General features: G+C 73.3%; 62 protein-coding genes and 1 tRNA gene (1 of these 63 cut by a window edge). 31 read left to right on the forward strand and 32 right to left on the reverse strand.

What is annotated here, in order from left to right; all coding sequences use genetic code 11:
* Positions 1 to 166: 166 nt before the first annotated feature.
* Positions 167 to 1,987: an ABC transporter ATP-binding protein gene (locus tag AC0I8G_RS21900; RefSeq protein ID WP_471731821.1), complete on the reverse strand. Its 1,821-nt coding sequence runs from the start codon at positions 1,985 to 1,987 to the stop codon at positions 167 to 169.
* Between the two features lie 71 nt (positions 1,988 to 2,058).
* Between AC0I8G_RS21900 and AC0I8G_RS21905 the strand changes: the two genes are divergently transcribed.
* The 3 genes from AC0I8G_RS21905 to AC0I8G_RS21915 all read left to right on the forward strand — a co-directional run bounded on the left by AC0I8G_RS21905 (position 2,059) and on the right by AC0I8G_RS21915 (position 5,073).
* The gene (locus tag AC0I8G_RS21905; protein ID WP_471731822.1) at positions 2,059 to 2,502 is read left to right on the forward strand and encodes a MarR family winged helix-turn-helix transcriptional regulator; all 444 of its coding nucleotides are present in this window, start codon (positions 2,059 to 2,061) and stop codon (positions 2,500 to 2,502) included.
* Positions 2,503 to 2,573: 71 nt separating this feature from the next.
* Entirely contained in the window at positions 2,574 to 4,568 is a 1,995-nt protein-coding gene (locus AC0I8G_RS21910; RefSeq protein WP_471731823.1) for a SpoIIE family protein phosphatase, read from the forward strand.
* 4 nt (positions 4,569 to 4,572) lie between these two features.
* Positions 4,573 to 5,073, forward strand: coding sequence for a GNAT family N-acetyltransferase (locus AC0I8G_RS21915; protein ID WP_471731824.1), 501 nt, complete (start codon positions 4,573 to 4,575; stop codon positions 5,071 to 5,073).
* Between the two features lie 2 nt (positions 5,074 to 5,075).
* Here the strand turns inward: AC0I8G_RS21915 and AC0I8G_RS21920 are convergent, their stop codons facing one another.
* The 3 genes from AC0I8G_RS21920 to AC0I8G_RS21930 all read right to left on the reverse strand — a co-directional run bounded on the left by AC0I8G_RS21920 (position 5,076) and on the right by AC0I8G_RS21930 (position 7,648).
* Entirely contained in the window at positions 5,076 to 5,567 is a 492-nt protein-coding gene (locus tag AC0I8G_RS21920; protein ID WP_471731825.1) for a hypothetical protein, read from the reverse strand.
* Complete coding sequence (locus AC0I8G_RS21925) at positions 5,564 to 6,376, reverse strand: PHP domain-containing protein (RefSeq protein ID WP_471731873.1); 813 nt, start codon at positions 6,374 to 6,376, stop codon at positions 5,564 to 5,566. Before AC0I8G_RS21925 ends, AC0I8G_RS21920 begins: the two co-directional genes overlap by 4 nt.
* Positions 6,377 to 6,553: 177 nt before the next feature.
* Positions 6,554 to 7,648, reverse strand: coding sequence for a PucR family transcriptional regulator (locus AC0I8G_RS21930; RefSeq protein ID WP_471731826.1), 1,095 nt, complete (start codon positions 7,646 to 7,648; stop codon positions 6,554 to 6,556).
* 89 nt (positions 7,649 to 7,737) lie between these two features.
* Here AC0I8G_RS21930 and AC0I8G_RS21935 point away from each other — a divergent pair, with 89 nt between their 5' ends.
* Genes AC0I8G_RS21935 through AC0I8G_RS21950 form a run of 4 tightly spaced genes read left to right on the forward strand, consistent with a single transcriptional unit; the run spans position 7,738 to position 11,103 of the window.
* A complete protein-coding gene (locus AC0I8G_RS21935; protein ID WP_471731827.1) occupies positions 7,738 to 8,658 on the forward strand; it encodes a proline dehydrogenase family protein in 921 nt (306 codons plus the stop codon).
* Between the two features lie 24 nt (positions 8,659 to 8,682).
* A complete protein-coding gene (pruA, locus tag AC0I8G_RS21940; RefSeq protein WP_471731828.1) occupies positions 8,683 to 10,317 on the forward strand; it encodes an L-glutamate gamma-semialdehyde dehydrogenase in 1,635 nt (544 codons plus the stop codon).
* Positions 10,318 to 10,360: 43 nt separating this feature from the next.
* The gene (locus AC0I8G_RS21945; RefSeq protein ID WP_471731829.1) at positions 10,361 to 10,825 is read left to right on the forward strand and encodes a phage holin family protein; all 465 of its coding nucleotides are present in this window, start codon (positions 10,361 to 10,363) and stop codon (positions 10,823 to 10,825) included.
* Positions 10,822 to 11,103 (forward strand): DUF3618 domain-containing protein, encoded by a 282-nt coding sequence (locus AC0I8G_RS21950; protein WP_328293634.1) that lies wholly within the window; start codon positions 10,822 to 10,824, stop codon positions 11,101 to 11,103. Before AC0I8G_RS21945 ends, AC0I8G_RS21950 begins: the two co-directional genes overlap by 4 nt.
* Positions 11,104 to 11,159: 56 nt before the next feature.
* Here the strand turns inward: AC0I8G_RS21950 and AC0I8G_RS21955 are convergent, their stop codons facing one another.
* Positions 11,160 to 12,200, reverse strand: a complete 1,041-nt coding sequence (locus AC0I8G_RS21955) for an LLM class flavin-dependent oxidoreductase (protein WP_471731830.1) — start codon at positions 12,198 to 12,200, stop codon at positions 11,160 to 11,162.
* A 30-nt stretch (positions 12,201 to 12,230) separates the two neighbouring features.
* Positions 12,231 to 12,908 carry a VOC family protein gene (locus tag AC0I8G_RS21960; protein ID WP_471731831.1) on the reverse strand — a complete coding sequence of 226 codons (678 nt, stop codon included), beginning with the start codon at positions 12,906 to 12,908 and terminating at the stop codon, positions 12,231 to 12,233.
* Between the two features lie 62 nt (positions 12,909 to 12,970).
* On the opposite strand from AC0I8G_RS21960, the gene soxR reads away from it, so the two are divergent.
* Together soxR and AC0I8G_RS21970 are read left to right on the forward strand one after the other, a co-directional pair.
* On the forward strand, positions 12,971 to 13,456 hold the full coding sequence (gene soxR / locus AC0I8G_RS21965; protein WP_471731832.1) for a redox-sensitive transcriptional activator SoxR: 486 nt from the start codon (positions 12,971 to 12,973) through the stop codon (positions 13,454 to 13,456).
* A gap of 20 nt (positions 13,457 to 13,476) precedes the next feature.
* Positions 13,477 to 15,537, forward strand: coding sequence for a SpoIIE family protein phosphatase (locus tag AC0I8G_RS21970; RefSeq protein WP_471731833.1), 2,061 nt, complete (start codon positions 13,477 to 13,479; stop codon positions 15,535 to 15,537).
* Here the strand turns inward: AC0I8G_RS21970 and AC0I8G_RS21975 are convergent.
* The 9 genes from AC0I8G_RS21975 to AC0I8G_RS22015 all read right to left on the reverse strand — a co-directional run bounded on the left by AC0I8G_RS21975 (position 15,524) and on the right by AC0I8G_RS22015 (position 19,653).
* Positions 15,524 to 15,937 (reverse strand): hypothetical protein, encoded by a 414-nt coding sequence (locus AC0I8G_RS21975; RefSeq protein WP_471731834.1) that lies wholly within the window; start codon positions 15,935 to 15,937, stop codon positions 15,524 to 15,526. The genes AC0I8G_RS21970 and AC0I8G_RS21975 overlap by 14 nt on opposite strands.
* 31 nt (positions 15,938 to 15,968) lie before the next feature.
* Positions 15,969 to 16,041: transfer RNA gene (locus tag AC0I8G_RS21980), tRNA-Gly, on the reverse strand.
* 17 nt (positions 16,042 to 16,058) lie between these two features.
* Entirely contained in the window at positions 16,059 to 17,030 is a 972-nt protein-coding gene (locus tag AC0I8G_RS21985; RefSeq protein ID WP_471731835.1) for a glycoside hydrolase family 6 protein, read from the reverse strand.
* 127 nt (positions 17,031 to 17,157) lie between these two features.
* Positions 17,158 to 17,721, reverse strand: coding sequence for a hypothetical protein (locus AC0I8G_RS21990; RefSeq protein WP_471731836.1), 564 nt, complete (start codon positions 17,719 to 17,721; stop codon positions 17,158 to 17,160).
* Positions 17,718 to 18,257: a DUF6286 domain-containing protein gene (locus AC0I8G_RS21995; RefSeq protein WP_380159926.1), complete on the reverse strand. Its 540-nt coding sequence runs from the start codon at positions 18,255 to 18,257 to the stop codon at positions 17,718 to 17,720. The genes AC0I8G_RS21990 and AC0I8G_RS21995 overlap by 4 nt, the downstream gene beginning before the upstream one ends.
* Complete coding sequence (locus AC0I8G_RS22000; protein WP_471731837.1) at positions 18,254 to 18,664, reverse strand: Asp23/Gls24 family envelope stress response protein; 411 nt, start codon at positions 18,662 to 18,664, stop codon at positions 18,254 to 18,256. The genes AC0I8G_RS21995 and AC0I8G_RS22000 overlap by 4 nt, the downstream gene beginning before the upstream one ends.
* The gene (locus tag AC0I8G_RS22005; protein ID WP_380259555.1) at positions 18,657 to 18,833 is read right to left on the reverse strand and encodes a DUF2273 domain-containing protein; all 177 of its coding nucleotides are present in this window, start codon (positions 18,831 to 18,833) and stop codon (positions 18,657 to 18,659) included. Before AC0I8G_RS22005 ends, AC0I8G_RS22000 begins: the two co-directional genes overlap by 8 nt.
* 32 nt (positions 18,834 to 18,865) lie before the next feature.
* Entirely contained in the window at positions 18,866 to 19,174 is a 309-nt protein-coding gene (locus tag AC0I8G_RS22010; protein ID WP_328293623.1) for a hypothetical protein, read from the reverse strand.
* On the reverse strand, positions 19,171 to 19,653 hold the full coding sequence (locus tag AC0I8G_RS22015; RefSeq protein ID WP_471731838.1) for an Asp23/Gls24 family envelope stress response protein: 483 nt from the start codon (positions 19,651 to 19,653) through the stop codon (positions 19,171 to 19,173). The genes AC0I8G_RS22010 and AC0I8G_RS22015 overlap by 4 nt, the downstream gene beginning before the upstream one ends.
* A gap of 173 nt (positions 19,654 to 19,826) precedes the next feature.
* Between AC0I8G_RS22015 and AC0I8G_RS22020 the strand changes: the two genes are divergently transcribed.
* Both AC0I8G_RS22020 and AC0I8G_RS22025 read left to right on the forward strand, forming a co-directional pair.
* Positions 19,827 to 20,399, forward strand: a complete 573-nt coding sequence (locus tag AC0I8G_RS22020) for an RNA polymerase sigma factor (protein WP_471731839.1) — start codon at positions 19,827 to 19,829, stop codon at positions 20,397 to 20,399.
* Positions 20,390 to 20,866 carry a hypothetical protein gene (locus tag AC0I8G_RS22025; RefSeq protein WP_471731840.1) on the forward strand — a complete coding sequence of 159 codons (477 nt, stop codon included), beginning with the start codon at positions 20,390 to 20,392 and terminating at the stop codon, positions 20,864 to 20,866. The genes AC0I8G_RS22020 and AC0I8G_RS22025 overlap by 10 nt, the downstream gene beginning before the upstream one ends.
* Here the strand turns inward: AC0I8G_RS22025 and AC0I8G_RS22030 are convergent.
* From AC0I8G_RS22030 to AC0I8G_RS22045, 4 genes are all read right to left on the reverse strand, one after another.
* Positions 20,844 to 21,989, reverse strand: coding sequence for an RNA polymerase sigma factor (locus tag AC0I8G_RS22030; RefSeq protein ID WP_471731841.1), 1,146 nt, complete (start codon positions 21,987 to 21,989; stop codon positions 20,844 to 20,846). The two genes, AC0I8G_RS22025 and AC0I8G_RS22030, sit on opposite strands and share 23 nt — an antisense overlap.
* 8 nt (positions 21,990 to 21,997) lie before the next feature.
* Positions 21,998 to 22,405 (reverse strand): YciI family protein, encoded by a 408-nt coding sequence (locus AC0I8G_RS22035; RefSeq protein ID WP_471731842.1) that lies wholly within the window; start codon positions 22,403 to 22,405, stop codon positions 21,998 to 22,000.
* 104 nt (positions 22,406 to 22,509) lie between these two features.
* Complete coding sequence (locus AC0I8G_RS22040) at positions 22,510 to 23,535, reverse strand: carbon-nitrogen hydrolase family protein (protein ID WP_471731843.1); 1,026 nt, start codon at positions 23,533 to 23,535, stop codon at positions 22,510 to 22,512.
* 180 nt (positions 23,536 to 23,715) lie between these two features.
* Positions 23,716 to 24,249 carry a TetR/AcrR family transcriptional regulator gene (locus AC0I8G_RS22045; RefSeq protein ID WP_471731844.1) on the reverse strand — a complete coding sequence of 178 codons (534 nt, stop codon included), beginning with the start codon at positions 24,247 to 24,249 and terminating at the stop codon, positions 23,716 to 23,718.
* 131 nt (positions 24,250 to 24,380) lie between these two features.
* On the opposite strand from AC0I8G_RS22045, the gene AC0I8G_RS22050 reads away from it, so the two are divergent.
* Positions 24,381 to 25,205 carry an SDR family NAD(P)-dependent oxidoreductase gene (locus AC0I8G_RS22050; protein WP_471731845.1) on the forward strand — a complete coding sequence of 275 codons (825 nt, stop codon included), beginning with the start codon at positions 24,381 to 24,383 and terminating at the stop codon, positions 25,203 to 25,205.
* Between the two features lie 113 nt (positions 25,206 to 25,318).
* On the opposite strand, the gene AC0I8G_RS22055 is transcribed toward AC0I8G_RS22050, so the two are convergent.
* From AC0I8G_RS22055 to AC0I8G_RS22075, 5 genes are all read right to left on the reverse strand, one after another.
* Positions 25,319 to 26,887 (reverse strand): Na+/H+ antiporter, encoded by a 1,569-nt coding sequence (locus AC0I8G_RS22055; protein WP_471731846.1) that lies wholly within the window; start codon positions 26,885 to 26,887, stop codon positions 25,319 to 25,321.
* Complete coding sequence (locus tag AC0I8G_RS22060) at positions 26,884 to 28,062, reverse strand: permease (protein ID WP_471731874.1); 1,179 nt, start codon at positions 28,060 to 28,062, stop codon at positions 26,884 to 26,886. The genes AC0I8G_RS22055 and AC0I8G_RS22060 overlap by 4 nt, the downstream gene beginning before the upstream one ends.
* Positions 28,063 to 28,067: 5 nt before the next feature.
* Positions 28,068 to 29,477 carry a DUF2254 domain-containing protein gene (locus AC0I8G_RS22065; protein ID WP_471731847.1) on the reverse strand — a complete coding sequence of 470 codons (1,410 nt, stop codon included), beginning with the start codon at positions 29,475 to 29,477 and terminating at the stop codon, positions 28,068 to 28,070.
* 98 nt (positions 29,478 to 29,575) lie between these two features.
* On the reverse strand, positions 29,576 to 30,103 hold the full coding sequence (locus AC0I8G_RS22070) for an FBP domain-containing protein (RefSeq protein ID WP_328293614.1): 528 nt from the start codon (positions 30,101 to 30,103) through the stop codon (positions 29,576 to 29,578).
* Positions 30,104 to 30,146: 43 nt separating this feature from the next.
* On the reverse strand, positions 30,147 to 32,858 hold the full coding sequence (locus AC0I8G_RS22075; RefSeq protein ID WP_471731848.1) for a putative bifunctional diguanylate cyclase/phosphodiesterase: 2,712 nt from the start codon (positions 32,856 to 32,858) through the stop codon (positions 30,147 to 30,149).
* Positions 32,859 to 33,095: 237 nt separating this feature from the next.
* On the opposite strand from AC0I8G_RS22075, the gene AC0I8G_RS22080 reads away from it, so the two are divergent.
* A complete protein-coding gene (locus tag AC0I8G_RS22080; protein WP_471731849.1) occupies positions 33,096 to 34,805 on the forward strand; it encodes a sensor domain-containing protein in 1,710 nt (569 codons plus the stop codon).
* Positions 34,806 to 34,891: 86 nt separating this feature from the next.
* Complete coding sequence (locus AC0I8G_RS22085) at positions 34,892 to 35,974, forward strand: spore photoproduct lyase family protein (RefSeq protein WP_471731850.1); 1,083 nt, start codon at positions 34,892 to 34,894, stop codon at positions 35,972 to 35,974.
* Between the two features lie 17 nt (positions 35,975 to 35,991).
* On the opposite strand, the gene AC0I8G_RS22090 is transcribed toward AC0I8G_RS22085, so the two are convergent.
* A complete protein-coding gene (locus tag AC0I8G_RS22090) occupies positions 35,992 to 36,369 on the reverse strand; it encodes a VOC family protein (protein WP_471731851.1) in 378 nt (125 codons plus the stop codon).
* Positions 36,370 to 36,427: 58 nt separating this feature from the next.
* On the opposite strand from AC0I8G_RS22090, the gene AC0I8G_RS22095 reads away from it, so the two are divergent.
* From AC0I8G_RS22095 to AC0I8G_RS22105, 3 genes are all read left to right on the forward strand, one after another.
* Positions 36,428 to 37,066, forward strand: a complete 639-nt coding sequence (locus AC0I8G_RS22095; RefSeq protein WP_471731852.1) for a dihydrofolate reductase family protein — start codon at positions 36,428 to 36,430, stop codon at positions 37,064 to 37,066.
* Positions 37,063 to 37,821 (forward strand): TetR/AcrR family transcriptional regulator, encoded by a 759-nt coding sequence (locus tag AC0I8G_RS22100; RefSeq protein ID WP_471731853.1) that lies wholly within the window; start codon positions 37,063 to 37,065, stop codon positions 37,819 to 37,821. Before AC0I8G_RS22095 ends, AC0I8G_RS22100 begins: the two co-directional genes overlap by 4 nt.
* A gap of 83 nt (positions 37,822 to 37,904) precedes the next feature.
* A complete protein-coding gene (locus AC0I8G_RS22105; RefSeq protein WP_471731854.1) occupies positions 37,905 to 38,285 on the forward strand; it encodes a RidA family protein in 381 nt (126 codons plus the stop codon).
* A gap of 31 nt (positions 38,286 to 38,316) precedes the next feature.
* On the opposite strand, the gene AC0I8G_RS22110 is transcribed toward AC0I8G_RS22105, so the two are convergent.
* From AC0I8G_RS22110 to AC0I8G_RS22120, 3 genes are all read right to left on the reverse strand, one after another.
* On the reverse strand, positions 38,317 to 38,883 hold the full coding sequence (locus AC0I8G_RS22110; RefSeq protein ID WP_471731855.1) for a dihydrofolate reductase family protein: 567 nt from the start codon (positions 38,881 to 38,883) through the stop codon (positions 38,317 to 38,319).
* Between the two features lie 69 nt (positions 38,884 to 38,952).
* Positions 38,953 to 39,672 carry a GNAT family N-acetyltransferase gene (locus AC0I8G_RS22115; RefSeq protein ID WP_471731856.1) on the reverse strand — a complete coding sequence of 240 codons (720 nt, stop codon included), beginning with the start codon at positions 39,670 to 39,672 and terminating at the stop codon, positions 38,953 to 38,955.
* A 2-nt stretch (positions 39,673 to 39,674) separates the two neighbouring features.
* Positions 39,675 to 40,382, reverse strand: a complete 708-nt coding sequence (locus tag AC0I8G_RS22120; RefSeq protein WP_380259593.1) for an IclR family transcriptional regulator — start codon at positions 40,380 to 40,382, stop codon at positions 39,675 to 39,677.
* 129 nt (positions 40,383 to 40,511) lie between these two features.
* Here AC0I8G_RS22120 and hutH point away from each other — a divergent pair, with 129 nt between their 5' ends.
* Genes hutH through AC0I8G_RS22145 form a run of 5 tightly spaced genes read left to right on the forward strand, consistent with a single transcriptional unit; the run spans position 40,512 to position 46,873 of the window.
* Entirely contained in the window at positions 40,512 to 42,056 is a 1,545-nt protein-coding gene (gene hutH, locus AC0I8G_RS22125) for a histidine ammonia-lyase (protein ID WP_471731857.1), read from the forward strand.
* Positions 42,057 to 42,076: 20 nt separating this feature from the next.
* Complete coding sequence (gene hutU, locus AC0I8G_RS22130; RefSeq protein ID WP_471731875.1) at positions 42,077 to 43,726, forward strand: urocanate hydratase; 1,650 nt, start codon at positions 42,077 to 42,079, stop codon at positions 43,724 to 43,726.
* A complete protein-coding gene (locus AC0I8G_RS22135; RefSeq protein WP_471731858.1) occupies positions 43,723 to 45,039 on the forward strand; it encodes a formimidoylglutamate deiminase in 1,317 nt (438 codons plus the stop codon). Before hutU ends, AC0I8G_RS22135 begins: the two co-directional genes overlap by 4 nt.
* Positions 45,036 to 46,208: an imidazolonepropionase gene (gene hutI, locus AC0I8G_RS22140; RefSeq protein ID WP_471731859.1), complete on the forward strand. Its 1,173-nt coding sequence runs from the start codon at positions 45,036 to 45,038 to the stop codon at positions 46,206 to 46,208. Before AC0I8G_RS22135 ends, hutI begins: the two co-directional genes overlap by 4 nt.
* A 50-nt stretch (positions 46,209 to 46,258) precedes the next feature.
* Positions 46,259 to 46,873, forward strand: coding sequence for an LURP-one-related/scramblase family protein (locus AC0I8G_RS22145; RefSeq protein WP_471731860.1), 615 nt, complete (start codon positions 46,259 to 46,261; stop codon positions 46,871 to 46,873).
* A 1-nt stretch (position 46,874) separates the two neighbouring features.
* Here AC0I8G_RS22145 and AC0I8G_RS22150 read toward each other — a convergent pair whose 3' ends face one another.
* Positions 46,875 to 47,372 carry a hypothetical protein gene (locus AC0I8G_RS22150; protein ID WP_471731861.1) on the reverse strand — a complete coding sequence of 166 codons (498 nt, stop codon included), beginning with the start codon at positions 47,370 to 47,372 and terminating at the stop codon, positions 46,875 to 46,877.
* Between the two features lie 116 nt (positions 47,373 to 47,488).
* On the opposite strand from AC0I8G_RS22150, the gene AC0I8G_RS22155 reads away from it, so the two are divergent.
* The 4 genes from AC0I8G_RS22155 (at position 47,489) to AC0I8G_RS22170 (ending at position 50,015) form a co-directional block, all read left to right on the forward strand.
* Positions 47,489 to 48,400, forward strand: a complete 912-nt coding sequence (locus AC0I8G_RS22155; RefSeq protein ID WP_471731862.1) for a Cof-type HAD-IIB family hydrolase — start codon at positions 47,489 to 47,491, stop codon at positions 48,398 to 48,400.
* Between the two features lie 60 nt (positions 48,401 to 48,460).
* The gene (locus AC0I8G_RS22160) at positions 48,461 to 49,267 is read left to right on the forward strand and encodes a thymidylate synthase (RefSeq protein WP_471731863.1); all 807 of its coding nucleotides are present in this window, start codon (positions 48,461 to 48,463) and stop codon (positions 49,265 to 49,267) included.
* Between the two features lie 4 nt (positions 49,268 to 49,271).
* Positions 49,272 to 49,763: a dihydrofolate reductase gene (locus AC0I8G_RS22165; RefSeq protein ID WP_471731864.1), complete on the forward strand. Its 492-nt coding sequence runs from the start codon at positions 49,272 to 49,274 to the stop codon at positions 49,761 to 49,763.
* A gap of 78 nt (positions 49,764 to 49,841) precedes the next feature.
* Positions 49,842 to 50,015 (forward strand): hypothetical protein, encoded by a 174-nt coding sequence (locus tag AC0I8G_RS22170; protein ID WP_328293594.1) that lies wholly within the window; start codon positions 49,842 to 49,844, stop codon positions 50,013 to 50,015.
* A 2-nt stretch (positions 50,016 to 50,017) separates the two neighbouring features.
* On the opposite strand, the gene AC0I8G_RS22175 is transcribed toward AC0I8G_RS22170, so the two are convergent.
* Positions 50,018 to 50,506: a mannosyltransferase YkcB-related protein gene (locus tag AC0I8G_RS22175; RefSeq protein ID WP_471731865.1), complete on the reverse strand. Its 489-nt coding sequence runs from the start codon at positions 50,504 to 50,506 to the stop codon at positions 50,018 to 50,020.
* Between the two features lie 86 nt (positions 50,507 to 50,592).
* Here AC0I8G_RS22175 and AC0I8G_RS22180 point away from each other — a divergent pair, with 86 nt between their 5' ends.
* Positions 50,593 to 51,117, forward strand: a complete 525-nt coding sequence (locus AC0I8G_RS22180; protein ID WP_471731866.1) for a hypothetical protein — start codon at positions 50,593 to 50,595, stop codon at positions 51,115 to 51,117.
* Between the two features lie 60 nt (positions 51,118 to 51,177).
* The gene (locus AC0I8G_RS22185; RefSeq protein ID WP_471731867.1) at positions 51,178 to 51,894 is read left to right on the forward strand and encodes a DsbA family oxidoreductase; all 717 of its coding nucleotides are present in this window, start codon (positions 51,178 to 51,180) and stop codon (positions 51,892 to 51,894) included.
* 86 nt (positions 51,895 to 51,980) lie between these two features.
* Here AC0I8G_RS22185 and AC0I8G_RS22190 read toward each other — a convergent pair whose 3' ends face one another.
* Together AC0I8G_RS22190 and AC0I8G_RS22195 are read right to left on the reverse strand one after the other, a co-directional pair.
* Positions 51,981 to 52,559 (reverse strand): TerD family protein, encoded by a 579-nt coding sequence (locus AC0I8G_RS22190; RefSeq protein ID WP_471731868.1) that lies wholly within the window; start codon positions 52,557 to 52,559, stop codon positions 51,981 to 51,983.
* Positions 52,560 to 52,568: 9 nt separating this feature from the next.
* Entirely contained in the window at positions 52,569 to 53,180 is a 612-nt protein-coding gene (locus AC0I8G_RS22195) for a TetR-like C-terminal domain-containing protein (RefSeq protein WP_471731869.1), read from the reverse strand.
* An 87-nt stretch (positions 53,181 to 53,267) separates the two neighbouring features.
* On the opposite strand from AC0I8G_RS22195, the gene AC0I8G_RS22200 reads away from it, so the two are divergent.
* The 3 genes from AC0I8G_RS22200 to AC0I8G_RS22210 all read left to right on the forward strand — a co-directional run.
* A complete protein-coding gene (locus AC0I8G_RS22200) occupies positions 53,268 to 54,521 on the forward strand; it encodes an MFS transporter (protein WP_471731870.1) in 1,254 nt (417 codons plus the stop codon).
* A 62-nt stretch (positions 54,522 to 54,583) separates the two neighbouring features.
* The gene (locus tag AC0I8G_RS22205) at positions 54,584 to 54,832 is read left to right on the forward strand and encodes a BRCT domain-containing protein (RefSeq protein ID WP_471731871.1); all 249 of its coding nucleotides are present in this window, start codon (positions 54,584 to 54,586) and stop codon (positions 54,830 to 54,832) included.
* 128 nt (positions 54,833 to 54,960) lie between these two features.
* On the forward strand, positions 54,961 to 55,813 hold the 5' portion of the coding sequence (locus tag AC0I8G_RS22210) for an amino acid permease (protein WP_471731872.1). It continues 638 nt past the right edge of the window; 853 of the gene's 1,491 nt are visible here — the first part of the coding sequence; it begins with the start codon at positions 54,961 to 54,963; the stop codon falls past the right edge of the window.

Consider the following 55,813-nt stretch of genomic DNA (forward strand, 5'->3'; position numbering starts at 1 on the left):
GGTGGGGGAGGTCACGAGGTCAGCGTGGTGGACGGCGCCGGCGGGGAGGAGGGGCAGGAACGCCGTGTTCGGTCGATTTCCTGCCACGTCTTCCTGCCACGTCGCGGCGTGCGCACCCTCGACGAGGGCGGCGCGGAGCCGTGAGGACCGCTCCCCGGGGCACCTCCTACTGGACCAGTTCCGCGCGCGCCTCGTCGGCGGCGACGAGTTCGGCGTAGCGCCCACCCGCGGCGAGCAGGTCCGCGTGCTTCCCCCGTTCGACGATCCGGCCGTGGTCGAGGACCACGATCTGGTCCGCGTCGCGGACGGTCGAGAGCCGGTGCGCGATCGTCACGGTGGTGCGTCCGCTCGACAACCGCTCCAGCGCAGCGGCCATCGCCCGCTCGGTCCGGGTGTCCAGCGCGGACGTCGCCTCGTCCAGCAGCAGCACCGGTGGGTCGCGCAACACGGTGCGGGCCAACGCGATCCGCTGCTTCTCGCCACCGGAGAACCGGTATCCCCGTTCCCCGACGACGGTGTCGTAGCCCTGCGGCAGCGCGCTGATGACGTCGTCGACCTGGGCGATCCGGGCCGCGTTCCGCAGTTCGTCGTCGGTCGCGTCGGGCTTCGCGAAGCGCAGGTTGTCGGCGACGCTGGCGTGCAGCAGGAACGTCTCCTGGGTGACGACGCCGACGGTGTCGGACAGCGAGCGCGCGGTGAGTTCCCGGACGTCGTGACCGTCGATCGTCACCGCGCCGGAGCCGACGTCGTACAACCGCGACAGCAGGTACCCGAGCGTCGTCTTCCCCGAACCGGTCGCGCCGACGACGGCCAGCGAGGAACCCGCCGGCACGTCCAGGTCGATCCCGGTCACGGTGTCGGTCTCGGCGCCGGGGTAGGCGAAGGCGACGTCGGAGAACCGCACGTGCCCGCGGGGGTCCTCGAGGGTGACGGCATCGGGACGTTCGACGACCTCGGGCGGGGTGTCCAGGTACTCGAAGACCCGCGCGAACAACGCCATCGAGGCGTGCAGGCGCACGACGATCCGCAGCAGCGCCCCCAGCGGCCGGAACAGCTGCCCCTGCAACGTGACGAGGGCGACGAGGGTCCCGATGCTCAGGGCCGTGCCCGTTCCCCGGATCCAGCCGCCGAGGAGGTAGGTGAGGGCGGGGACGGCCGCCATGGTCAGGGTGATGAGCGACCACTGCCAGCGGCCGGCCATCTCCGACCCCACCTCGAGGGCGGCGACCTCGTCGGACTGCCGGGTGAACCGTTCGACGACCTCGGGGGTCCGCCCGGTCGTGCGGGTCAGCAGGATCCCGGAGATCGAGAGGGTCTCCTCGACGGTGGCCGACATCTCCGCGAGCTGGCGCTGGCGCCGGGCCGTGATGCGTCGGCGCAACCGCCCGACCCGGCGGTTCAGCCAGACCGAGAAGGGCAGCACGCAGAACGAGAACAGCGCGAGGCGCCAGTCCAGGGCGAGCATGGCGACGACGGTGACGACGACGGTCGCGAGGTTCTGCACGAGGTCCGCGCCCGTGGAGGTGACGACGGTCTGCATCGCGCCGATGTCGTTGGCGATGCGCGACTGGACCTCACCGGTGCGGGTGCGGGCGAAGAACCCCAGCGACATGCGCTGCAGGTGCGTGTAGAGCGCGGTCCGCAGACCGTGCATGACGGCCTGCCCGACCCGGGTCGTGAGCAGGCCCTGCACGACGTCGAGCGCGGTGCTGACCGCGACGATGCCGATGAGCCCGGCCGCGAGCCAGGCCAGCAGGTGCAGGTTCCCGTCCGGCAGGGCGACGTCGACGACCTCGCGGATGAGGAACGGTGACGCGACGCCGGTGACGGCGGAGAAGACGATGAGGACACCGACGACGGCCAGCGTCCGGCGGTGCGGGTGGAAGAGCCGCAGGACCCGGCGGACCTCGTCGCGCTGGGGACGGCCCGGGTCGGACGTGTCGGCCTTGCCGGGCCGGAAGGGATCGCGGTCGGGATCTCCGCGCACGGGCCCACCTCCAAACAGATCGTGTGGATACCTCACGATGAGGCTACCTCACGATCCGGTAGGGTGTCGACGTGGACGACCTGGACGGCGAACTCCTCGAGACGCTGCGCTCCGTGCAGTGGCGCCTGCGCCGACGCAGCCACGGCGACGTCGAGGACCTCGCCATCACCCCCGCCCAGGGCCGGGTCCTGCGCGTCGTCGGCCGCTGCGCCACCCCGCCCCGGATGGGTGAGGTCGCCGCCTGCCTGCACATCGCGCCGCGCTCGCTCACCGACCTCGTCGACCCGCTCGAGGAGGCCGGCCTGCTGCGCCGGGCCACCGACCCCGGGAACCGTCGCTCGCTGCTGCTGGAGCTGACCCCCGCGGGCACCGGGGTCCTCGAGGAGCTGGGTCGGCGCTCGCGGGACAGTGCGGCCCGGGCCTTCGCGGTCCTCGAACCCCCGGACCGCCGTTCGCTGCTGCAGCTGCTCCGGCGGGTCGAGGAGGCGCTGGGCGAGGACGCCGGGTCCGCGTGAGGACCCCGGCAGGAGCCCGTCCGGCCAGTACAGTCGGCAGGTCACGCGAACCGTGAGGGAGGTACGACGCCGTGCTGGACCCGACCCGCGTCCGTCTCGACCTGGCCATGGAGGCCGCGGGAGTCGCGTCGTTCGAGTACGACCTCGTCGCGGCCCGGCTCGTGGCCGACGACGCCCTCGCCGCGTTGTTCGAGCACCCCGAGGACACCTCGGCCCGAGGCTACGAGGCCCGGCTGCAGGACGTCGTCGTCGCCGGCGACCTCGTCGAGTTCCGCGACGCCGTCACCACCGCCGTGCGCACCGGTGAACCGCTCCACCAGGAGTTCCGGTTCCGCCGCCGCGACGGCAGCCTCGGCTGGATGGGGGTCCGCGGGCGCGTCCTGGTCGAGGGTGGTGTCCCGCAACGGTTGCTCGGTGTCGCCTACGACACCACCCGCGACCACGTCCTCGGTCTCGCGAGCGCCCTCGAGTCCTTGCCCGCCGCCTACTACGCCCTCGACGGCGACCGCGTCCTGCGCCACCTCAACGCCGAGGCCGAACGGCTGATCGGGCGACCGCGCCCGGAACTGCTCGGGCGGAACTTCGGGGACGTCTTCCCGCTGTCCGCGGGTTCGCAACTCGACGCCGTCCTCCTCGAGGTCGCGCGCACGGGGAACTCCGCGAGCCTGGAGCTCCTGCACCCCGACCCGCTGGCCGTGTGGTGCGAGCTGCGCGCCTGGCCCGACGGGGCCGGGACCAGCGTCCTGCTGCTGCCCGCCGCGGCCCGGCGTGCGGCCGAGGAGGCCGCGGAACGTGCTGCGCTGCAGGTCCAACTCCTCGCGGGTGTCGGTGCGCACCTGTCCGGGACGCTGGACGCGGAGACGGCCGTCGCGCGTCTCTCCGGGATCCTCGTCCCGGTGCTGGGGGACTGGTGCATCGTCACCCTCGTCGAGGAGAACGGTGAGCTGCGCGACGTCGGGACCCAGCACGTCGACCCCGCCCGGCAGGGGCTCATCGAGGACTACGCGCGCACCCGGTTGCGGTCGCTGCGCGGTGGCGAAGGCACGTCCTACGTGCAGGACGCCATCCGCAGCGGCCGCCCCGTGGTGCTGCCCGAACCCGCGGTCGACGCGATCTGCGCCGTCCTCGGCCCCGGTGAGGCGCAGGACCACGCCCGTGCGCTGAACCCGCGGTCGGCGATCGTGCTGCCGTTGCGGGCCCGCAGCCGGACCGTCGGCCTGGTCACCCTCGCCCGGGGTCGGCAGCGACGGGGTTTCGACTCCGAGGACGTCGCCACGGCCTCCGGGGTCGCCGAACGCGCGGCGCTGGCCCTCGACAACGCCCGTCTCTACGGTCAGCAGCAGCGCATCGCCGAAGGCCTGCAGCGGGACCTCCTCACCCCGCCCGCGCAGTCCCCGCACTGGCAGACCGCCGTCCGCTACCTGCCCGCCGCCCAGGCCGCGCAGGTCGGCGGCGACTGGTACGACGCGTTCCCCCAACCCGACGGAGCGACGACGCTGGTCATCGGTGACGTCGTCGGCCACGACATCGGGGCCGCCGCCGCGATGGGCCAGTTGCGCAACCTGCTGCGCGGCATCGCGTTCGCGGCTCCGGACGGACCGTCCGGGCTGCTCTCGCGGTTGGACGCGGCGATCGAGGGCCTGGGGGTCGAAACCCTGGCCACCGCCCTCGTCGGACGGCTCGAACCCCGGCGCGACGGGGTGTTCCTGGAGTTCTCCAGCGCCGGTCACCCCAGCCCCGTGATGCTGCGCGCCGGTGGTGTCGTGGTGCCCCTCGTCGTCGCCGACGGCCGCGACGGCCCCGACCTGCTGCTCGGCATCGACCCCACCACCGCCCGCCACGACGGTGAACTCCTGCTCCGCAGCGGCGACACGATCCTGTTCCACACCGACGGCCTCGTCGAACGCCGCGACCAGTCCGTCGAGGTCGGCACCGGGCGCCTCCTCGAGGCGGTCTCCCGGCACGCCGACCTGGGTCTGGAGGAGTTGTGCGACGTGCTGCTGCGCGAACTGCTCCCCGCCCACCCCGAGGACGACGTCGCCCTCGTCGCCGTTCGGATCCGCTGACCCCGTGGACCGCGGGGTCGTCCTGCGCGGGTTCCGCCTCGACGACTCCGCGATGGCGGTGGAACTCTCGGGCGACCCCTACGTCCCACTGACCGGTTCGTTGCCCGCGAACGCCGACGAGGCGCAGGCCCGGGCGTGGGTCGAGCGCCAGCAGGGGCGGCTGGCCGAAGGGATCGGGTGGTCGTTCGCGATCGCCGAGGTCTCCTCCGACCGGGCCCTCGGCTCGGCCGGACTGTGGTTCACGGACTCCCCGGAGGTCTTCACCGTCGGGTACGGGGTGGTCCCCTCGGCCCGCGGACGGGGAGTGGCGACCGCGGCCCTGGAACTGCTCGTGGAGTTCGCAGGGACCCTCCCCGCGGCCCGGCGACTCGTCGCCCACGTCGAACCCTGGAACACGACGTCGGTGCGGGTGGCGGAACGGGTCGGGTTCCGCCGGCAGGGGAGGACCCGGCACGAGATCGGCGGCGGGCTCCGGGAGGTCCTCGTGCTGGCCCGGGAACGCTGACCTCAGCGGACGAGTGCTTCCACGTCCCGGACGTGGTGCAGGGCGCCGTGCCGGTTCCGCAGCGCGACGTCGTGCGCGGTGAGGGAACCCCGCGAGGCGTGGCGGACGAGGACTCCGGTGGCCTGCGCCGCCACGGCCACGTCGCACCAGTCGGCGGTCGCCCGCCGCACCGTCCACAGCGCGGCGCCCGGGTCGAAGGACCCGTACCGGCGGGCCCGCGCGAGGTCGTCGGCGTCGTGCCCCGCAGGAACCCGTGCGTCCCCCGCGAGGGCGGCCGCCAGGCGTTCGGCCCACGAGCGCAACGTGTCGGCGGTGTGCACGACGTACTCCGCGGCCGACCACCCGTCGGCCGGCCGTCCGGCGTGGGGCAGTAGTTCCGCCAGCAGGTCCGGAACTCCGGCCACCTGCTCGACGGCGACCTCGAACGGCACGACCCACACCGTGCCGCACTGCCGGCACGGGTCGCCGTGCACGTCCTCCCACCACGGGGTCACCCCAGGACCCACGGGTCCTCGATCCGCGACGCCGGCACGAAACCGGCCGCCACGGCGACGTCCGCGGCCGCGGCGAAACCCGTTCCGACCGCCTCGGGGACGTGGGCGTCGCTGCCGAACGTCAGCAGCCGCCCACCCTCCTCCGGCCACCAGCCCAGGATCGTCGGGTGCAGCGGCAACCTCGTGTTGAGTTCCAGGGCCCGTCCCCCCGCGGCGAGGGACCGCAGGGCGGTCCGGAGTCCCTCCTCGAACTCCCGCGGGTCGAACGCCCCGGGCCAGCTGCGCACCGGGTAGTCGATGTGCGCGAACGTCGCGAACGCGTCCGAGCCCGCGACCATCCGCGGGATCTCGGCGAGGTACTCGCGGAACACCTCGGCCGGCTCACGGTGCTCGAACAGCAACCAGGGTTCGGCGGAGGAGTCCCCGTCGGGCAGGCAGTGCAGCGAGCCGACGACCCGGTCGAAGTCCCCGCGGCACAGCAGGTCGGCGACCTCGTCGCGGTGCAGGTGCGGTTGCCCGACCTCCATGCCGGTGAGGATCGTGAGGTCGGGGAACCGGGCCCGGCACTCCTCGATCGCGGCGAGGTACCCCTCGACGTCCAGGGGCGGCGCGTGCAGGATCCCGTCGGTGACGAGGTCGGGGTGCTGGTCCACGAGGAACCCGGCCCGGAAGGGCGTGAAGTCGACGTGCTCGGTGAAGGCGAGCGACGGCAACCCGATCTCGACCGCGCGGGCGCAGGTCGCCGTCATCGACCCGACCTTTCGCGCGTCCCAGGAGAACTGGCTGTGGACGTGACCGTCGGCGGGCAGCACCTCCTCATCCGACTCCCCGCGGGCACCGGTGTCAAACCCCGCGGTAGTTCTGCGCCCATCCGCCGACACGCCGCACGGCGCCGGACGTTCCGCGGCGTGTCGCGCGATGGGTGCAGAACTACCGTGGGTTGGGTCTCCACGTGGTGACACCGGTGGGTGCGACGCCGCGACCGCTCACCCGAGCACCAGCGCCAGGTGCAGCGCCAGCCGGTCCCGCCCGTCGTCCAGGTCGTACCCGCTGACCGCCGCGATCCGCCGCAGCCGGTGGTAGAGGGTCTGGCGGTGGATCGACAACGCGGCGGCGGTGCGTTGCGCGCTGCCGGCCAGGTCGAGGTAGGTCCGGGCCGTCTCCACCAGCTCCGGTTCGGCGGCGAACAACCGCGCGGCCCGTTCGTCGCGCACGACGGTGGACAGCGCGACCGGGTCGGCGAGCGCGTGGAGCCGCAACGCCCCCAGCCGTTCCCACTCGCGCACGCCGGCGCCCCCGGAGCGCAGCGCGGCGTCGGCCTGCTGCCACCCCGTGTGCGCCTGCGCCGCGTTGACGATCCCGGAGACCCCGACGGCGACCCCCGCGTGGTGCTGCGACGACAGCGCGGCCGCCGCACGCGCCGCGATGCCGGCCCCGTCGAGCGTTCCGGGGACGACCAGCGCCGCGCGGTGCCCGACCGCTGACACGAGCACCGACCGGGGCAGCAGCCACCCGTTGACCGTCCCGGTCTGCCCCCCGTCGGCGGGGGCGAGGGCCACGACGGTCACGACCGGGGGCAGCAGCCCGTCCCGCTGCAGCTCCTCCACCGCCTGCGCCCGCGAGCCCGCGTCGCTGGACAGCAGTTCCCCGACGGCCCACGTGGTGCGGTCGGCGGCGCGGGCCCGGGTCGCCAGGTGCGCCGCGACGAGGTCGAGGGCGTCCCGGACCCGGTCCAGGTGGGTGGCCCGCACCCGTTCGTGCGGGTCCAGCAGCCACAGGTAGCCGTAGGTCACGCCGCGCCAGCGCACCGGCACGCACCACCGGGGGAGGCGCCCGGCGTCCGGGTCGCCCGGGATCCGCAGCGGCCCGGTCGCCCGGGCGATGCCGAAGCCCGCGAACAGCTGCTGCACGACCGGGTCGGAGCGCCGGCGCAGGATCGAGCTGCGGCGCACGTCGTCGATGACCTCGTCGTGGCCGGAGGAGGCCACCAGCAGCAGGTCCCGGTCCTCCAGGGTCACCGGCGCCCCCGTCTGCTCCGCGACGGAGTCGACGAGGTCCTGGAGCTGGTCGGCCGGGTTCACCCGACCATCATCCACCTGTACGACGAGAACGGTCGAAGGTCTGACGATCGTCAGTGGCCCCGGAGCCCGCGGGGTCTTAGCGTCGAGGTGTGTTCGGACAACTCCTCCTCGGCGTCGCCGGCAACCGCGGCGTGCGGTCCCTGGTGACCGGCAGCAGCCTCAGCCGCCCCGTCGTCGCCCGCTTCATCGCCGGTGACGACGTCGACGCCGCCACCGCGGCGGTGCGCGCCCTGCACGGCGACGGCATCGCCGTCAGCCTCGACCGCCTCGGGGAGGACATCACCGAGGCGAGCCAGGCCGACGAGACCGTCGCGGGGTACCGCGACGTGGTCGAACGCCTCGCGGCCGAGGGGCTGGCCGCGGGCAACGAGATCTCGATCAAGCTCTCCGCGCTCGGCCAGGGCCTCGGCCCGACCGGCCCGCGAGCGGCCACCGAACGGGCCCACGCCCTCGCCGAGCTCGCCCACGCCCACGGTGTCGACGTCACCGTCGACATGGAGGACCACACCCGCGTCGACGACACCCTCGAGACCGTGCGCGCCCTGCGCCAGGACTTCCCCCGCACCGGCTGCGTCCTGCAGGCCATGCTGCGCCGCACCGAGGGCGACGCCCGCGACCTCGCCGTGCCCGGTTCCCGGGTCCGCCTCGTCAAGGGCGCCTACAACGAACCCCCCGAGGTCGCCTACCCGGCGAAGGCCGACGTCGACAAGGCCTACGTCCGCTCCCTGAAGGTCCTGCTCGACGGGGGTGCCTACCCGATGATCGCCACCCACGACCTGCGCCTCGTGAACCTCGCCGAGTCGCTCCTGCAAGGCCGTTCCGAGGGGACCGCCGAGTTCCAGATGCTCTACGGCATCCGGTCCGGGGAGCAGCTCCGCCTCGCGCGGGCCGGGCACACCGTCCGCGTCTACGTGCCCTACGGCACCGACTGGTACGGCTACTTCTCCCGTCGTCTCGCCGAACGACCCGCGAACCTCGCGTTCTTCGCCCGCTCCCTCGTCGCCGGCTGAACCCGGCCCGGAAGGAAACCCGACGTGCACTCCGTGACCGACGTCCCCGCCCCCCGCAACGAACCGATCCACGGCTACGCCCCCGGCAGCCCCCAGCGGAAGCTGCTGCTGGAGTCCCTCGCCGAGCAGGCGGGCAACCCCGTGGAACTCACCCAGACCATCGGGGGCAAGCCCGTCCTCGGCGGTGGCGAGAAGGTCGACGTCGTGCAGCCGCACCGGCACGCGAGCGTCCTCGGGACGTTCGGGACGGCCACCAGGGAACAGGCCCGGCAGGCGGTGGACGCGGCGCTGGCGGCCGGTCCGGCCTGGGCTGCGATGGACTACGACGACCGCGCCGCGGTGTTCCTGCGGGCGGCCGACCTGCTCTCCGGCCCGTGGCGCGAGAAGATCGCGGCCGCGACGATGCTCGGGCAGTCCAAGACCGCGCAGCAGGCCGAGATCGACGCGCCCTGCGAACTCGTCGACTTCTGGCGCTGGAACGTCTCCTTCGGGCGCCGGCTGATCGCGGAGCAGCCGGTCAGTTCCCCCGGCGTCTGGAACCGGATGGACCACCGTCCGCTCGAGGGTTTCGTCTACGCGATCACCCCGTTCAACTTCACCGCCATCGCGGGGAACCTGCCGACCGCCCCCGCGCTCATGGGCAACACCGTCGTCTGGAAACCCTCCCCGACGCAGACGCTCTCGGCGTGGTGGACGCTCAAGCTGCTGGAGGCCGCGGGACTCCCCCCGGGGGTGATCAACCTGCTCACCGGTGACGGCCGGGACGTCTCCGAGGTCGTCCTCGCGGACCGCAACCTCGCCGGGATCCACTTCACGGGGTCCACGGCGACGTTCCAGCACCTGTGGCGTGCGGTGGGCGAGAACATCGCGAACTACCGCACCTACCCGCGACTCGTCGGCGAGACCGGGGGCAAGGACTTCGTCCTCGCGCACCCCTCGGCCGACCCCGCGATCCTGTCCAACGCCATGCTGCTCGGCGCCTTCGAGTACCAGGGGCAGAAGTGCTCCGCCGCGTCCCGCGCCTTCGTCCCGAGGTCGGTGTGGAACGTCATGGGGGAGGAGTTCCTCGCCAAGGTCGACTCGCTGCGCTTCGGCGACGTCAGCGACCTCTCGAACTTCGGCGGCGCCGTCATCGACGCCCGCAGCTACGCCAAGAACGTCGCCGCGATCGAGCGCGCGAAGGCGACACCCGGCCTGACCGTCGCTGCCGGCGGGACCTACGACGACTCCGAGGGCTACTTCGTCCGCCCCACCGTCGTCCTGGGCCAGGACCCCACCGACGACGCGTTCTGCACGGAGTACTTCGGTCCGGTCCTCGCCGTCCACGTCTTCGACGACGCGCGCCCCGGGGCCTGGGAGGAGACGCTGCGGACGGTCGACGCGGGTTCCCCCTACGGGTTGACCGGTTCGGTCATCGCGACCGACCGCGCCGCCGTGGCCCACGCCTCCGAGGCGCTGCGCTTCACCGCGGGCAACTTCTACGTCAACGACAAGCCGACCGGCGCGGTCGTCGGCCAGCAGCCCTTCGGTGGTTCCCGGGCCTCGGGCACCAACGACAAGGCGGGTTCGATCCTCAACCTGCAGCGCTGGACCAGCCCGCGGGCCCTCAAGGAGACGTTCGTGGCGCCGACGGACCACGTGTACCCGCACATGCGCTGAGCTTCGGGGTGTCGTCTCGGCCGAACACGGGTAGGCATGGGGCATGAGCCAACCCACGGGGTCCACCCGGAGCGACGACCTGAGCGTCTCGCACGGGCCGGGACCGGTCCAGTCCCCGACGCGCGCGGACGAGACCGTCGGGCAGCTGATCGGTCAGCTGACCGAACAGGTGTCCCACCTCGTCCGTGACGAGGTCGCGCTCGCCAAGGTCGAGCTGACCGAGAAGGGCAAGAAGGCGGGTCTCGGCCTCGGAATGTTCTCCGGGGCGGGCCTGCTGGCCTTCTTCGGCTTCGGTGCCCTCGTGACCACCGCGATCCTGGCGCTGGCGATGGTGGTGAGCGCCTGGCTCGCGGCCCTGATCGTCGGGGTCGTGCTGTTCCTCGTCGCGGGGGCGCTGGCCCTGGTGGGCAAGAAGGAGTTCACGCAGGTCACCCCGGCCCTGCCGCAGGCGACGGTGGACAGCGTCAAGCAGGACGTCAACGCCGTGAAGGAAGGGTTCCAGCGATGAGCGACAGCCTCCCGAACAGCGCCGTCCCGACCGACCGCGCGGGGCTCGAGCGCGACATCGCCGAGACCCGCGCCCGCTTGGCCTCCACCGCGGACGCGCTCGCGGCCAAGGCCGACGTGAAGGCGCAGGCGAGCGCCAAGGTCGAGGACGTCAAGGCGAAGGTCCACGAGGTCAGCGCCGGTGCCCCCGGCTCCGGCGCGCAGCAGAGCGGCGTGCTGATCGCCGGCATCGTGGTGGTCACCGCGCTGGCCGTCTGGTTGGTCGTGCGCAAGCGCTGACCTCGGGTGCACGACCCCACCCGTGGTCCCGCTGGGTCTTCCCGCGAGATCACGGGTCAGGGGGCGAGGGCCTTGCGGACCAGGGGGGCGACCTCGGTGCCCAGCAGTTCGATGGCCCTGAGGACGTCGGCGTGCGGCATCGTCCCGGCGCTGACGTGCAGCATGAACCGGTCGATCCCGAGCTGTTCGTGCTGCCTCACGATCTTCTCCGCGACCTCCTCCGGGGACCCGACGAGCAGCGCGCCGCGGCGGCTGCGGGCCGCCTCGTAGCTGGTGCGGGAGAAGTGGTTCCAGCCGCGCTCGCGGCCGAGTCCGTTCATGACGGCCTGGTAGGGCTTGAAGTGCACGTCGGTGGCCTGCTGTGTCGTCGGGGCGACGAACCCGTGGGAGTGGGTCGCGATCCGCAGCGTCGACGGGTCGTGGCCGGCTCGGGCGCCCGCTTCGCGGTAGAGGTCGGCCAGCGGCGCGAACTGCTCGGGCATCCCGCCGATGATGGCGATGGCCAGCGGCAGGCCGAGGGTCCCCGCGCGCACGACGGACTGCGGGTTCCCGCCCACCGCGATCCACACCGGCAGCGGCTGCTGCACGGGCAGCGGGTACACGCCGAGGCCGGGGACGTCGGCCCGGAACTTCCCGCCGGACCAGTTCACGCGCTCGGGGTTCTCGCGGATCTTCAGCAGGAGGTCGAGCTTCTCGGCGTAGAGGTCGTCGTAGTCCTCGAGGTCGTAGCCGAACAGCGGGAACGACTCGATGAAGGACCCGCGGCCGGCCATGATCTCGGCGCGGCCGTTCGAGAGCCCGTCGAGGGTGGCGAACTGCTGGAACACCCGGACGGGGTCCTCGGAGCTCAGCACGGTGACGGCGCTGGAGAGCCGGATCCGCGTGGTCCGCGACGCCGCCGCGGCCAGCACGACGGCGGGTGCGGACGCCGCGTAGTCGGGACGGTGGTGCTCGCCGAGACCGTAGACGTCGAGGCCGACCTGGTCGGCGACCTCGATCTCCTCGACGATCTCGCGCAGCCGTTCCGCGTGGCTGAGCAGGGCGCCCGTCTCCGGGTGCTCGGTGGTCTCCGCGAACGCGCTGACGCCGATCTCCACGACTTGCCTCCAGGTGAAGTGCTTGAAGGCTCAATCATACCGCAGGAGCGTGCCGCCGTCGAGCACCAGCTCACCGCGACCCCGCATCCCGGACAGGTCCACCACCAGTCGCGACGGCCGGGCCAGGTGGTCCTGCGTCGGGAACCAGGCCCGACCGGGCGCGACGAGCACCAGCAGCCCGTCGTCGTCGCCGACGGCGCTGAACGTCTCCGACCCCGGACCCCCGAACGGTGCCGCTCCCGCCGCACGCGCCAGTCGCCGCTGGACGTCCAGCACCGACGCCACCGGGATCCCCACCTCGCTGATCGCCAGCAGGTGCCCGGGCCCGAAGTCGTCGTCGCCGAGGCGTTCCGGCCGTCGCCGGCGCGCGATCAGCTCCAGGACGGTCCCGTCGGCGCCGGGGAAGTAGCTGGAGCAGGCGTCCCAGGACGGTGGCGCCTCGAACAGGTCATGCCCGTCCTGCCCGTCGTGGCCGAGCAGCTCCACCCGCTGCGCCAGCCAGTCGTGCGCCGCGCCGCCCGCGTCGCCCGGTACCGAGAACGCCAGGTGCTGCGTCGCGGGGACCGCGTCGGCGGCGGGAACCAGCCGCAACCGGCTCCGGCCGACCTGGACCGTCCCCCCGTCGACGGGCAGGCCCAGCACCTCGTGGAAGAAGGTCGCGCCGGCGGAGACGTCCGGCACGGGGAACTGCACGTGGTCGATGCGCACGCCGCCACGACACCAGCTCAAGCGAGCTTGAGGTCAACCCCTTCGTGCCGGATGCTGCCCGGGTGAGCGCGCGAGACGACCTGCTGAGCATCGGCACCGTGGCCGAACGCGCGGGACTCAGCGTCCCCGCGTTGCGCTACTACGAGGAACGCGGGCTGCTCAGCCCGGTCCGCGACGCCGGGGGGCGACGCCGCTTCCCCCGTCACGTCCTGCGGCGCCTCGCCGTCATCGCCGCCGGACAGCGCGTCGGCCTCTCCCTGGCCGACATCGGCGAGGCCCTCGACACCCTGCCCGTCGACCGGGCCCCCTCCGCCCGGGAGTGGTCGCGGGTCGGGGAGGTCTGGCAGCGGCTTCTCGACGCGCGCATCCGGGAGCTGCAGGCCCTGCGCACGTCGCTGACCGGGTGCATCGGCTGCGGGTGCCTCTCGTTGACCCGCTGCACCCTGGTCAACCCCCACGACGCCGCCCGCGAGGAGGGCAGCGGCTCGCGCTGGTTGCGGGACGCCGAGCACGGCGCAGCGGAGCTCGGGAGTGAGCCCGGTCCCTAGATCGCCGTTACATTGTAAGGGTGGTGTTCAGTCTGCCCTTCGGGTCCGCGGCAGACCTGCGCTCGGCCTACGAGGCCGTCGACTGGTCCGCGACGTCCCTGGGGACCCCGGACGACTGGCCCCGCACCCTCCGCCGAGCCCTCGAACTGGCCCTCGAGACGCGGTTCGCGGTCCTCATCGTCTGGGGTCCCGACCTCACAATGCTCTACAACCAGGCCTACGCCGAGCTGATCGGCCGCAAGCACCCCGCGCTGGGACGTCCCGTCCGCGAGGTCTTCGCCGAGACCTGGGCGGAGCTGGAACCCCTCTTCGCCCGGGCGATGGCCGGGGACGCCGTCTGGTTCGCCGACATGCCGGTGATGATGGACCGCAGCGGGTTCCTCGAGGAGACGTTCTTCACGTTCTCCTACTCCCCGGTCCGCGACGACAGCGGGGCCATCGCCGGGGTGATGGACATCGCGGCGGAGACCACCCGCCAGGTGCAGGACCACCGTCGCCTCGAACTCCTCAGCCGCCTCGGCGACCTCGCCACCGAACTGCAGCCGCCGCTCGAGCTCGCGAAGCGCGCCCTGGACGTGCTGACGACGCTGCCCGCGGACCTGCGGGCCGTCGACCTCCAGCTGCCCGGCCACGAGTCGACGTTGCCGCCCCCGCCGTCCGCGCTGAGTCCCCGCCAGGTCCTCGTGCAGGACGAACCGGGTGCGCCGAGACTCGCCTGGGTCCGCATCCCGGCGGCCCTCGGGGGCGAGTCCCAGGGGGTCCTGGCGGCCGTGCTCAGCGACCACATCGCCCTCGACGCCACCTACCGGGACTTCCTGCGCCTCGTCGCCGCCACCGTCGGCGACGCCCTGTCCGCCGCCGCGTCCTACGAGGCCGAACGTCGCCGCGCGGACCTGCAGCAGTGGCAGGCCCGGCGCCTCGCCGGTCTCGTCGCCGTCGCCCAGGCCATGCCCGACGCCCAGGACGAGCACGACGTCCTGCAGGTCCTCGGCCGCGGCGCGATCGGCCTGCTCGAGGCCGACGGCATCGTGCTCGGGGTCCTCCAGGACCGCAACCTGCAGGTCCTCGGTGACGTCGACGACCCCGCGGCCGCCGCGCTCGCGGGAGCCCTCGGCGGGGCACCGGTCGTCCGCGACGACGGTCCCGGCACCAGCGCCGCCTGGCCGCTGCGCCTGACCGACCGCGTCGTCGGCGCCCTCGGTCTCTCCTGGCGCCGGGACCGCGCGCTCACCGCCGAGGACGACGACCTCCTCAACGCCCTCGCCGCCTCCACCGCGCAGGCACTGGACCGGGTCCGGGCGCTGCGCTCCGAACGCACGGCGGCCGCCGCCGTCCGCAGCTTGGCGGAGACGTTGCAGCGCAGCCTGTTGACGTCGGCGCCGCTGCCCCAGCACCTCGAGATCGCCGTCCGCTACCTCCCCGCCGCCGAGCACGCGCAGGTCGGCGGCGACTGGCACGACGCCTTCCTCACCGCCTCCGGCACCACCTGCCTGGTCATCGGCGACGTCACCGGTCACGACCAGGACGCCGCCGCCGCGATGGGTCAGGTCCGCAACCTGCTGCGCGGCATCGGCTACTCCCTGGAGGTCTCGCCCGCCGCGGCGCTCGCCGCCCTGGACCGGGCGATGCGTGACCTCGGTGTCGGTGCGCTGGCGACCGGTGTGCTCGCCACGATCGAACCCCTCGACGGGTCGCAGGACTGGCGGTTGCGCTGGTCCAACGCCGGCCACCCCCCGCCGCTGGTCGTCTCGCCGGACGGTTCGAGCCAGCTCCTGCGGACCCGGCCGGACCTGCTGCTGGGCCTGGAGGCGGAGTTCGTCCGGGCCGACCACGTCCACGGCCTCCCGCCGGGCGCGACCGTCCTGCTCTACACCGACGGGCTCGTGGAACGGCGCGGCGCCTCGATCGACGACGGTCTGCAGTGGCTCGCGGACACCGCCGCGGGCTTCGGCGGCCGCTCACCCGCCGAGATCTGCGACGCCGTGCTGGAACACGTCGCCGGCCACGCCGAGGACGACGTCGCGGTCCTGGCGGTGCGGGTCCGCCCGGAACCCCTCGACGAGGTCGTCATCCCGTCCTGAGGTCCCGGTCCCGGGTCCGCTGAGGGCATCGGTAGCCACCGTCCTCGAGCCCCGCCCAGCGTTCGAAGACGTTGTGGTGCGGGCGGTTGCGGGTCACCAGCGCGTTCAGGCCGTAGAGGGCGAGGAACGGTGCGGTGCCGAACAGCGCGTACTGGTCGGCGTGGCGGAGTTCGTGGCGCCGCCGCTGCGGCCCGCCCAGCCCGCCGTGCAACCAGACGTTGCCGATCGTCGTCCCGCCCCGGCCGTAGCTCCCGCGCGGCATCCCGGAGCACTCGACGAACAGGTCGTCGCCGAGGGCGATCGTCGCGCCGTGCGCGCGGGCCCAGAGGAGGGCGAGGGTGCTGACCGGCAGGTTCCGCCAGGCGCGGAAGGCGGTCCAGAACGCAGAACGGCCCCTCATGCGAGGGACCGTACCTGCTGTGCTGCGTGAGAGCGGACGACGAGACTCGAACTCGCGACCCTAACCTTGGCAAGGTTATGCGCTACCAACTGCGCTACGTCCGCAACGTGCGTCGCCGACTCTACACGGCTGCGAGCGCCAGGGCGTACTCCGGCCACCACTCCCCGGCCGCGGGTTCACCCGGTCGGCAGGCGCCGTCGGACTCCCCGGGACGCTTCACCCACAGCCACGCGTCGACGAGGCGCTCGCCCGTGGAGGTGCTCGGAACCCGCCCGATCGTGGCCCCGGCGGGGTTGCACCACGCGAACCCGTCACCCGTGTCGGGGGCTCCGGAGCCGTTGCGGCTGGTGTCGACGACGAAGTGCGCGCCGCCCGAGAGCTTCGACAACCGGCGACCGTAGGCGACGTTCGCGGCGGTGGTCTCGAAGTTCGACACGTTGAGCGAGAAGCCCGCGGCCCGGTCGATCCCGCTGGCCTGCAACGCCACCGCCAGGACCGAGAGGTCCTGCACCCAGTCCGGGTGCCCCGCGTCGAGGTAGACGTGGGTCTGCGGCAGGGCGGTGAGGACCTCGACGGCCTGACGCAGCAGGCCGTAGCGCGCCCGTGGGTCCAGGTGGGGGCACCCGGTGATCGAGAGCGGGATCGCGTCCGGTTCGAGGACGACGACGGCGGGCCGGTCCCCGATCCCGGCGGCCAGTTCGCGGATCCAGTCGAGGTAGGCCGCCCCGTCGGCGGCACCACCGGCGGACTGCGACCCGCAGTCCCGGTCGGGGATGTCGTAGGCGACGAGGACGGGCAGGCTCCCCGCCGCCGCGGCCGCCGTCGTCAGCCGTTGCGCCGCCGCACGGGGCGGGTCCCCGGTGAACCAGGTCGCCGTGGGCTCCTGGGCGAGGGGCCGGAGCTGCTCGGCGAGCGCAGTCCGGCCCTCGGTCTCGTAGGCCGCGAGCTGGCGCAGCGCCGGGGAGTCCGGGTCCGCGTACAGGGACTGCCCGCTGAGGGGTCCCGCCGTCTCACCGGTGCCGCCGCTCCCGCAGGTCAGGGCGACCAGCAGACCGCCGACCACCCCGAGCGCACTCGCGCGTCGACGAGCCACGACACCCCCAGCACGCACAGCGGCGGGGCCGTCCCGCGGTCCCAGTAGACCCGGACGACCCCGCCCTGTGACGCTCCGTCACCTGCACGGCCCCCACTGACCCCCCGAACAGCCCTCACGGGTGGGGTCAGGCGACGCGGGCCCCGCGGTCGGCGCGGGCGACGCTCAGTCGCACCCGGCCCACGACGTCGGGCCGGCCGAGGACCTCGAGCAGCTGGCCACGGATCTCCGCGGCAGCGGCGGCGACCTCACCGAGGTCCGCGCGGGGTTCGACGGTCGCCGAGAGTTCCGCGACGAGGTTCCCGCGGTCGTGCACGAGGCGGCCGCTGGCCGAGCGGACCCCGGGAACACCCGTGAGGACCTGCGCGGCGGCCCGGGTCGGGCCGTCGCCGTTGACCTGGAACGTGCCCCGGCCACCGGAACCGGGCAGCAGCACCGCCCCGATCCTGCGCTGCGGCAGGTGCGCGAGCAGCCACCACAGCGCCAGCAGCGCGAGGACGACGGCGACCGCCCCGCAGGCCGCGGGGAACCACCCGGCGTCGAGCGCCGAGGTGACCGAGCCGGTGTCGAGGGTGGTGTCGGGCAGCAGGTCACCCGTCCACCAGGCCAACCCGGCGACCCCGCCGGCGAGCAGGACGAGACCGAGGAGGACGGCGAGCGTCCGGTCCAGGGCGAGGACTCCGCGTTTCACGACAGCACCTCCGGTGCGTTGACCCGCACCCGGACGCGGGGAGCGCGGGACAGGGGGGCGAGCTGGGCCGCCACGGCCCGGGCGACGTCCTCGCGGACGTCCGCGGACGTGGCCTGCACCGCGACCGACACGGTCTTGCGCGACGCGGTGGTCTTGGCCTCGAGCACCCCGTCGCAGCGACGGGCGGCGCCGGAGGCGAGCCGGGCGACGTCGCGGGTGGAGAGGTGGACCCCGGCCGCGCCGGCGACCGAGATCGCGCGACGGGAGCGACGACCGAAGCCGGTCACCACCAGCCACGCGCCGAGCACGATCGCGACGCAGCACACCGCGACGAGGGCGCCGGACGGCGCGAGACCGTCCAGGGACTTCGCGAGGGACGGGAGCCAGCGGCCCCCGCCGAACCAGCCCAGGCCGATCCCGGCCTCCCGGCCCAGCACGACGGCCAGCGCCAGCAGCAGCACGGCCAGGACGGGACCCACGGCGCCGATGCGACCGGAGCCGGTGCGCGCGGCGGCCGCGCGTTCGGAGCTGCTCACAACACCCTCCTGGTGGTCTCGGGCTGGTCGGTCACGTAGGTGGCGACGACGACCGACACGTCGTCGGCCGTCATCCCGGCGTAGTGGTCGAGGGCCTCGGTGACCGCCGCCTGCACCCGGGCCGCGACCTGCGGGGCGGGCACCGGCCACACGGCGGCGACCTCGACCTTGACCCGGGCCCGGTGACCGGCGACGGTGCAGTCGACGTCGGGGTAGGAGCGCCCGAGGACGCTGTCCACGACGCCGGAGACGGCGGCCGCCGCGGTGCGGGGGTTGGCGCTCGAGGTGCGCCGCGTGCCCGGTACGGCGGCCGCGGCCTCGACGATGCGGGACACCGCGCGCTCGGAGACGACGAGGCGCCCCCGCTCACCCGCTTCGACGCGCTCCGGCGCGAGGGTGTCAGCCACGACGGCCCGGCAGCAACGACGTCAGGTCGATCCGCCCCTCCAGGTGGGCACCGATCAGGTAACCGATCGCACCGAGCAGGACGCCCAGCAGCAACCAGCCGAAACCGGCGGTCGCGCCGATGAGGGCCAGCAGCAGGCCGGCGATCAGGCCCGTGGTGGAGGAGGACATGACAGTTCCCTTCGAGGGGGTTTCAGAGGTCTTCACGCGAGGTCGTCCACGTGGACGCGGACCTCGGGGCGGGCGCCCGCCGCGGTGAGGAGTTCACCGGCGGCGACGTGCACGGCCTGGGCGACCGTGCGGAGAGGCACGTCCGGCTGGAGCACGACGTGCACCTCGGTCGGTGCCTCGGTGCTGCCCAGCCGGATGCCGGCGACGCGGCGACCCGGCAGGTAGGTGCCGATCTCGCCGAGCGCTCCGGCGTTCAGCCGGACGACGCCCGGGACCTGGAGCACGGCGGCCGCGAGGGCGTCGGCCAGTTCCGGGACGTCGCTGGGATCGGCGGGTGTCACTGGACGCGCGTGGTGGTGGTGCGCACCTGGGTCTCCTCGGCGTCGTCCTCGTCGGGCAGGTGCACGTCGGAGACCTCGAGGTTGACCTCGGTGACCTCGAGCCCGGTCATGCGCTCGACGGAGTTGATCACGTTGCGGCGCACCGCGGTCGCGAGGTCGGCGATGGCGACGCCGTACTCGGCGATCAGCTCGATGTCGACGGCGGCCTGACGCTCGCCGACCTCGACGGACACGCCCTGGGAGTGGTTGGTGCGGCTGCCGGGGATGCGCTCGCGCAGGGCGCCGACGGCGCGGGCGGCCCCGCCACCGAGGGCGTGGACACCGGAGACGTCCTTCGCGGCGAGCCCGGCGATCTTCGAGACGACGGTGTCGGCGATGGTCGTCACACCGTGCGGGGAGGCCAGGCTGGAGGGAGCGGTCGAGGTGCTGGTCGCCCCGGTGGAGGTGATGGTCGACTTCTGGTCGGCGGTCTGGGTCATGAGTTTCTCCTCGTGTCGTCCCGCGGCGTGGTTGCCGCGTTCACAGGGGTAGAGGGGTCCGCCGGGGAAACGTCACGCAACCTTTGCTGTGACCTGCACCACAGGTTTCGACGGGTGCTCGACCGGCGCACGTGCTCTGATGCGGCAGGACGGGACGGGGGCCAGGCAGGTCGATGCACGACGGATCCACGGACGGGACCAGGGACGACGCGACCCTCACCGCGCTCGCCACCATGGGCGACCGCGACGCCTTCGCCGAACTCGTCGAACGCCACGGCCCCTCCCTCTACCGCTACGCCGCACGGCTCCTCGACGACCGCAGCCAGAGCGACGACTGCGTCCAGGAGACCTTCCTCGCGGCCTGGCGCGGTCTCACGAAGTTCCGCGGCGACTCCTCCGTGCGCACCTGGCTGTTCACCATCTGCCGCCACGAGGTGTTCCGCCGTTCCCGGCGCAGGAACGACGACCTCGTCCTCGACGTCGAGCTCGACGAGGTCCGCGACCAGATCCGCGACCTGCGCGCCGACCCCGCCCGGACCAGCGAGGCAGCCGCGCTGCGGGAAGCGCTCGACCTGGCCCTGCGGCTGCTGCCCCCGCGACAACGCTCGGCCTGGATCCTGCGCGAGGTCGAGGAACTGAGCTACGAGGAGATCGCGCAGGTCCTCGGCACGACGGGCACCGCGGTCCGTGGTCTCCTCGAACGAGCGCGCACCGCGTTGGCGAGCACCCTGGAGGGATGGCAGTGAACCGCGAACCGCGATCTGGTGACGAGGCGTTGGCCCTCGCGACCGCCGCGCTGCGCGCCCACACCGAGACGGGCTGGGTGGCCGTGCGCGCCGCCGTCCTCGACCGCGTCCGTCGCGCCTTCCGCCCCGCCGACCCCGTCGTCGGCGCCCACGAGTTCGGCGAGTTCGTGCTCAGCGGCGACGTCCTCGTCACCCAGCTGCGTCCCGCCGTCGACGCGGTGACGGGAGTCTCGGCGCTCGCGATCAGCTGCGCCACCGACGACGAGCACCACCTCGAGACGGTGGTCGTCGACGTCTCCGCCGGCTACGGGGTGCACCTCCCGTCGCTGGGTCGGGAGGTCCGAGGCGCTGTGCTGCAACGACTCCGGACGGTCCTCGGCGACGCGGCCCCGCAGGCGGACCAGGTGCTCGTCGACGTCCACGTCGCCGACGTGTCGCGGGCCCTCAGCCGCGGAGGCGAGCGTTGATCCGGGCGGCCTGGCGGATCAGGTGCTCGCGCTCGGCCAGGTTCCCGGCCGCGAGCGCCGCCTCGGCGTAGAGCCGCGCGGCCCTCGCCGGGTCGCCGTCGCGTTCGTGCAGGAACGCCGCCACGGCCGCGTGGCGGGGGGTCGCGGCGTCGACCTCCGCGAGGGCGGCCAACCCGGCCCGCGGCCCGTCGGCCTCCCCGAGCGCGACCGCGCGGTTCAGCCGCACGACGGGGGTGTCGGTGAGGCGCAGCAGTTCGTCGTACCACTCCACGACCTGGACCCAGTCGGTCGCCTCCGTGCTCGTCGCGTCGGCGTGCAGGGCGGCGATGGCGGCCTGGGCCTGGAACTCGCCCAGGCGGTCCCGGGCCAGGGCGGCCTGCAGGATCGCCACCGCCTCGGCGATCGCGCCCGTGTCCCAGCGCGAGCGGTCCTGCTCCGCCAGCGGCACCAGCGACCCGTCGGGGGCGGTCCGCGCGGCGCGGCGCGCGTGGTGCAGCAGCATCAGGGCCAGCAACCCGCGGACCTCGGGGTGCTCGACGGCGAGCGAGAGCCGGCGCGTCAGCCGGATCGCCTCCGCGGCGAGGTCGACGTCGCCGGAGTACCCCTCGTTGAACACCAGGTACAGCACCCGCAGCACGGTCGCGACGTCGCCGGGGGTGTCGAACCGGACCCCGGCGACCGTGCGCTTCGCGCGGCTGATGCGTTGCGCCATGGTCGCTTCCGGGACGAGGTACGCCGCGGCGATCTGGCGGGTGGTCAACCCGCCGACGGCGCGCAGCGTGAGCGCCACCGCCGAGCCCGGGGTCAGCGACGGGTGCGCGCAGAGGAAGTACAGCTGCAGCGAGTCGTCCCGCGACGTCGTCGGGCCGGTGGCGGGTTCCCGGTCTCGGCGTTCCTCCCGCCGCCGGCGGGAGGACTCGGCGCGGGTGGCGTCGAGGAACCTGCGCCAGGCCACCGTGACGAGCCACCCCTCCGGGTCCCGCGGACGTTCGGACGGCCACACCCGCACCGCCTCGATCAGCGCCTCCTGCACCGCGTCCTCGGCCGCGGCGAAGTCGGCCCCGCGGCGGACGAGGACGGTCAGCACCCTCGGGGTGAGGGTCCGGAGCAGGTCCTCGTCCACCGCCGCGCTCAGTCCCCGGTCGTGGTCGGGTTGGCCAGGAACGGGCGGAGCTCGATCCACTCGTGGATCGGCTTCCCGCCCGCGCCGGGGGCCGCGGACAGTTCCCCGGCGAGTTCGACGGCGCGGTCGTAGCTGTCGACGTCGATGACCATCCAGCCCGCGATGAGGTCCTTGGTCTCGGCGAACGGCCCGTCGGTGACCGGCGGCCGTCCCTCCCCGTCGTAGCGGACCCAGGCCCCCTCGGGCGCCAGGGCCTGACCCTCGACGAACTCGCCCGACCCCACGAGGCGTTCGGCGAAGTCGTTCATGTACGTCATGTGCGCCGAGACCTCCTCCGGCGTCCACCGGTCCATCGACACGTCGTTCACCGGGGCCGGTGCACCGCGGTAGTGCTTGAGCAGCAGGTACTTCGCCATCGTGGGTCTCCTTCGTCGGCGTGACCTCCACCGGTCACGGTCACTGCGGGGACGGAGCCGGTCCCGCGTTCTCGACATCGTGCTCGACATCGTCGCGCACCCCCTCAGAACGCGGCGCGCTCGCGGCTGCGCGGGTCGTCCACGGGAGCCGCGGTCGACGCCTGCCGGGCCACCCGGCGCCACGGCCGCGCCTTCGTCACCGCCACCTCGACGTCGGGGGCGTCCTCGTCGAGCTCGACGGTGACCAGGTCGGTGGCCAGGTCGGTGCCCAGTTCGCTACCCGGCGAGCACTGCCCGAGCCACCGGCCTCCGGGGGCGACGACCCCCGAGCTCGCCGACGCCTCCGCCTGCGGCGGCACGGCGAAGCTCACCCAGAACCCGTTGGTGGCGGCGTGCCCCCGGCACTCCAGCGCGAACGTCGACGCGTCCCCCGCACCGTCGCCGGTGCTGGAGAACAGCACGCAGTCCACGTCGAGCCGTTCGTACTCCCCGAACACCTCGGGGAAGTGGCACTCGATCCCCAGCGCGCAGCCGAAGCGACGGCCGTCGACCTCGAAGGTGACGGGTTCGCGGCCGGGGGAGTACATGAACGTCGTCTTCGTGTGCGACAGGAACCGCTCGTCGTAGCGGGTGTGCACCGCGCCGGCGGCGGAGAGGACGTAGAGGCTGTTGTGCGGCCGCAGCGGCGCGGTCAGCCGGTGCGTCGAGCCGAGGACCGTCCAGAGCGACAGTTCGCCTGCGAGAGCAGCGGTCTGCTCGAGTTCGGCGTGGAGGACGTCCCACGCGGTGGTGCTCCAGTCGGCCGGCCCGGGAACACCCGGGGTGCTGGACACGACGAGCTTGTGCGGGAAGCACGTCGCCCCCTCGGGCAGGTGCAGCAACCGGGCGCCGCTGCGGTGGGCCCGCTGCATGAGGTCGCGGATCCGGCTCCCGGCGTCGCGCAGGGCGGCGACGTCGGTGGGGTCGCCGTGCACGGGCAGCTGCCCGACGGCGAGGCGGAACGGGTGGTGGTCGATCACGGTGGTCTCCTCGACGGTGGGGAGGAAGTGCCGCAGGGCAGCCGTGTAGGACTCGCCGGTGCGGGCGGCGCGCGCACGCACGAGGCGCTTGAAGTTCTTGCGGGCTGTCACGTGGGCCTTCCGCGCCTCGAACCGGTGCCCCCCAGCGACGCGGCCGAGACGGAACGGACCACGACAGCGGACCCGAGGCGCGAACCCCTTTGCCTCCGCGGTGGGCCGAGCTGGGGTCGGCCGAGGAGGTTGGGCGTGAGCCACGCCGCACCTCCACCCTGCCCCGTCGCGGGGAGGTCGTCAACGCTCTCCCCGCTCCAGTCCCAGGAGGGTGGCGAGGGACCGGGTCATCACCTCCCGCGGGTCGGGGTCCTCGGAGCCGGCCCACCGCACGAGGGAGGTCGACACCGCGGCGAGGACGGCGCGGGCGACGGAGTGCGCGACGGCGTCGACGTCCGCGGTCCCCCGGCGCTCGGCGACGAAGGCCGCCACGACGTCGGCGGCGGACTCCTGCTCCACCAGCAGGTGGGCGTGCAACGACGGCGTCCCGCCGATGACCCGGAGCCGCTGACGCAGCAGGGCGGTGTCGTCTCCGGGGTAGCGCAGCGTGCGCGGCAGCGTCTGCACCAGGGCCTCGCGCCAGGGGAGCTGCTCCGGAACGGCCCGCAGGGCGTCCCGGATCGCGTCGTCGGCCTCCTTGCGGCCCTCCCAGACGATGGCGCTCTTGCCGGGGTAGTAGGTGAACAGGGTCCGTCGGGCGATGCCGACCCCGCGGGCGACGTCGTCCATCGTCGTGGCCTCGAAGCCCTGCTCGACGAACAGGGCCAGCGCCACGGCGGCGATCTGCTCGGCAGACGTCGCGGGGGGTCGGCCGGGGCTGCGCCGAGGGGGTGGGCTCCCCGCGGCCGGTTGATGCACTGAGTGCTTCAATGTGCTCACCACGTCCGATCGTCGAAGGAGACACCATGTCCACCACGCCTGCCGGTGCCGCTGCCCCGGAGTTCCCGCCGCAGTCTGCAGCGTCCGCGCCCGTCCCCGCGCACGTGCCTGGACGCTTCGCGGGGAGGACCGCCATCGTCACCGGCGCCGGGTCGGGCATCGGCCGCGCCACGGCGCTGCGCCTGGCCGCCGAGGGCGCGCGGGTCGTCGCCGCGGACGTCGTCGCCGAGCGCCTCGAGGCGCTGGTCGCGGAGCACCCCGACCTGGACCTGGTCCCCGTCGTGGGCGACATCACCGGCGAGGACGGCGTGCGGTCCGTGGTCGACGCCGCGGGCGGTCGGATCGACGCGCTGGCCAACGTCGCCGGCATCATGGACGCCTTCCTGCCTCCCGCCGAGGTCGACGACGCCACCTGGGACCGCGTCCTCGCCGTCAACCTGACCGCGCCGATGCGGCTGATCCGCGCGGTGCTGCCGGTCATGCTCGCGGCCGGTCGCGGAGCGATCGTCAACGTCTCCTCGGAGGCGAGCCTGCGCGCCTCGGCCTCCGGAGTGGCCTACACCGCCTCCAAGCACGCCGTGAACGGCCTCACCAAGAGCGTCGCCGTCTTCCACGGCAAGCAGGGCATCCGGTGCAACGCCGTCGCTCCCGGGGCGGTGGCCACGAACATCGAGGCCCCCATGAGGTCCGAGCACGCGGCGCGGGTCGTGGGCCCGATCCTGGCGACCGTCGTCCCCGCCCCGGCCACGGCCGAGCAGCTGGCCGCGAGCATCACCTGGCTGCTCAGCGACGACGCGGCCAACGTCAACGGCGTCGTCCTGCCCTCCGACGGGGGCTGGTCCGCCATCTGACGGGTCCACCCCGGGGTCGCCGCCGCGGTCTGGGTCTCGTCTGACCCCGGAGGGACGATCCGGTGATCCGGCGGGGGGTCAGGACCCAGGTGGGGACGTCAGCACGGCCCGCGTCACGTCTCGTAGCGCAGTGAGCGGGACTCGATGTCGAAGAGCACGACCTCGGCCGCCTCCGCGCTGACCTGACCCAGACGCCGCGCGCGGTGCACGGCGTCTCGCTCGGCCTCGCTCGCCGTGGCCAGCAGCCTCCGCAGGTGGTCACCCGCACCGTCACCACCGAGGTCGCCCTCCACGAGATCGGTGACGCTGCGGCGGTAGTCCAGGCGGTTCTCGTACTGCCGGAGCACGGCCTGCACGACGGCCTCAGGGGTGTCGGTGTCGTCCTCCTGGAGCCGTCGCAGCGCTGCTTCGGTGCTGAGGTGGTGGAGGCGGCGGACGTCGGTGCCGGTGTCGGCGTCGTCGGCGACACCGAGGCGGCGGATCAGCGGAGCCAAGGTCAGTCCCTGCAGGACGAGGGTCACGATGACCACGACCAGGGCGACGACCACGACCACCTGCCTCGAGGGGAAGGGGCTCCCGTCGTCGGCGACGGTCGGGAGGGCCAGGGCGGTGGCGACGGTGACGACTCCGCGCATCCCCGCCCACGCCGTCACCGCGGCCTCACGAGGACCGGTCGGCGTTCCCTCGTTCCGGCGCCGGGCGCGTCTCCCGGCGATGGCCGAAGCGGTGAACATCGCCACCGTGCGCAGCAGGACCAGGACGGCGATCACCGCTGTGGTGAGGCCCCAGGTGCCCGCGTCGTGCAGTTGTGGTGAGGAGCGCAGGACGGTGGTCAGCTCCAGCCCCAGGAAGGCGAAGACGAGTCCGCTCACGAGGAAGTCGACGAAGCGCCACACCGACTTGCCCAGCAACCACCCGCCGGACGTCACCTGCCCCGAGGTGCGGGCGCGCAGGAACAGTCCCGTCCCCAGGACCGCGAGGACGCCGGAGGCCCCGAGGTGGTCGGCCAGCAGGTACACGGCGAACGGAACGGCGACGGTCACCGTCGTCTCCGTCGCGGCGTCGTGGAGGTGACCCAGGGCCCAGCGGGTCGACCAGCCACCGACGATGCCGATGCCCAGCCCACCCGCGACCGCGATGAGGAGTCCGAGGCCGATCTCGCCCGCGCTGACACCGCCGGCCACGACGGCCATCACCGACAGCTGGTAGACGACCAGCGCGGTCGCGTCGTTGAACTGTCCCTCCCCCTCGAGGAGGGTGACCAGCCGGGCGGGCAGGTGGAGTCGACCGGCGACCGCGGTCGCCGCGACCGGGTCCGGTGGTGCCACGACCGCCCCGAGGACCGCAGCGACCGCCCACGGCAGTCCCAGGGCGTGCGCGACGACGGCCACGAGCCCCGCGGTGAGCAGAGTCAACCCGACCGCCAGCCCGAGGACGGGACGGATCGCGCTGCGCAGTTCGCGGATGGAGGTGTTCTGGGTCGCCGCGAACAGCAACGGAGGCAGGACCAGGGGGAGGATCAGTTCGGGCGACAACCTCGGGATCGGGACACCCGGGACCAGACCGAGACCGAGGCCGTAGACGGTCAGCAGCACCGGCTGAGGAACTCCCCAGCGATCTGCCAGTGGGGTGAGCACGACGACACCGAGGACCAGCAGCCCCAACGCCAGGACGTCGCTCACGAGGTGGCCCTGCCGTCGTGCTGCTCGTCGTGGTCGGGTCCCCCGCCCATCATCGACAGCATCTCCCGACCCCCGGTGCGCAGGAACCGGGCCACGAGGACGACGGCGAGCAGGGCGAAGACGATGTCCAGGACCGTCGTGTAGTTCCACGACAGGCTCGCCGACTCCACGACGGCGGAGCGCTGCGCCGGGACGAGGTGGGCCAGGTCGAAGACCAGTTCCACGACGTAGCCGGCGACGACACCGGCGACGTAGAGCACCCCGGCCAGGCGCAGAGCCATCCACCCGCCGTAGTACTTCCGGTAGATCACGACGATGGGGAGGATGATCAGGTCGGCGAAGAGGAAGCTCACGACCCCGCCGAAGCTGATGCCCCCGTTCCACAGCACCGCCGCCAGCGGAACGTTGCCCACCGAGCAGACGAAACTGGCCACCGCGACCAGCGGTGCGACCAGTGGGCCCCAGAACTGGGCCAGCACGGGATGGTCGACGAGGAAGAACGCCTGCCAGAACGTCTTCGGGACCCACGCGTCGAGGGCGCCGGCGATGAACAGGCCGATGAGGACGTCGCGCAGGACGGCGGCCCACTCCATCACGAACACCTGGCTCACGGCGGTGAAACCCGGCCCGGACAGCAGGCGCCGCCACCAGGACGCGTCGCCCCGGGCGCTCATGTCCATCGCCGCGTGACCTTCCATGGACCCCGCACGGCCCTGCCCGGCCTCCTCGCGGGCCCCCTCCACCACCTCGCGTCGCACGACGAGGCGGAAGAGCAGGGCGACGACGACGATCATGACGATGCCGCCGCTGTACTCCGCGGCGGCGAACTGCCACCCCATCAGCAGGGTCAGGATGATGCCGAGTTCGATGACGAGGTTGGTCGAGGCGACCTGGAAGGCGATGGCGGCGGTGAAGTCCGCGCCCTTGCGGAACAGCGACCGGGCCAGGGCGGCCGCGGCGTAGGAGCACGACGAGGACGCGATGCCCAGTCCGGAAGCCGTCAGCAGGGTCTTCGGCCGGTCGTCGCCGAGGAGCCGGGTGACCGCCTCGCGCCGGACGACGGCCTGCACGATCGCGGACAGGGCGAAGCCGAGGACGAGGGCCCAGCCGATCTGCCAGGCCATGGAGCCCGTCACCCGCAGCGCGTCGCCGACGGCGCTGAGCGAGCTGTCCAGGACGTTCACGCGGTCCCCACCGTCGTCGGGGGCGTGCTGCGCAGCAGGGTCTCCCGCACGGCATCGAACTTCTCCTGCAGGATCGCGGACTCGACGTCGTCGAAGTCCTGCTGCCCGGCCGTCGCGGTGAGACGTCGCAACTGGTCCCCCGTCGCCCTCTCGAGGGGCAGGTCGCGGCGGCCGGTGCTGGTGCAGACCCACGCCAGTTCGTGGAGGAGGTCGGCGATGCGGCCGAGGACGAGCGGGTCCGCGGCGCCGTAGCGGCGGGGCTGGGTGAGGCCCAGATCCAGCAGGTCGGGCAGGCTCGGGCGGGTCAGGACGACGCGGACCGTCCCGTCCTCGTCGCTCAGAACCCGGTCACCGAGGTCGCGGCCGACGAGTTCACACAGGAACGCCGAGCTGTGGCCCAGTGCGTGCACCGCGGTGGTGGGGTCGTTGACACCTGGGGAGAGCGCCTTGGCCGCGACGTCGGTGAGTTGCCGCAGCCCGAAGGCGACGTCCTCCTCCTCCGTCCGCTCGGTGCTGACGACGACGGCGGCGTCGAGGGTCTCCTGCATCCGCTGGACGGCGTCAGGGAGCAGGGTCGCGCCGTTCCGAGTGGTCCACAGGTGGGCCAGGGGAGTCCCCGCGACCACGGATGCGCCGGGGAGGCGGATCACCGCCACGGTCACGTCGAGCTCGCAGGCCGCCTCGTAGAGGGCCCGGTCGTCGACACGGTCGAGGAATCCGGAGGAGGCAGCCGGCAGGACCACCGCGTTCGAGGGTGGAGCCGCCACCGTGACGGGTGGGGGGAGGGACCCGCCTTCGCGGCGAGGGTGCAGCCGGTCGGCGGTGTCTCGGGCGCTGGTGTGGACGGTGGCCAGCATCGTCTCGACCCGGATCTCGCGGGCGAGGTGGGCCAGGAACAGCACCAGGCTCACGACGCTGGCGATGGCCAGGACGAAGGCGAGGGTCACCGAGATCTGCGGCACGACGGCGCTGGTACCGCCGGCCGTCTCCGACGCACTGCGCACACTGCGCAGGACGGTGAGGGCGAAGGTGAAGGTCGCCAGGAACACGGCCAGCGTCACGTGGACGAAGCGGTCGCGGGTGAACGTCCGCAGCAGCCGGGGCGAGAACTGACTGCTCGCCAACTGCAGGGTCACGACCGTGAGCGAGAACGTCAGGGAGGTGACGGTGATGAGCGAACTGGCGATGGCGTCCAGAACCGTGCGGGCGGCGTCGGCCCCACCGCCGAACACGACGTCGGAGACCGCAGCCGGAAGGTGTTCGTCGAGGGCGTCGTCCAGCTCCGGCAGGAGGATCCCGGCCAGCACGGCCAGGAGGACGCCCAGGACGGGGACCGGCCAGAGCTGAGTCCGGGCAGCCTCGCGTGCTGCCCGAAACCGGAGGGGGTCTCGGGGGCGTCGGTGCACCGCGTCACCATCTCAGCTGATCCCGGCCGCAACGACTCGAGCTCCGGGTGCGCGGTGAGCTGCTCCTCCTGAGGTGCTCGCGGGATCCGGACCGCGGCTCAGACGGTGGCGAGGACCTTCTCGGCGAAGGCCGCCGCGCGCTCGCGCAGCGCGGCCTCGCGCTGGGAGATGCTCAGACCCGGGTCCGGCTTCAGCGTCGGCGTCGGGCGCAGCACCCGGACGTTGTCCGCGCAGGCGAGGTCGGTGCAGACGTAGGTGCCGACGGTGTTCAGCTTCCGGCCCGAGGCGCCCGCGCGGGCGGCGACGAACAGCGACACCTCGCCGGGGGCGCGGGTCGTGCGGCACAGGTCGCACATCGCGGTCGTGCGGACGCCCTTGCCCGGGGTGGCGCGCAACGCCAGACCCACGACGGCCCGGCCGAGCGGGACGAGCATCCAGCCGCGCTCGGGCGACTTCGGGTCCCGCCAGCCGACGACGTCGTGGGCGGGGTCGCTCCCGTGCACCCACTCGGGGACGCGCATGCGGTGCGCCTCACCGCGGGAGCAGTTCGTCATCGTCGAGCGGATCGCGTCGTCGGTCACGTGACCGGCGTCCAGGGCCGAACCGTTGTGCGGCAGAACTGACACGTCATCTCCCTCGGAGGAAAAAACCTCCGCGAGAGTACGCCCGTCAGCTCGCCGTCTCGAACCGGCAGGTCTCGTCGAAGATGTCCTGGCAGCCGCGGACGGCTCCCTCGAGGCGGTCCGCCGGGACCGGGCGGGAGAAGTAGAAGCCCTGGACGGTGTCACACCCGGTGGCCTGCAACGCGTGCACCTGCTCCGGCTGCTCGACGCCCTCGGCGACGACCCCGAGGCCGAAGCTGCGGGCGGCGCCGACGACGAGGCGCACGAGTTCGACCGTCCGGGGGTCGTCGGAGTCCACGAAGCTCTTGTCGATCTTCAGGACGTCGACGGGCACCCGGGCCAGCTGCCCGAACGAGGTGTAGCCCGTGCCGAAGTCGTCGATGGCGACGCGGACGCCGATCGCGCGCAGCTCCGCCAGGCGCGACCAGGCGCCCTGGTCCTCGACCATGACGGTCTCGGTGATCTCCAGCGTGAGGCGGTCGGGGGAGGCCCCGGCGAGCGCGAGCGCCTCCCGGACGTCGTCGACGAGGCGGGGCGAGCGCAGGTGCCGCCCGGACACGTTGACGGCCACGCGCAGTCCCGCGCACTTCCCGCCGGCGGCGTCGAAGGCCCGCAGCTGCTCCAGCGACGTCTTCAGCGCCCACCGGCCGAGGTCGCAGATGAGGTCGGAGCTCTCCGCGATCGGGATGAACTTCCCCGGCGGGACGAGTCCCTCACCGGGCTTCTCCCAGCGGACGAGGGCCTCGACGCTGCGGACGCGGCCCGTCGTGAGGTCGGTGACCGGCTGGTAGTGCAGGACGAGCTCGTCGGCGACGAGGGCGTGACGCAGTCCCTCCTCGACGGCGGCCTGGTTGGCCAGCGCCTGGCGCAGTTCGTCGTCGTAGACCTCGACGCGACCGCGTCCGGCGGCCTTGGCGCGGTAGGCGGCGGTGTGCGCCTCCTGCAGGAGGCGGTCCGCGCCCAGGTTGTCGTCGAGCGCCTCGTCGGGGCGGCTCAACGCCACCCCGATGCTGGCCCCGACGCGGGCCTGGGTCTCGCTGGACCCGGCGAGGCCGATCGGTGCGGACACCGTCTCGATGAGGGCGTGCCCGAGGTCGAGCAGTCCCCTCTCGTCCGGGACGGGTTCCACGAGCACCAGGAACTCGTCGCCGCCGAGGCGGGCGACGACGTCGACGGCGCGGACGCGTTCCCGCAGCCGTTCGGCCACCGTGCGCAGCACGGCGTCGCCCGCGCCGTGACCGAGGGAGTCGTTGACCGTCTTGAACTGGTCGAGGTCGATGAACAGCAGTCCGACGCGCTCGCCGGTGCGGCGGGTGCGGCGCAGGGCCCGGTCGGTCTGGGCGAGGGCCTCGGCCCGGTTGGGCAGGGTCGTGAGGGCGTCGTGGGTGGCCTGGTGGGCCAGGTCCTCCTGCAGCTGCTCGCGTTCGTGCATCGCCCCGAGGATCTGCTGGACGGAGGCGTGCACGACGCGACCGAGCGGGCCGCCGACGGGCCGCCGCAGGATCTCGTCGTCGAGGTCGCCGTCGGCGACGGCCTGGGCCTGGGCCTGCACGGAGCGCAGGCTGGCCACGGCCGCGCCGAGACCGCGGGCGACGGTGCGGGTCTCGGGCGGTCCCTCGACGACGACGTCGACGAGTTCCCCGAGGCTGATCGCCTCGGCCGCCCCGGCGAGGCGGGCCAGCGGCCCGCCGATCGAGCGGCTGGTGTAGAGCGTGCCGCCGACGGAGAGCACGAGCAGGACGGCGGTGATGAGGGCGTACTTGACGAGTTCCTCGTGGGCCTGCGTGCGGTAGGCCTCGGCGGCGGCGACGGCCTGGCCGGCGGCGATGTCCAGCGTCGCGCGCAGGGCGTCGTCGCGGCCGACGACGGCGCGGCTGAGGGTCAGCAGCACCTCGGCGTCGGGCACCGTGGCGGTCGGGCTGGCGACGGCCGCGGCCAGGGTCTGGTCGATGGTCCGGGCGTCGCCGTCCGCGAGCGCCTCGATCCACCCCGACCGGACCTTCGCCTGGGCGGCGTTCAGGACCTGGTCGGAGGCGAGGCGGAACCCGGCCCAGCTGCCGAGGAACAACTGCCGGGCGGGGCCCTCGCTGCCGACGGGGGCGGCGACCAGACCGAGGTAGTAGGGGATCTCCTCACCGGCGAGCGTCGTCGCCCGGGCCGTCCACTGCAGGTCGGCGACGGACTGCTGGATCTGCTGGTCGGCCCCCTCGTCGGCCGCGAGGGCCAGGTGGCGGTCCACGGCCGTGCTGAGCGCGTCGACGAGGTAGCGGTACTTGTCGAAGAGCTGACGGTTGTTCGTCGTACGCTGGCTGGGGGTCTCGCCGGCGCCCCAGGAGGCGCGGACGGCGGCGAGGCGGCCCGCGGTGGAGTCGACGGCGGCGCGGGCCAGGGCGTCCTGGCGTGCGGAGGTGACGGTGGCGTCCGTGCGGGCCGTGGCGCCGCTGTAGAGGGTGTGCAGGCTCACGGCGAGGTCGTTGCGTTCCCCGGTGGTGCCCTCGGGCGTGCTCAGTTCGAGCATCTCGACGCTGGAGACCAGCGGGATGGCCTCTTCCGCGATGCGGGCGCGCAACCCGTCCAGGGCCACGGCGGCGCGGACCTGGCGGACGGCGTCCTCGGCGGCCTGGACCCGCTGGAAGCGGTGGGTGACCAGGATGGAGGCGAAGGCCGAGAAGCCGATGAGGGGCACGAGGACGAGGACGAGGAGCCTGGTGCGCAGGCTGATCGTGCGCCGGTCGCGCTGCTCGGGAAGGTCCGCCACCTGACAGGGATCGACCGGCACGGGCCTCGCCCTGAGCCCGACGCGCCGGGGTGCGTGTTCCGTCGCCCGTTCGGCCCATCGACGGACCGGGTAGTTGCTCTGAGTGACGGAATGAAAGCTGTGGGGAGTGGTGGCCCTGTGGCGTTTGTGCCACGGCCCGCGAAGCGGCAGACTCATCGATCAGCTGGATTCTTCTAGAAGATCCAGTGATGGGCTGCGGCCTCGAGGGGGTGTGCCGTGCAGGACGGATCGACGGGCCTGGACCTGGCCCAGGTGGTGATGTCCGCTGCCGTGGGGCTGGCGGTGACCGACCTCCGCGGCCGGCTGGTGCGGGTGAACGACGCGTTCGCCGCGCTGCTGCACAGCAGCGTCGACGACCTGCTCGACCGCAGCACCACGGAGGTCCTGTCCTCCGTCGAGGGCGCCCACGACGTCGACGGGACCGTGGAGCAGCTGCTCCAGGGGATCCCGACCGTCAGCGGTGACGTCCTCGTCCACCGCCGCGACGGGTCGCTCCTGCACGGCCAGACGCTGTCCTCGCTCGCCACGACCGGTGCGGGGGCCTCTGTCGTGCTCCTGCAGCTGCTCGACGCCGGCAGCCGCGGCCGTCGCCGGCCCGTGGGCGACCACGACGCCCTGACGCACCTGCGCAGCCGCTCGGCCGTCGTCGCCGACCTCACCACCCGGTTGCCGGCCCGGTCGGGACTCGTCGGGGTCCTGACCTGCGACCTCGACCGCTTCCGCGTCGTCAACGAGAGCCTCGGCCACCGCGTCGGTGACGAGGTGCTCGTGGGCGTGGCCCGCCGGCTGCTGGCCGGGGTCCGCGGCGGCGACGTCGTCGGGCGCCTCGGCGACGACGAGTTCGTCGTGGTGCTGGGCGGGCTCACCGACGTGGCCGAGGCCGTCGACGTGGCCCACCGGCTGACCCGCAGCCTGGCCGCGCCCCTGGAGATCGAGGGGACCGACGGGCCGCGCGAGATCCGCTGCGCCGTCAGCACCGGCCTCGTCGTCGTGGACCTCGCGGCGCCGCCCTGCCCGAAGGCCGGGCCCGGGGTGCCGGCCCTCGACGCAGCGGCCCTGCTGCGCGACGCCAACACCGCCCTCGACGCCGCGAAGGCGGCCGGGGGCGGGTGCTGCCGGGTCTTCACCGGGGCCATGCGGGAGGAGGCGATCCGTCGCCTCACGGTCGAGAACGACCTGCGCCGCGCTCTGGAACGGGGTGAGCTGCGGGTCCACTACCAACCCGTCGTCCGCCTCGCCGACCGCCGGCGCACGGGGTTCGAGGCGCTCGTCCGCTGGCAGCACCCGGACCGCGGACTGCTGCTCCCCGCGGAGTTCCTGGACGTGGCCGAGGACTGCGGGCTGGTCACGGCCATCGACGCCGTCGTCCTGGAGGAGGCGTTGGACTTCCTCGTCCGCCACCCCGGGGACCGCGTGGCCGTGAACACCTCCGCCCGCCGGCTCGACGGGACCTTCGCCACCGCCGTCGCGCGCGGCCTGCTGCGCCGCGGGCTGGCGCCGGAGCGGCTCGCGGTGGAACTCCTGGAGACCTCGCTCGTCTCCGGTGACGCCACCACGGAAGGCGAACTCGCCGACCTGGCCCGGCTCGGCGTCGCGGTCCTGCTCGACGACTTCGGCACCGGATACTCCGCGTTGTCCTACCTGCGTCTCCTGCCCGTCTCCGGGCTGAAGCTCGACCGCTCCTTCGTCTCCGACCTGCCCGACGACGTGACGTCGGACCGCATCGCGGCCGCCGTCGTCGGCCTCGCCGACAGCTTCGGGCTGAGCTCCATCTGCGAGGGGGTCGAGACCGCCGCCCAGGCCGCCCACCTCGCTGCCCAGGGGTGGGAGTCCGCCCAGGGTTTCCACTTCGGCGTCCCCGCTCCCGAGGAGAGCTGGTTCCCCCGCGTCGACGCACCGGTCGCCACCGTCCAGGTCTCCGTCTGACCCGTCCCGCGGCCGTCGACGTGAGGTGACCGAGGGCACACCCATCCCGTGGATGGCCCCGCCGCCCGGTGGCGTTGGAACGGGTGATGGACACCGTCGCCCGCACGAAACCCGTCCTCTGGGTTCCCCGCCACGTCCTCGTCACGGCGTCCGCGCACGCCGAACCGCACGGCCGCGCGATCCTCGACCGGCTCGTCGCCGCCGGTGTCGAGGACGTCCGCGTCCTGACCGCCGACCGGCTGCCGCCGCTGCGCGGCGACGACGAGCGCAGCACCTACGCCCGCGCGAAGCGCACGCTGGCGATCGTCACGAGTTCGCCCACGAAACGCCGTCCCACCCCCATCCCGCCCAGCGCGGACTTCTCGTTCCCGCTCGCCGAGGGGTGCCCCGGGCACTGCCAGTACTGCTACCTGGCCGGTTCGCTGTCCGGTCCGCCGATCACCCGCGTCTACGCCGACCTCCCGCGGATCCTCGCCGGTCTCGACGAGGTCGTCGGGCGGGGTGGGGTGACGACCGGCACCGAGGAACGCGGTCACGAGGGGACGACGTTCGAGGCGTCCTGCTACACCGATCCGCTCGCCCTGGAACACGTCACCGGGTCCCTGGCCGCGACGATCACCCACTTCGGCACCCACGACTGGCCGGGTCCCGTGCAGTTGCGGCTGACGACGAAGTACGACGACGTCGAACCCCTCCTCGACCTCCCGCACGGGGGCCGGACCCGCATCCGCGCCTCGGTGAACGTCGCCGACGTGGAACGTTTCGAAGGCGGCACGGCGAAGGTTCCCGCCCGGTTGCACGCGCTGGGTCGACTCGCCCGCGCCGGGTACCCGGTGGGTCTGACCATCGCCCCGATCATGCCCGTCGAGGACTGGCCCGCCCGGTACGCGGAACTCCTCGACGCCGCCGCGGCGGAACTCCCCGCCGACGCCGACCTGACCGTCGAGTGCATCACCCACCGGTTCACCCCGAAGAGCAAGGACGTCCAGCTCGACTGGTACCCCCGGACCAAGCTCGACCTCGAGGAGTCCACCAGGTCGCGCAAGCACGGGAAGTTCGGCGCGGTGAAGTACGTCTACGACCGCGACACCATGCGTTCCTTGCGCGGCTGGTTCGAGTCCGCGATCGCCGAGCGACTGCCGGCGGCCCGGTACCTGTACTGGACCTGAGCCTGTCGACCCCGCGCTCAGCCGTTCCAGTCGACGAGCTGCACGACGACGCCGTTGGGGTCGCGCACCTGGAAGGCACGCTCGCCCCACTCCTCGACGGTCAGCGGCATGGTGATCTCCACCCCTTCCTCCTGCAGCCGGGTGAGTTCGCCCTCGAGGTCGTCGACGACGAACGCGAGGACCTGCCCGCGGGCGAGTTCGTCGCGCTGGTCGGCGGGCAGCGTCGCCAGTCCCCGGCGCAGGTAGACCAGGTTCACCCCCGCGTCCGGGCGGGCGAGGCTCGCGAACCCCTCGGCGGCCATCCCGAGGGTGAACCCGAAGTGTTCGGTGAGGAAGGTGGCGGACGCGTCGACGTCCTCGACGGTCATCGACAGGGCGGTGGCGGTGATGTTCACGGTGCTCTCCTCGCTACGATGTACGCCGTACAACGTAGTGGGGGCTAGGTTGTTCCCCGTGGAGTTGACCATCACCCAGTTCCTCTCCCTCGACGGCGTGACCCAGGCGCCCGGAGACCCGGACGAGGACACCGCCGGCGGGTTCGACCGGGGCGGCTGGTTCGTCCCCCACGTCGACGACGAGTTCGTCGAGACCGCCGTCGAGTGGATCGGGCAGGCCGACGCCTTCCTCCTCGGAGCCCGCACCTACCAGGCGTTCGGGCAGGCCTGGCCGCAGATCGAACCGCCGGACCCGTTCGCCCCGCTGATGAACGGACTGCCCAAGCACGTCGTCGCGACCTCCCCGATCGCGACCGCCTGGGGCCCGGTCACCGTGCACCGCGACCTCACCACCGTCGCCGCGCTCAAGGACGTCCCGGGCCGGGAACTCCAGGTCCACGGCAGCACGACCCTGAGCTGGTCGCTGCTGCAGGCCGGTCTCGTCGATCGGCTGCGCCTGGTCGTCGTCCCGGTCGTCGTCGGTGGCGGGCGACGGTTCTTCCCGACGACGGGCCCCGTGAGCGGGTGGGACACGGTCAGTTCCCAGGTCACCTCCGCCGGGGCCGTCCTCTCGGTCCTGGAGCGCGTCGACACCGTCGAGTTCAGCACCGTCGAGTTCAGCACCGTCGAGTCCGACACCCACCCGCCCGAGTCGTGAGCCCCGACCGTGCCAACGCCGGCGACCCGGCGCGAACGCTGGCGCTGCTCTGGCGCGACCCCGCAGCCGTCCCGGCCAAGGGGCCGCGCCGCACCCACGACCTCGCCGCCGTCGTCGCGGCGGCGGTCGCCCTCGCCGACGAGCAGGGGCTGCCGGCGCTGACGACGCGGCGGGTCGCGCAACGCCTCGGCATCTCGACGATGTCGCTCTACACCTACGTCGCCGACCGCGCGGAACTCCTCGACCTCATGCTCGACGCCGTCTACCTCACGATGGCCCGCACGGACACCGCGGGCCACCCGTGGCGGGGCCGGCTCGGGGCGGTCGCCGCCGAGAACCGGGGCCTGTTCGAAGAACACCCCTGGGCGGCCGAGGTGTCCACCGTCCGACCTTCGCTCGGTCCCGGTCAGACCGCGAAGTACGAGCACGAACTCGCCGCCTTCGACGACACCCCCGTGGACGACGTGACCCGCGACGCCTGCCTCACCCACCTGCTGGTGTTCGTCCGCGCCTGCGCCCGCGACGCCGCCGACGCCCGGGCGATCGCCGTCGAGTCCGGCACCGACGGGGCGTGGTGGGCCGCAGCGGGTCCGCTGCTGGAACGGGTCCTCGACCCCGAGCGCTACCCCCGCGCCGTCCGGGTCGGTACCGCGGCGGGGGAGGCCGCGGGCAGCGCGCACGACCCCGACCGCGCCTACGCCTTCGGTCTCGACCGCCTCCTCGACGGCCTCGCCGCCCTGCTCGACGTCGGGTAGTGCGCAGCGGTCCGGGTGCGGCGGCGAACGTTGGCCCGAGGCCGCCGATCTGGGAGGGTGGGAACCCCGCCGAAGGAGCCGACGTGACCCGGCAGACCATCTCGACCCCGGACGCCCCGACCTCGCCGTTCTACAGCCAAGGGGTGAAGGCCGGACCGCAGGTCTTCGTCTCGGGGACGACCGGCATCGACCCGAGCACCGGTCACCTCGCCGGTGACACCATCCAGGCCCAGACCCGCCAGGCGCTGACCAACTGCCGGGCCGTGCTGGCGGCCGGCGGCGCGAGCCTCGACGACGTCGTCGAGGTGGGCGTGCTGCTCGCCGCTCCCGAGGACTTCGCGGGGATGAACGAGGAGTACGCGCGGTGGTTCCCCACGGACCCGCCCACCCGCTACGCGGCCAAGCTGGGCGTCGAGGTCCCCGGACTGCTGGTCTCGATCCGGATGACCGCGTTCACCGGCTGAACCTCGGCCCGCGGGTTCTCCCGACCTCCGGTCAGCTCGCGTTCCGCACCGCGTGACGCACCTGCACCACGCCGTTGCCGAACCGCCGGTGCTCCAGCAGTTCGAGGTCGACCCGGACGCCCCGGGGCAGCGCCGGCTTGCCGCCGCCCACGACCACCGGGCACAGCAGCAGCACGACCTCGTCGACCAGACCGTGCCGGAACGCCTCCACGGCCAGCGTCGCGCCCCCGATGCTCAGGTCCGCGCCGGAGGCGTCCTTGAGCGCCCGCACCGCGTCAGGATCGAAACTCCGCTCGATCCGTGTCCGGGCCGTGGATACCGCATCGAGGGTGGCGGAGTAGACCACCTTGTCGGTGTCGCGCCAGATCTCCGCGTACGCGCGGACGACGTCCGGTTCCCCCCGCAACCACTCGTCGTCCTCCCAGACGCGCATGGTCTCGTACATCCGTCGGCCGTAGAGCGAGGTCCCGACGCGGCGTTCGTGCTCGTTCCAGAAGGCGTGCACCTCCTCGTCGGGCACCGACCAGTCGAAGGCGCCGGTCTCGTCCTCGAGGTAGCCGTCCAGCGACGTGTTCGCTGCGTAGACGAGCTTGCCCACGGGTGCCTCCGCTCTGAGGGGGTTTCAGCCTCCCGCCTCACGAGGTCAGCGACAAGAGGGTGCGCGGAATCACGCGCGGCGGGTCCAGGTCGTGAGGCTGCTGATCCGGTGGAAACCCAGCCGCTCCAGCACGGGCCGGCTGTCCTCGGAGGCCGCGACGTCGAGGAACCGCACCCCGCGGGCCCGCGCGACGGCGGCCCGGTGCGCCACGAGGGCCCGGTAGGTCCCGCGCCCGCGCCAGGACGGCAGGGTCGCCCCGCCGCGCAGCCCGGCGAACGACGTTCCCGGCCGAAACGTCAACCAGGCTCCCGAGACGACCTCCCCACCACCGTGGGCCAGCAGGACCACGGTGTCGGCAGGCTCTGCGGCCCACCGGGCGGCGACCTCGTCGACGACCCCACCGAGGTCCGCACCCCAGACCCGCGACTGCAGGTCCGCCCGCGCCGAGAGACCCGACGCGTCCTCGACCCGCGTCACCTCGATCCCGGGCTCGGGCCCAGCGAGGTCGGCGACCGCCGCCACCATCAACGCACCCGACCGACCGGCCGTGAACCCCTGGTCCCGCAGCACCCCGGGGGCCAGCGCGTCGTGCTCGCAGCGTTGCCAGCGCACGTCCACGTCCGAGGGGAGGGCCTCGACGTCCGCCGCACCGGCCGTCCGGTCGGGCTGGACGACGAGTCCCCGCGGCGTCCACACCAGCGAGGCGGAACCGCGCCGCTCGTAGGAGTACCCCGTGCGGGGGACCGCCGGAACCCACCCACGCACCTCGTCGTCGAACGCGTCGAGCACGATCACTCCCCGTGGAGCCGTCGCCGGAGTTCCGCTGCGTGCCGTTGCAGCGCCTCGACCAGTTCAGCACGGCGGGCCTCGTCGACGTCCTCGTGCCGGAACGTCAGCGCGAGGCTGCTGGTCGGCCAGCCGCTGCGGTCCAGCACCGCGACCGCCACCGACGCCAACCCCTCGGTGATCTCCCCGTCCTCGCTCGCCCAGCCCCGGGCCCGGGTCCGGACCAGTTCGGCACGCAACCCCGCGTGCGTCTGCGTCGTCACCCCGCGGCGGGTGAACGCCGACGCGTCCGGGAACAGCGCCCGCACCTGCTCGCGCGGCAGGGCGGCCAGCAGCGCCCGCCCGCTCGCCGTCAGGTGCGACGGCAACCGCACCCCGACGTCGGTGACCAGCGCGGGCCGCCGGGGCGCGCGTTCCTCGACCAGGTACACGACCTCGCGGCCGACGAGCACGGCCAGGTGCGCGCTCTCACCGACCCGGTCCACCAGCGTCGCCAGCACCGGTCGTCCCAGCCGCGTGATCGGTTCCTGCCGGACGTAGCCCGAGCTCAGCTCGAACGCGGCGATGCCCAGCCCGTAGCGTCGGGCCTCGGGGAAGTGCAGGACGAAACCCTGCTCGGCCAGCGTGCTCAGCAGCCGGTAGACGCTGGAGCGCGGGAGTCCCAGCGACCGGGCCAGCGTCGCCGCGGCCACCGGACCCTGCTGCGCGGCCATGAACGACAGGATGCGGAGCGCCGCCGCGACGGTCGGAGCCTCCGCGCTGGTCACCACGCCGTGAAGTGTCCAGCACCCTGGACACCAGCGCCGCGCCGGGCGGCGACGTGCCCCGCGAACCGGTGTCTGATGGCGGGTGTGAACACCGTCATCGTGTCGTCCGGACCGGTCTCACCGGCCGACGTCGTCGCCGTCGCCCGCCACGGCGCCCGGATCGATCTCGACCCCGCCGCCCTGACCGAGGTCGAGGCCTCGCGGAAGCGGATCGAGGCGCTCGCCGACGACGTCGAACCGCACTACGGCATCTCGACGGGTTTCGGCGCGCTCGCGACGAAGCACATCCCCACCGAGCAGCGGACCCAGTTGCAGCGCAGCCTGGTCCGCTCGCACGCGGCGGGTTCCGGCCCGGAGGTCGAGACCGAGGTCGTCCGCGCGACGATGCTGCTGCGCCTCTCCACCCTGATGACCGGGCGCACCGGCGTCCGCGTCGCCACCGCCGAGGCCTACGCCGCGCTGCTGAACGCCCACCTCACCCCCGTCGTGTTCGAACACGGCTCGCTGGGCTGCTCCGGGGACCTCGCCCCGCTCGCGCACTGCGCGCTGGCCGTCATGGGCGAGGGCACCGTCCGCACCCGCGAGGGCGAGGAACTCCCGGCCGCGCAGGCCCTCGCGGCGGCGGGTCTGGAACCCGTCGTCCTCGCCGAGAAGGAGGGCCTGGCCCTCATCAACGGCACCGACGGCATGCTCGGCCAGCTCGTCCTGGCCCTCGACACCCTCGAGAACCTGTTCGCGACCGCCGACCTGGCGGCTGCGATGAGCGTCGAGGCGCTGCTCGGCACCGACGCCGTCTTCGCCGACGACCTGCAGGCGCTGCGTCCCCAGACCGGCCAGCGCATCGCCGCCGGCAACCTCCGCCGGGCGCTGGCGGGCTCGCCCATCGTGGCCAGCCACCGGGGCCCCGAGTGCACCCGCGTGCAGGACGCCTACTCGCTGCGCTGTGCCCCGCAGGTCCACGGCGCCGGCCGCGACACCGCCGCGCACGCCCTGAACGTCGCCACCGCGGAACTCGCCGCCGCCGTCGACAACCCCGTGGTGACCCCGGACGGGCGCGTGGAGTCCAACGGGAACTTCCACGGCGCCCCCGTCGGCTACGTCCTCGACTTCCTGGCCATCGCGGTCGCCGACCTCGCGAGCATCTCCGAACGCCGCACCGACCGGTTGCTCGACACCAAGCGCAGCCACGGCCTGCCCGCGTTCCTCGCCCACGACGCGGGCGTCGACTCCGGGTTGATGATCGCCCAGTACACCTCCGCGGGGATCGTCAGCGAACTCAAGCGCCTCGCCGTTCCCGCCTCGGTCGACTCGATCCCGAGTTCGGCCATGCAGGAGGACCACGTCTCGATGGGCTGGTCCGCAGCCCGCAAGTTGCGTCGCGCCCTCGACGGCCTCACCCGCGTCCTCGCCATCGAGGTCATGACCGCCGCCCGCGGTCTGGACCTGCGATCACCCCTGCAGCCCGGACCGACCACCGGAGCGGTCCTCGCCCGTGTCCGCGAGACCACCGCAGGTCCCGGACCCGACCGCTTCCTCGCCCCGGAGATCGAGGCCGTCGTGGCCGCGGTCGTCTCGGGCGAACTGCTCGCCGCCGCCCGTTCCGTCACCGAGATCGCCTGAGGAGAACCGCCGTGGAACACCTGCCCCGCCCCGTCCGCGCCCAGCGCGGCAACGAACTGCAGGCCAAGAGCTGGCAGACCGAGGCGCCGCTGCGCATGCTCATGAACAACCTCGACGCCGAGGTCGCGGAACGTCCCGACGACCTCGTCGTCTACGGCGGCACCGGCAAGGCCGCCCGCTCCTGGGAGGCCTACGACGCGATCGTCCGCACGCTCGAGACCCTGGAGGACGACGAGACCCTGCTGGTGCAGTCCGGCAAACCCGTCGGGGTGTTCCGCACCCACGAGTGGGCGCCCCGCGTCCTCATCGCGAACTCGAACCTCGTCGGCGACTGGGCGACCTGGCCGGAGTTCCGCAGGCTGGAACAGGCCGGGCTGACGATGTACGGCCAGATGACCGCGGGTTCCTGGATCTACATCGGCACCCAGGGGATCCTGCAGGGCACCTACGAGACGTTCGCCGCCGTCGCCGACAAGAAGTTCGGCGGAACCCTCGCCGGCACGATCACCCTCACCGGCGGGGCCGGCGGCATGGGCGGTGCGCAGCCGCTCGCGGTGACCCTCAACGAGGGTGCGGTCATCGTCGTCGACGTCGACCGCGCCCGGCTGCAGCGTCGTGTCGACCACGGCTACCTGGACGAGCTCGCCACCGACCTCGACGACGCGCTCGCCCGCGTCGTGAGGGCCCGCGACGAACGCCGCGGCCTCTCCGTCGGGGTCGTCGGCAACGCGGCGACCGTGTTCACCGAGCTCCTCGACCGGGGCGCACCGATCGACGTCGTCACCGACCAGACCTCCGCGCACGACCCGCTCAGCTACCTCCCCGAGGGGGTCACCGTCGAGGACTGGCACGACCTCGCCGCGAAGGACCCGGAGGGTTTCACCCTCATGGCCCGGGCGTCGATGGCCAAGCACGTCAAGGCCATGGTCGACTTCCAGGACCGCGGGGCCGAGGTGTTCGACTACGGCAACTCGATCCGCCAGGAGGCCGTCCTCGGCGGCTACGACCGGGCGTTCGAGTTCCCCGGTTTCGTCCCGGCCTACATCCGCCCGCAGTTCGCCGAGGGGCGCGGGCCGTTCCGCTGGGTCGCGCTCTCGGGCGACCCGAAGGACATCGAGCGCACCGACCGCGCGATCCTCGAACTGTTCCCGCACGACGAGAAGCTCCGCCGCTGGATCACCGCCGCGGGGGAGAAGGTGCACTTCGAGGGCCTGCCCGCACGGATCTGCTGGCTCGGCTACAAGGAACGTCACCTCGCCGGGCTGAAGTTCAACGAACTCGTCGCGAACGGCGAGATCTCCGCACCCATCGTCATCGGCCGCGACCACCTCGACTCCGGTTCCGTGGCCTCGCCCTACCGCGAGACCGAGGCCATGGCCGACGGTTCCGACGCCATCGCCGACTGGCCGCTGCTGAACGCCCTGCTGAACACCGCCTCCGGGGCCACGTGGGTCTCGCTGCACCACGGGGGCGGCGTCGGCATCGGCCGTTCCATCCACGCCGGTCAGGTCACCGTCGCCGACGGCACCGACCTCGCCGCGCAGAAGATCGAACGCGTCCTCACCAACGACCCGGGGACGGGCGTCATGCGCCACGTCGACGCCGGGTACGAACGCGCCGCCGAGGTCGCGCGCGAACGGGGTCTGCGCGTCCCCATGTGGGAACGGTGAGCTCCTTCTGGTGCGAGTCGGCGTGGCTCGACGGGGGCCCCGCGCGCGGGGTCCGCGTCGAGTCCACGAACGGCCGCACCACGTCCGTCACCCGCGAACCCCGGCCGCTCGACGGTGACCGGGAACTCCGGGGCCTGGTGTTCCCGGGGTTCGCCAACGCGCACTCCCACGCCTTCCACCGCGGGCTGCGCGGGCGCACCCACCAGCGCAACGGGACGGACGGGGGCACGTTCTGGACCTGGCGCACCGCCATGTACGCCCTCGCCGGCCGCCTCGACCCCGACGGCTACCGGGAGCTCGCGACGGCCGCGTTCACCGAGATGGTCCTCGCCGGCTGGACCGCCGTGGGGGAGTTCCACTACCTGCACCACCGCCCCGACGGAACCCCCTACGACGACCCGAACGCGTTCGCCCTGGCCCTGCGGGACGCCGCCCGCACCGCCGGGATCCGCCTCACCCTGCTCGACACGCTCTACCTGACCTCCGCCCCCGGGAAACCCCCGCTGGCGGAACAGCGCCGGTTCTCCGACGGCACCGCGCAGGCCTGGGCCACCCGCGTCCGGGCGATCCCCACCGACGAGTTCTTCCGGGTCGGAGTCGCCGCGCACTCGGTGCGGGCCGTCGGTCCCGCCGACCTCACCGTCGTCGCCGAGACGGGCTGGGACCTCGGGGTCCCGGTGCACGTCCACCTCTCCGAGCAACCCGCCGAGAACGAGGCCTGCCGGCAGGCCTACGGCTGCACGCCGACGGAACTCCTCGACCGCGCCGGGGTTCTCAGCCCGGCGCTGACCGTCGTGCACGCCAACCACGTCACCGACGCCGACGTCGCGTTGCTGGGTGCCCGCCAGGTCTCCGTCGCGGCCTGCCCCACGACCGAGGCCGACCTCGGCGACGGTGTGGGACGCAACCGCGCGCTGGCCGACGCGGGGGCGGTCCTCGCCCTCGGCACCGACCAGCACGCGGTGATCGACCCCTTCCTCGAGACCCGCGGTCTCGAGGCCGCCGCCCGACTCGGGTCGTTGCGGCGCGGGGTGTTCGACCCCGCGGAACTGCTCGCCGCGCTCACCACCGGCGGCCACCGCAGCCTCGGGCTGGAGGGCGGGTCGATCGTCGTGGGCCAGCCCTGCGACCTCGTCGCCGTCGACACGGGGTCGGTCCGCACAGCCGGTTCCGACCCGGCCCAGGTCCCGATGACGGCGACCGCGCAGGACGTCACCGACGTCGTCGTCGCAGGGGAGTTCCGCGTCCGTGGCGGGCAGCACGAGACCGTCCCCCGCGAGCGCGTCGCCGAGATCCTCCGGAGCCTGACGTGAGCACCGTCTACACGGGGATCGGCGAACTCACCACGAACGACCCGGAGGTCGGCGGCCCCGCAGGTGACCAGGACCTGCTCGCCCGCATCCTCGACGCCGCCCTCGTCGTCGAGCACGGCCGGGTCGCCTGGACCGGTCCCGCCGCCCACGCCCCCGCCGCCGACGACCGCGTCGACCTCGGCGGCCGCGCCGTCCTGCCCGGCTGGGTCGACTCCCACTCCCACCTCGTCTTCGCCGGTGACCGCACGAGCGAGTTCGAGGCCCGGATGGCCGGGAAGCCCTACGCGGCGGGCGGTATCGCCACGACCGTGGCCGCGACCCGCGCCGCCACCGACGACCAGCTGCGCGCGGGACTGCACCGGCACGTCGCCGAGGCGCTCGCGCAGGGCACCACGACGCTGGAGACGAAGACCGGTTACGGGCTGACCGTGGCCGAGGAACTCCGCGCGGCGCGGCTGGCGGCCGAGGTCACCGACGAGGTCAGCTGGCTCGGCGCCCACATCGTCGCCCCCGGCGTCTCCGCCGAGGACTACCTCGCCGAACTCGTGGGCCCCCAGCTCGAGGCCGTGGCGGGTCACGTCCGCTGGGCCGACGTGTTCTGCGAGACGGGCGCCTTCGACGAGGAGCAGTCCCGCGCCGTCCTGCTCGCCGCCCGGGGCGCGGGCCTCGGCCTGCGCGTCCACGGCAACCAGCTCACGCAAGGACCGGGCGTGCGCCTGGCCTGCGAACTCGACGCCGCCAGCGTCGACCACTGCAACCACCTCGCCCCGGCCGACGTCGACGCCCTCGCCGCCTCGGACACGGTGGCGACCGTCCTCCCCGCCTGCGACCTCTCGACCCGGCAACCCCTCGCGCCCGCGCGGCGGCTCCTGGACGCGGGCGCGCAGGTCGCGATCGCCGCCAACTGCAACCCCGGTTCCAGCTACACCAGTTCCGTCGCGTTCTGCGTCGCGACGGCGGTCCTGCAGATGCACCTCACCGTCGCCGAAGCCGTCCACGCCGCGACCTTCGGCGGGGCACAGGCCCTGCGCCGCAGCGACGTCGGCCGGCTCACGGTCGGCGCCCGGGCCGACCTGCACGTCCTCGACGCCCCCTCGGTGACCCACCTCGCCTACCGCCCCGGCGTCCCCCTCACCCACGCCGTCCACCGCGCGTCCCGGACGGACTGACTTCGCCGATCCGGCAGACCGCAGCCCTCGTGCCGGTCCATGCTGACCCCGTGACCGACGTGTTCGACGCCCCCGACGTCCTGCTCTACGAGCACCGGGGGACCTTCTCGGTCCGGCACCGCTACGAGATCGTCCTGCCCGACGGCACCCCCGCCGCCGCCGTCGAGGAGACCCTCGGCGCCGGCGGCGCCTTCTTCGGGAGGGTGGTCTCCTCGCGCTACCTCGTCCAGGACGCGAGCGGGGTCCTGCTGGCGATCGAGCGCCCCGGCAGCTTCGGGAAGTCGGAGTTCTTCGCCACCTGGGCCGACGGCCGACCACTCGGCCGGGTGCGGCAGGAGAACAGCTGGGCCGCGCCCCGTTTCGAGTTCGCCCTGGCCGACGGCCGCCACGGCCGGATGACCGGCGGCGGCTGGGGGAGCCGCGACTGGGACGTCGCCCTGCACGGTGACCCGCGCCCCGCCAGCTCGTGGAAACCGGGCGACGAACCCCGCCGCATCGCCGCCGTCCACCGCGAGCGCCGTTCCTTCGACCGGGTCCTCGTCGACGCCGACGCCTTCGCCCTGTCCACCGACCCGACCCTCGACCGCGACCTGCGGGCCGTCCTGCTCGTCGGGGTCGTCGCCCTCGACGCCGTGCGCGACGCCCGGAAGAACTCCGGCGACTGACTCAGGCCGGGGCGTCCGGGTACGCCTCGCGGTACTCCTGCAGCGTCATCCCCAGCTCTCGCGCGCTCGCGGTGTCCTCTTCGTCGGCGAACGCGTTCCAGTCGTCGACGACGCGCTGGGTCCGCGGCGAGCCCCAGATCATGCACGAGTACGTCTCGTCCTCGGCGACGCCGGGTGGCGGGGGGCACGCGGGCTCCGTCGTCCAGTACTGGTCGACGTCGAAGCAGCTCACCGAGTACGGGTCCCACCCGTTGGTCGTCGCCTCGGCACGTTCGTCGTCCGTCGGCTCGTGCGTCACGCACGTCCGGGTCGGCACGGACGTCGCCATCGGTCCCTCGGAGAGCCACTCGTCGTAGTCCGCCCACTCCTGGTCCGAGGCGGACTCGGCGGGCCGTGTCGTGGGGGCCGAGGTGGGCGCGGCCGCAGTGGGCGCCGACTCCGCACCGCACGCCGCCAGCGTCACCGCGAGGGCGAACAGGGGCAGGACCACGCGACGCACCGCAGCACGCTCCCAGCCTCCGCACGGCTCGCAGGGCCCGGCCGCCGCCGTCTCACCCGTTCGGACCACCGCAGGAGACCGTCCAGGCCCAGGAGGGTGGATGGGAGGATCGGCAGGTGCACCCCGACGCCCCGCCCTTCGGTCTCCTCCTCGACGTCGACGGGCCGATCGCCAGCCCGGTGACGCGTTCGATCAGCGCGGCGGGGTTGCTGGACAGCCTGCTCGAACTGCTGGCCGCGGGGATCCCCGTCGTCTTCAACACCGGCCGCTCCGACGACTTCCTGCGCACGCAGGTCGTCGGCCCGATCCTCGCCGCCGGCCTGCCCGAGCGCGCCCGGTTGCACGCCGTCTGCGAGAAGGGCGCCGTCACCTTCACCGTCACCGCCGCCGGTACGGGCCCGATCGAGGTCGACGAGCAGGTCGCCGTCCCGCGCCCCGCCGTCGAACGCCTCGAAGCGCTGGCCCGCGAGCACTACGCCGACGTCGTCTTCGTCGACGGCGGCAAGCGCGCCATGGTCTCCCTCGAGCAGCGCCTCGACGTCGACTCCGCGGCCTACCTCGCCCGCCAGCCCGAGTTCGAGGAGGCGGCGATGGCCGTCTTCGCCGACCTCGACCTCGGGGCGACCTGGAAGGGCGTCGACCAGCCCGACTCCGCCGGCCGGGTCGACTGGCGCATCGACCCGACGATCATCTCCACCGACATCGAGTCCGTGCTGCTGGGCAAGGACCGGGGGGCCGAGATGGCGCTGCGCCTGCTCGCCACCGACGGTCCGCCGCCCACCGCCTGGCGCACCGTCGGCGACTCCCGCACCGACTACGCGATGGCCGACTGGCTGCACGCGCAGGGTCACGCCGTCGTCCACGTCGACGTCCGCCCCGCCGACGGCGTCCCCACCACCCCCTACCCGGTGCTGCAGCCCCGCCACACCGTCAACGACCTCGCCGGCGCCGCCTGGCTCGCGCGCCTGGCCGCCGTCGTCCGCGGCGACGCCCCCGACGACCTCGACTTCGACACCCCGCAGCCGTGATCTTGCAGGGATTCCCAGCAAGATCACGAACTGGGTGGAGTGGTCGCTTAGGCTTCTGGCGTGGCTGAGCAGCGGATCGACACCCAGTACGAGGACCTCCTGCGACACGTCCTCGCCACCGGCACCCCCAAGTCCGACCGCACCGGCACCGGGACGCGCAGCGTCTTCGGCCACCAGATGCGCTACGACCTCGCCGCCGGGTTCCCGCTGATCACCACCAAGCGCGTGCACTTCAAGTCCATCGCGCTGGAGCTCCTCTGGTTCCTGCGTGGCGACGGCAACGCCCGCTGGCTGCAGGAGCGCGGCGTGACGATCTGGGACGAGTGGGCCGACGAGAACGGCGACCTCGGTCCCGTCTACGGCGTGCAGTGGCGGTCCTGGCCGACCCCGGACGGGCGCCACGTCGACCAGATCACCGAGGTCCTGAACACCCTGCGGACCGACCCGGACTCCCGCCGCATGATCGTCTCGGCCTGGAACGTCGCCGAGCTCGACAAGATGGCCCTCGCCCCCTGCCACGCGTTCTTCCAGTTCCACGTCGCCGACGGCAAGCTGTCCTGCCAGCTCTACCAGCGCTCGGCCGACCTCTTCCTCGGCGTCCCGTTCAACATCGCCAGCTACGCCCTGCTGACGATGCTCGTCGCCCAGGAGGTCGGCCTCGCACCGGGCGACTTCGTCTGGACCGGCGGCGACTGCCACGTCTACGACAACCACGTCGAGCAGGTCGAGGAACAGCTCTCCCGGACGCCGTACCCGTTCCCGCAGCTGACGATCGCCCCCAAGGGCCTGTTCGAGGTCGCCTACGAGGACCTCGAGGTCGTGGACTACCAGCACCACCCCACGATCAAGGCTCCCGTGGCGGTGTGACCCGGTGATCGGTCTGGTGTGGGCCCAGAGCGCCAACGGCGTCATCGGGGCGGACGGCCGGATCCCCTGGCGGATCCCCGAGGACATGGCCCACTTCTCCGAACTCACCGCCGGCTCCACCGTCGTCATGGGCCGCGCCACGTGGGAGTCCCTGCCGCCGAGGTTCCGGCCCCTGCCCGAGCGTCGCAACGTCGTCCTCTCCCGCGCCGCGGACTACGTCGCCGCCGGCGCCGAGGTCATCCACGACCTGACCACGGCGCTCGCGGGCACCGGTCCCGCAGCCGGTGACGTCTGGGTCATCGGCGGTCAGGCCGTCTACCAGGCCGCCCTCGGACACGCCGACGTCCTCGTCGTCACCGAGGTGGACCTCGAGGTCGAGGGCGACACGCGCGCACCCCGGGTCGGGGAGGAGTGGTCGCGGACGGAGACGGGGGAGTGGCGCACCTCCTCGAAGGGGCCGCGCTTCCGGATCTGCACCTGGCACCGATCGGGCTGAACCCCTCGCGTCGGGACGCACTTCGTGGCACCGTGAGGCATCGAGCCCCTACGGGGCTCCCGGCCGGAGGAGTGCCTCGTGACCCTCTTCGTCTCGTTCTTCGTGATCCTGCTGGTGGCGGCCGTCGTCGGTCGCGTCTGCTCCTCGTCGCGGCCGGGTGACCGTCCGGGCGTCGAGCCGGACCGGGTCCACCTCCCCGACACCGGCCACCACTCCGGTTGGGCCCACGCCCAGGACCGCCGCCGCGACTGACGTCAGTCGCTGAGGTCGTAGACCGTCGTCGTGCCGACGGTGACCGCGGTGTGCGCCGCGGCCGCCCACGCGACGACGTCCGACGTCGCCGCCGACGTCGACCCGTGGGGGACCAGCAGGTACCGCACCCGTCCGGTCGCCACGTAGGACTGGAACTGCGCCAGGCTCATCGCCGCGTCGCCGGTCTCGAGCGTCAGTACCGCGGTGCCGCTGGCGAGCTCGAGCGCCGCCGCGTCCTGCCGGGGGCCGACCGTAGCCGCCGACCAGGTCGTGCCCGCGGCCTGGAGCAAGGACGTCGTCGACGTGTCCGCCGGGCTGCTCGACGCGTCGTGCGCCCGGGCGCCGGCGCCGAGACCCGCGGACAGCACCAGGGCCAGGACCAGCACGACCCGCGGTGCGCCCCGCCACCGTCGCCACAGCCACGCGCCACCCAGCGCGAGAGCCGTCGCCGCCAGCGGAGCCAGCACCCCGGCCGCCGGGCCGGTCCACACCCCCGAGGAGACCGGTGGACCCCCCGGCCAGCCCCGCGCCGAGCGACCAGCGGGCCGAGCCCCGGTGGCGGACGAGGAGGTACCCCGTGACGCCCAGCAGCAGCGCCGTCTGGGCCTCGTCCCCCGAGCGCAGCAGCAGGGCCAGCACCGCACCGGCCACCAGACCTGCGGAGGGACCGGCGATCCGCCGGACGGCCACGGTCAGGACCGCCACGGCCAGGACGGTCAGCACGGTCGCGAGCACGACGAGGTCCGCGGAGGTGGAGATCCGCAGCACCAGTCCGGAGAGCCATCCCGTCGCAGGCGCCCCGACGGAGGTCGCCGCCTGCGGGTCGAGGGTCCCGAAGAACCACGCCTTCCAGCTCTGCGACCCCGACCACGCGACGGCCCGGTCGAGCACGTCGATGCGGTTCGGCTGGAGCGAACGGGCCACCACGGTCGCCGCGAGCAGGGCGAGCACCCCGGTCCGACCCCGTCGCGGTCGGGCGAGCGCTCGGGTGGCCACGGGAACGGGGATCTCCCGGGCGGCGAGCGCGGCGGCTGGGGTCATGCCTCCACCGTCTGCCGCCCACCGCGGTGTCACACCGGTGTTCCCCGTGCGGTCCCTGTGAGGCTGACCCGACCGGGTGGCGGCGCGGAACAGTCCCGTCCTGCCGGAGGTTGCCCACGGCGTGAAGGTGGAGATCTGGTCCGACGTCGTGTGTCCCTGGTGCTACATCGGCAAGCGCCGCTTCGAGAGCGCGCTGCGCGCCTTCGAGCACCGCGAGGACGTCGAGGTGGAGTGGAAGTCCTTCGAGCTGGACCCCACGACGCAGTCGGTGACGACCCGCGCCGACGGACCCAGCGACGCCCACGCGCACAAGCTGTCGGCCAAGATCGGCCGACCGGTGGAAGAGGTGCGGGAACTCATCGCCCACGTCGACGCCGTGGCCGCCGCCGAAGGCCTGGAGTTCCACCAGGACGTCTCCGTTCCCGCGAACACCGTCAACGCCCACCAGTTGCTGCACCTGGCGCGCGAGCACGGTGTCCAGGACGCCGTGAAGGAACGCTTCCTGCACGCCAACTTCTCGGAGGGCGAGCCCCTCGGTGACGACGACACCCTGGTCCGCCTGGCCGCCGAGGCCGGCCTGGACGAGGCCGAGTCGCGGGCGGTGCTGGCCGAGGACCGCTACGTCGACGCCGTGCGCGCGGACGTCGCCGAGGCCCAGGCCCTCGGCGCTCGCGGGGTCCCGTTCTTCGTGATCGACCGCAAGTACGGCATCGCGGGCGCCCAGCCGACCGAGCAGTTCCTGCAGGTGCTGCAGCGGGCCTGGCAGGAGAGCCGCCCCCTCACCCTCGTCGGCGGCGACGACGCGGAGGCCTGCGGCCCCGAGGGCTGCGCGATCTGAGGCTGCGCTCGCGGGGGTGGGATCGTTGCCTCCCCGATGACACTAGACGTCCTCGGGGAGGCAACGATCCCACCGAAGAACCCCCGTCAGGCGACGTCCACCCCGAAGTCCTGCGCGATCCCCCGCAGCCCGGACGCGTACCCCTGCCCGACGGCGCGGAACTTCCACTCGCCGTTGTAGCGGTAGATCTCACCGAACACCATCGCGGTCTCGGTCGAGGCGTCCTCGGACAGGTCGTAGCGCACGACCTCGCTGCCGTCGGTCCGGTTGACCATGCGGATGAACGCGTTCATCACCTGACCGAAGCTCTGCCGACGCGCCTCGGCGTCGTGGATCGAGACCGCGAAGACGATCTTGTCGACGTCCTGCGGCACGGAGTTCAGGTCGAGCTCGATGCTCTCGTCGTCACCTTCACCCTCACCGGTGCGGTTGTCCCCGGTGTGGCGCACCGAGCCGTCGGGGCTGCTGAGCTGGTTGTAGAACACGAAGTGGGCGTCCGAGAGGACCTTCCCGTTCGGGCCGAGCAGCAGCGCGCTGGCGTCCAGGTCGAAGTCCATGCCGGTGGTGGTCCGCACGTCCCACCCGAGGCCGACGAGGGCCTCGTTCAGGTCCGGCGCCACCTTCGACAGCGAGACGTTTCCACCCTTGGCGAGAGTCACACCCATGGCGCGAACTTATCCGAGCCGGCTGGACACCGCCTGAGCAGCGCTGGGGGGAACGGTGAGACGTTCGACCAGCAGCTCGACCACGACGTCGACGGACGGGGCGGGCAGTCCGAACAGCGCCCGGAAGTAGATCGGCGCCACCAGGTGGTCGAGGACCCGCGTCGCGCTGGGAACCTCCTCGCCGCGCTGCGCCGCACGGTCCAGGATCTCCTCGGCCTGCGAGCTGCGACCGACCAGACAGGCCGAGCACGCGGACTCGAACCCTTCCGGTGCAACGGGATCCGCGGGTCCGGCGGCGACCGCAGCCCGCAGCAGGGCGAGTTCCGCCGGACGTCGCGACTCGGCGACCAGCGCGGTGGCCCAGGCGTGCAGGTCGCCCCGCAGGCTGCCGGTGTCGGGGACGGCCCCGCTGGTGCCGAAGCGCACGAGGGCGGTGTCGGCCAGCAGGGCGGGGACGTCACCCCACCGTCGGTACACGCTCGTCGCGTTGACCCCGGCGCGGGCGGCGACCTGGGGGATCGTCAACGGTTCGCCCGCGGCCAGCAGGTCGAGCACGGCCTGGTGGACGGCAGCCGTCACCTTGGCGCTGCGCCCGCCCGGGCGCGTCATCGTCGGTGCCATGCGCCTATCCTAATGCAGTTCACGTTGCTTTTGTGCGGGGTGGGGAGTAGTTTCCTCGAGACACCTCCCCGAGTTCCTGGAGCACCCGTGTCCACCGACACCCCCACCCGGACGGGTTTCTCCGTCGTCACCGTCACGCTGGGCCTGCTCGTCGCCGCGAGTTCCGCGCCGTCCCCGATCTTCCCCGTCTACGAGGAGCTCTGGGGGATCGGCGCCACCGCCGTCACCGTCGTCTTCGCGATCTACGCGGCCGCGCTGCTCGTCGCGCTGCTCACCGTCGGCTCGCTCTCCGACCACCTCGGCCGTCGCCGGGTCGTCCTGGTCGCGCTCGTCGGTGTCCTCGCCTCGATGCTCGTGTTCAGCCAGGCGGACTCCGTCGGCTGGCTCGTCCTCGGCCGCGTGGTGCAGGGGTTCTCCACCGGTTCCGCGATCGGCGCGCTGGGCGCCTGGTTGCTCGACCTCGCGGGCCCGGAGCGGGCCGCGACGGCGCAGCTGGTCAACGGGGCGACGCCACCCGTGGGCCTGATGGCCGGCGGACTGGGCTCGGGGCTCCTCGTGCAGTTCGCACCGGCCCCGACCGAACTCGTCTACCTGGTGCTCGCCGGACTGCTCGTCGTCGCAGCCGTCGGGATCGCGCTGACGGCCGACGTGGTCGACCGCGTCCCCGGCGCCCTCGCCTCGCTGCGACCCGTCGTCCGGTTGCCCGCCGCCTCGCGCGCCGCGTTCACGACCTACCTCCCCGGCTTCCTCGGCAGCTGGGGCCTGGGTGGGCTCTGCATGGGGCTGGGGCCCTCGGTCGTGGTCGGGGTCCTGGGGATCGCCAACCACGTCGCCGGTGGGCTCGTCGTCGCGGCCGTCGCCGGGGTGGGGGCGGTGACGGGGGTCCTCACCCGTCACGTCGCCCCGGCCCGGGTCATGACGCTGGGCATGTCCGCGCTCGTCGTCGGGCCGGTCCTGCTGGCCGTCGGTGCGGAAGCCGTGTCGACCCCGTGGTTCTTCGCCGGCGCCCTCGTCGCCGGGATCGGGTTCGGGGCCGGTTTCCAGGGTGCGCTGCGCGGGGTCCTCTCCACGGCTCCCGCCCACGAGCGTGCGGGGGTCCTCGCCGCCGTCTACGTCGTGAGCTACCTGGTCTTCGGGGTCCCCGCCGTGGTCGCGGGTCTGCTGGCCCCGCACGTCGGCCTGACCGCCGTCGTCGACGGCTACGCGGTGCTCGTCGTCCTGGCCGGTCTCGCCGGCCTCGTCCTCGGCGGGGTCCAGCGCGCCCGCCGGACCGCGACCCTCCCGGCCCAGCGCCGTCGACAGGTGGCGCCGGACGACACCGGAGCCCCCTCGCAGTCCTGACCCCGCCGCTACGGTGGAGCGGTGACGTCAAGCGAACGGTCCAACCTGCCGATCACGGACTCGTGACTCTCCACGCCGGTCAGCACATCGCCTTCAGCGGCCACTTCCTCGAACCCCGCGCGGCCCTCGCGGCCCGCGCGGAGGAGGCCGGGCTACACGTCGATCCCGACGTCACCGAGCGCACGGACGTCCTCGTCGCCAACGACGCGGGGTCCGGCTCGTCGTCGGTCCGAGCGGCCATCGCCCACGGCATCCCCCTCCTGGACGAGTACTCCTTCGACGACCTGCTCAGCGCGACGGCCGCCGGCTGACACCCCCGCCGCTCGGGCGAGCGGTCAGATGTGACACGCCCGAAACACCGTGAGCATGCGCTCGTGACCCGGAAGTGGTTGCCTTCCCCAGTCCATCTCGCGATGTTGCACTGTGGAAGGGGACCCGCATGTCCGTCGAAAAGGACACCGGATCAGGGGTCGGCGTCCAGCGCGACTTCTCGCACGAGGACGGTGGGCTGCACAAGGGCCTGAAGAACCGTCAGCTCCAGATGATCGCCATCGGCGGCGCGATCGGGACGGGGCTCTTCCTGGGCGCGGGTGGCCGCCTGGTCACCGCGGGTCCCGGCCTCTTCATCGTCTACGGGATCTGCGGCTTCTTCGTCTTCCTCATGCTGCGGGCCCTCGGCGAGCTCGTCCTGCACCGCCCCTCGTCGGGCTCGTTCGTCTCCTACGCGCGCGAGTTCTACGGCGAGAAGGCCGCCTTCGTCGCCGGCTGGATGTACTGGTTCAACTGGGCCATGACCGCGATCGTCGACATCACCGCGATCGCGACGTACATGCACTACTGGCAGACGTTCTCCTCGGCGCCGCAGTGGCTGCTGGCCCTCATCGCCCTCGTCGTCGTCCTCAGCCTCAACCTCGTCTCGGTCAAGATCTTCGGCGAGATGGAGTTCTGGTTCGCGCTGATCAAGGTCGTCGCGCTGACCGCCTTCCTGCTCGTCGGCATCGTCTTCCTCGCCGGTCGCTTCCCCATCGAGGGGCAGACCACGGGGCTCAGCGTCATCAACGACAACGGCGGCTGGTTCCCGACCGGGGCCGTCCCGCTGGTCGTCGTCATCTCCGGCGTCGTCTTCGCCTACGCCGCCGTCGAGCTCGTCGGCACCGCGGCCGGGGAGACGGAGAACCCCGAGAAGATCATGCCGCGGGCCATCAACACCGTGATCGTCCGCATCGTGATCTTCTACTGCGGTTCGCTGGTCCTGCTCGCGCTGCTGCTGCCCTACACCGCCTACTCCAAGG

The sequence above is a fragment of the Kineococcus sp. AC630 genome, assembly GCF_979255925.1.

Excerpts from the sequence above, each read along its gene's own strand:
- AC0I8G_RS21945 (WP_471731829.1), top strand. The coding sequence starts at position 10,361 with ATGAGCCAACCCACGGGGTCCACCCGGAGCGACGACCTGAGCGTCTCG.
- AC0I8G_RS21950 (WP_328293634.1), top strand. The coding sequence starts at position 10,822 with ATGAGCGACAGCCTCCCGAACAGCGCCGTCCCGACCGACCGCGCGGGG.
- AC0I8G_RS21975 (WP_471731834.1), bottom strand. The coding sequence starts at position 15,937 with ATGAGGGGCCGTTCTGCGTTCTGGACCGCCTTCCGCGCCTGGCGGAAC.
- AC0I8G_RS22005 (WP_380259555.1), bottom strand. The coding sequence starts at position 18,833 with ATGTCCTCCTCCACCACGGGCCTGATCGCCGGCCTGCTGCTGGCCCTC.
- AC0I8G_RS22015 (WP_471731838.1), bottom strand. The coding sequence starts at position 19,653 with ATGACCCAGACCGCCGACCAGAAGTCGACCATCACCTCCACCGGGGCG.
- AC0I8G_RS22020 (WP_471731839.1), top strand. The coding sequence starts at position 19,827 with ATGCACGACGGATCCACGGACGGGACCAGGGACGACGCGACCCTCACC.
- AC0I8G_RS22025 (WP_471731840.1), top strand. The coding sequence starts at position 20,390 with ATGGCAGTGAACCGCGAACCGCGATCTGGTGACGAGGCGTTGGCCCTC.
- AC0I8G_RS22035 (WP_471731842.1), bottom strand. The coding sequence starts at position 22,405 with ATGGCGAAGTACCTGCTGCTCAAGCACTACCGCGGTGCACCGGCCCCG.
- AC0I8G_RS22050 (WP_471731845.1), top strand. The coding sequence starts at position 24,381 with ATGTCCACCACGCCTGCCGGTGCCGCTGCCCCGGAGTTCCCGCCGCAG.
- AC0I8G_RS22085 (WP_471731850.1), top strand. The coding sequence starts at position 34,892 with ATGGACACCGTCGCCCGCACGAAACCCGTCCTCTGGGTTCCCCGCCAC.
- AC0I8G_RS22120 (WP_380259593.1), bottom strand. The coding sequence starts at position 40,382 with ATGGCCGCGCAGCAGGGTCCGGTGGCCGCGGCGACGCTGGCCCGGTCG.
- hutH (WP_471731857.1), top strand. The coding sequence starts at position 40,512 with ATGGCGGGTGTGAACACCGTCATCGTGTCGTCCGGACCGGTCTCACCG.
- AC0I8G_RS22190 (WP_471731868.1), bottom strand. The coding sequence starts at position 52,559 with ATGGGTGTGACTCTCGCCAAGGGTGGAAACGTCTCGCTGTCGAAGGTG.
- AC0I8G_RS22195 (WP_471731869.1), bottom strand. The coding sequence starts at position 53,180 with ATGGCACCGACGATGACGCGCCCGGGCGGGCGCAGCGCCAAGGTGACG.